The sequence below is a fragment of the Treponema sp. Marseille-Q4132 genome (assembly GCF_014334835.1).
Lineage (GTDB): Bacteria > Spirochaetota > Spirochaetia > Treponematales > Treponemataceae > Treponema_D > Treponema_D paredis.
In genome coordinates, this window is record NZ_CP060591.1 from 2,650,403 (window position 1) to 2,707,468 (window position 57,066).

A 57,066-nucleotide genomic window follows, 5' to 3' on the forward strand; every position below is an offset into this window, starting at 1 on the left:
CACGCTAAAATACGGCGAGGGCAACGCGGAGATGATCGATAAAACATGGGCGAATCCGTGCAAAACATACTCTGTGACAAACGGATCGTATTCGTTTTTGGTAAAGCCTATGAAAGCGGATAAAGCCGGCGAAAGCAAATACTTTACGTTTACGATTGAAGTCGGAGCCGAAGGTTACGAAAGCGTAAGCCACGCGTTCAGCGTTCCTCTCGTAAGCGAAGCCGAACGGCAGAGCGAAGCGCATACTTCTTATTCTCTGAAAATACAGGATCTGTTTTTATTTCGAAGCGATATAAAAAATCCTATGGAGTGATCGGGAAACGTGCTTGAGACTGAAGCGCCCGTGCTTCGCGTTTCCCGCGTCTGTTTTTGTCCGGCTCCGTTCGAAAGCTTTCGTTTTCGGACAGAGCCTTGAATCTATCTGTTTTTTACCTGTCCGTAGCCTTTGAATTTTTCGATCACCCGCTCCATTTCGTCATCCGGCAGTACGAAGGGTTTTCCGGCGCACATCGCGCGGTACTGCACTTCGGCGCAGAATTCCATGCCCCGCGCCAAACCGAAGGCCGAAGGTAAATCTTTTCCGACGGCGAGCATACCGTGATTTGCCAAAAGCACTGCGTCGCTTTCTCCGATCGCGTCTTTTGCTTCTTTTGCCAATTCGATCGTGCCGAAAGTTCGGTACGGAGCGCAAGGAACTTCCGGAGCTCCCGCATCCGCGACGACATAGTGCACCGCGCGGATGGGTTCATGGAGACATGCAAGCACGGTGCAGTACATCGAATGCGTGTGTACGACCGCCCTCGCTTCGGGTTTTGCCTCGTACATTGCCGCATGCAAGGCCCATTCGCTCGACGGTTTTCTGTCACCTTCGACGGTTTTTCCGTCCAAGCCGACTACGACGATATCGCTTTCTTTCGTATCGAAATACGGAATGCCCGACGGACTGATGATCATGAGTTTTTTTTCCGGATCGAAAATGCTTATGTTCCCGCTCGTTCCCGATGTGAGATGCTCCGTAATCAAACGCTTACCGAAGTCGACGATGGCTTCACGCTCTTTGTCATACATATCTGTTTTACCTCCAAAAAAATACAGTCGTTTTATCAATAATAATCATCCGTTTTCGTGTCGAAATATTCGTTCAGCGTGTAGGGCGTAAAAACGCCTTTATCGGTGACGACGCCGCTTATCAAATGCGGAGGCGTGATATCGAACGAAGGGTAGATTCCTTTGACGCCGGGAAGCGTATTCACCCTTCCGCCCGAACTCAGCACGAGGGACGGATCTCTCTCTTCGATGACGATATCGCGCATCGTCATTTTATCCGCGTCCGGTATGCCCGTCACAAAATACGGGATGCCGAAGTGCTTTGCCAAAATCGCGATTTGAAACGTGCCGATTTTATTTGCGATGCAGCCGTCGCGAGCGATGGTGTCTGCCGCCGACGTAAAGACGTCGATGCCTTTTTTTTGCATCGCATAGGCGACCATATTATCCGTGATGACAGTCGTATCGAAACCCATTTCATAACAGCAGCTCGACGTAAGGCGCGCACCCTGCAGGTAGGGCCGCGTTTCCGCGCAGTAGAGTTTCAACTCATTGCCGCTTTTTTTTGCCGCACGCAGCATCATACCGACGATCGTTTCGCCGAAACACTGCGTAAGTATCGTTCCGCCTTTCGGAAAAAGAGCAGCGAGGTATTCGCCGACTTTTTCCATAGTGCCGTAGCGGCGCTCAAGCGAATCGATTGTCCGCTCGAAGATCGCCTCACACACGTTTTTTCCGGCAGCGATCGCGCCCTCGGCCGCTTTGAGACAGCCATCCGTGACGATACTCATCCTGTTTGCCGTCGTCGGTCTTGCATGCGATATGTCGTGCGCCGCTTGCCGTAAAAAATCGAGCTGCGAAGCGGCGCTTTTGTCTTTTACTTCGTAAGCCGCAAGCGCCATACCCATACCTGCCGCCGTATAGGGACCTGCGCTTTGGGTAACCATATCGGCGATCGCCTGTGCAACTTCCTGATACGAAGCGCATTCGACGAAATTTATTTCCGTAGGATAGATGCGTCTGTCCAATATGCGCACTTTTCCGTTTTCGTACCACGCGACGTTTTCGTATCTCAGCAAAAAGGGCAAATCGAAATCGCACCGCTTCATAGTTCACCTCGTTTCGCGCAGTCGAAAATATCGTTTGCCGCCTGCACGAGATCGCTTCCCGATTTCATATCGTCCGTCCGCTTTATAAAGGTTTTTCCGAGCAGGATGAGACTCCTTTCAAGCGGTACTTTCAGCGCGGTATCCGTCACGGAAGTCACTTCCGACACTTTCGCATCCCCGACGACTCGCCGGATGATTTCCGTCCCCGCATAGCCCGCCGAATCGGCAAGTACGCTCTCCGTATACGCTTTTTTAAAGCGCTCGTTTTTATACAGAGGGAATTCGACAAGCTCATCGTATTTTTTTTCAAACTTCGTTTTGAACGAATCGAAAACGTCCGCAATCGTCTTTTGAACCCACGATAAAAATTCCGCATTTTCAGGCTTCGTCCAATACGCGTTCGCATACGCGAAAAAGAGATTTCCGATGACGTTTCCGACATCGTAACCCATGGGACCGTAAAACGCGAACTCCGGATCGATGACTTTTATGCCGTTTTCATTTACGAAAATGGAACCGGAATGCAGATCGCCGTGAACGAGCGCCTGCGCGTGATTCATAAAATCGTCCCTGAGTCGCGCGACGCACGCATGCAGCGCTTTGTCTTTGTACAGCACTTTTTCGACAAAGCTTGCGTTTTCCGGTATGATGACGTTCCGCTTTTTATAATCCCAATACGGTTCGGTAAACACCAAATCTTCGGAAATATCGCAGAGTTCGGGATTCGTAAAAAGCTTGACGCGCTCTTTTTTTTCAGCTCTTCCGATAACCAAATCCGTCGTCGGAAGCAGCGTGTCTGCAAGAAATGTCGAAAGCTCATCGCTCAATGCCGGAAAGATTTTCCCCGCGGCGAGCTCTTTGCGCAAATTCTTATACGCCGAAATATCTTCCATGGACAGTGCGAACATCGCTTCGTCGTAGTGATAGATTTCGGGCACGAAGTCCGGTGCGAGCGATTTCTCGATTTTCAAAATCTCCGCTTCGATTTTGTTGCGGTGCATGTCAAGCGGACGGCCGGAAGAGCGAAGCAGCGTGTCCGCCTGTTTTATGACGAGAGACTTGCCGCTCGTTTTACCGAACACTTTGAACACATAGTTGATATTTCCGTCGCCGATCTCCGTACAGCCGAGCTCTTCGTCCGCATCAAAATAGTCGAGTACCTCTCGCGCATATTCGATTGCCGTTTCCGTATTCAGCAAAAAGTGCTTTGCATATTTTTCCGCCATTCGAACCTCGTATGCGTACGCGTTTCGTTTGCCGTCCGTACGCGGGCGGCTTTGAAAACGCCGATCAAAACGGAAGCGCTTTTAATCGGCTTTCAATCGCTTAATGATTTTTTATGCCTTTTTTGATTTCGGCTCTCCGATTCCGAGGATGATAAAGATGACGCCGAAGACGAACATCAGTATAGGATACCATGCAAAGGGTATTATTGAAACGGGAGAGATACCGGCGATGGCGGCTTGTAGACGCTTTTCGTGCAAACTTTTTCCGTACGGCGCATATTATTTTTTGCGGTAACATATATTACGAATGCACACCATTATGATTAAAAAATCGAACTGCGTCGAAGAAAAAATACGGCGAAATCTGAAAGTCGGACACTTTACCGCGCATATAAAATCAAAAAACTGTCCGAAAACAGCAGGCGTCGGACAGTCCCGAACGGAGAGTGTTTGGACGATGAGGGATTCGGACCCCCGACACCCTGGGTGTAAACCAGGTACTCTAACCAGCTGAGCTAATCGTCCGTATATTTTTTAAGTATAAAGAAATATGCGGATACTGTCAACTTATTGATTTTTATATTATTATAACAAAAATTACGATCCAAGCGGTCGGCATTGAATATGAGAATACGAGAAAAATGGGGATATTTTATTCGTGCGGAGGGTTTAATACCCCGACGCTTGCGTCGTAACAAAGGGTATTAAAGCCGACTGCAACCATCTTATGAGAACAACATACCCCGACGCTTGCGTCGGGGGTGTTGATTGTAACTCTGCCGACATTGTCGGTCATGTGTCTCGGCGGAATATATGATAATAATTTACTTTGCTGGGTCGGTTTTATTTTATGGATTATTAATATATTGTTGGCATCTCGGCTCTATAATCTTATTTTTTATGATGCAAATACGACGTGCGGATTTTATGCGGGGAAAGCTGCGCTTGAAAACGGGTTTGATCCTAAAGCACAGAACGGAATAATATGGAATCCGAATAATTATAAAATTTCTGATATCTACAAAATGTATCCGAATAATAGAACGCCGAAACCGGAAGCGGGAACTGCAGGATTTGTGTTTTATACCAATAAGCGCGGAACATACAGCAGATATATGGAATTCTACGATTACCGATACGGAGGTGAGACCTATACGAGGTATAAATTTTTTATGGATTCAATCGGCACTCAAGATAAAATATTTATTCGAGAAGCAAAGATACGCGATGGAAAACCGTATAAACGTTTCGTGCCTCTGGAACCGTTTTAAGAGGGCGGATTGTATAGTACGTAATATTAATAATTATTAATAATTTAAGAAAATTTCCGGTAAAATATTGATTAGGGAAATAATATGGACGTATCTCCGTGGTGAATCGACAATATAAGATGTAAAAGCGTTGTTATAAATAAGGCAGCGTAAAGTACGGCAGACGCTTGTGTGCGGATTCGGCGGACTGCGGAGGTATTTAATGGTTATCCGCCATAATTGATTTTTAAGAGGGGCGTATGAAAAGGATATTTGTTATTATGCTTTATTTCTTTTAAGTTGCGGAGTTGATTTTATGATATAATACATCGGCGGAGAGAAAAGGTACATAATGATGAACAAAAAAAGTATTGTCGTTTTTATAATTTTGTATGTATTTGGTTTTTCAAGTTGTCAAGAGAAGCGACGGATGGGGTTTGCAATACAAGAACAAAAGAATTTGGATGCAGCAAATAAAATAATACAATGCATAGAAGAAAAAAATGTGGATACTTTGTATGCTTTATTTTCAGATGAAGTGATTTTTTCTCAAAAAACCTTAAAAAATGATATTTTGAAATTATATACGTTTTGTTCGGGAAATATTTTTGGGTACGAAAAAACAGCTATGGGAGTAGATATAATAATTGAAGGAAAATTTAATTCTTCTGAATTTCATACAAGCTATAAATTACATATAAATGATACTGATTTTATAATGGATTATATATTCATCGCAAAAGACTCTTTTGATAATAAAAAGGAGGGGATAAGAAGTTTGAAAATTATAAAAGAAAGCGATGAGGATAAATATTTTTGTTATTGGCAAGATATGAAACCGGGAATTTTTATTCCGGAGTAAATTCCTTTTTTCGGTCGCCGAGAATCTCCGAATCTCCGATTGACCAAAGTACACAATTAGGTTAATATATCGGAACTATCGATATTGTTCTCTTCGCTTTTCTGCGGGGATTTGTTTACGGGAGTATATAAAATGGGTGCTATTCGTATAATTCTGCTCGTCGCATTTATCATTGCGTGCGCGTTGCTTATCCTTATTATTCTTGTGCAGGATGACGGTTCGAGCGGCATGGGCGGCCTTTTGGGCGGCCGCGGAACGACGGCATTCGGTTCTCATTCTGCAAATATCCTGACGAAGACGACTTTCGTGCTCGTCGTGCTCTTTTTCGTGTTTGCGTTGGCGCTCGCGTTGCTGAACAAGCGGCCGCGTCTCGAACAAAATCTCGTTCCTTCCGAAACCGTACAGCCGGGCGCGGCTCCTGCCGAAACGCAGTCTAACGATTGGTGGAAATCATCCGATTCTCAAAGTACGGCGGACAATGCCGGAAGTGCGGCGGTCGAACCGCAGCAGTGAGCAGGGAGGCGATAAGCGATGTTAAGTCATTTACTCACTCCCGCGAATATCAACGCAGATTTGGAAAGCGCGGAAAAAGACGAAGTATTTGAAGAGATGCTCGAAATGATTGTCGCGTCGCAGCCGTCCGTAGATCGACAGGATGCGCTGAACGCGCTCATGCAGAGGGAAGCGCTGCAGACTACCGGTATCATCCCCGGTATCGCCGTTCCTCACGCACAGTGCGCTTCGATGCGCGGTACCGCTTTGGCTCTCGGCTTGAGCCGCAACGGAGTCGAATACGATTCCCTCGACGGCAGCCCCGTAAACTTTATCATCATGATGCTCTTTGCCGAAGGCGATACGGAATCGCATCTTCAGACGATGAAGGATGCAGCAAACCTTTTGCAGGCACCCGATTTTTTAAAAACAATTATGGAAAAAAAGACGCCGCAGGAAATATTCGACGCCGTATGTAATTTTGAAATGTCGTTACAGGGGTAGTCTATGTCCGAAAGCGAAATCAATGTTATCAATCATCTGCTCGACGTGGAAAAACGCGCATCGCTTTTGACATCCGATGCGCAGGCCGAAGCCGATAAGCGCATTGCCGCATACCGTGCCGAAGCGGAAAACGATTATAAAAAACAACACGACGAGATCTTGGCAAAATTCGAAAGCGATTATAAAGCGCAGACTAAAGCCATTGATGAAAAACACGCGGAGACGATCGCCGCATATCGATCCGAAATTCAAAATACGACACAGGATACCGGAGCTTTTTATAAGCTGCTCGATACGCTGCTTGCGGCAAACTGACGGACGGCGCGCGTATGGAATACTCCGGTGCTGCTTCTTATGTAAACGCTAAGGCTGCGGGAATGCTCCGAAAAGCCTTTGTCGGAGAACGTTCTTCGGCTCTGTTCGCCGTAAAGACGCTTCCCGAATTGTGGACGCTCGTATTCGGCACGGAAGTGCCGCTCATCCCGCAGGCGATGCTTGTCGAAAAATTGGAAGAAGAAGCGGAAGACCGCTTTTTGGCACAGTATATTTCGCTTGTCGAAATGTACGATAAGCCGAATGCAATTCTGACCGAACTTCTGTACTTTTACGTCGTCGAAAATTTAAAGACGATAAGCGCGGCTCTGTGCTTAAAAGAAGAAAAGATGCCGCACCTCTCTGCGCTCGGCTCATACGGTGTGCTCGATTATAAAGCGTGGCCGAATATCGCTTCGATCACGAAGGGAACTCCGTTTGCATGGTACGATTCGGTGCCCGATATCCACGAGCAGCACATCGTCAATGCAAAGCTCGACAGTCAATACGTCAAGCTCATGTGGCAGTGCGTAAACGAAGTGCGCGGAGAAATTAAAAAGCCCGTCGTCGATTTTTTTACGCATTACTATGTTATGCAAAACATCGTGTGGGCGCTCCGTTTGAAAGTGTACTACGACATGAAAAAGGACGAGATATTGACGCACCTCGCGTATGCGAACGACGGACGCGAATCGTCCGATCCGATTGCAGGCCCTGCGATCGCGATTCTCGACAAAGCGGTCGACGCTTATGCCGATTGGAAGGACTGGCAGTATGCGCCGCTGCTCAATCCTCACGAAGAGGGGGCCGTGTGGAAGCTCGATCCGCGCTGGATGGAAGACGCGTGCAAAGCCGACATAAACCGCCGCGCCGAGCGTCTTTTCCACCGATATCCGCTGACCGATGTCGTGCTTATTTCGTGGTTTAAGATAAAGCAGCACGAATGCGATATCATACGGACGGCGGCGGAAAGTATCCGTCTCAATGTAGGCGCGGAAGAAGCGATGAAGATTGCGGGAGTGGCGGCGAAAGCCCGATCATAAAATATTGCAGCAAAAGGCTGGAAGGTAAAATATGGCACGAACGACTGAAATGCGGCTCATAGAGCTTATGACGCTCCGGCAGGATATTTCAAAGGTAATCGAATATCTCGGCAAAAAGGGTAACTTTCAGTTTCAGACAAGACTGCACGAAGGAGATGCTTCTCCTTCCGACGCTTTTAAAAATGCCGACAAAGAGTTTTTCGACAATCTCCAGCGCGCTCGGATTTTTCTCGCCGTTCCCGACAGAACGGACGACGGGCGATCGTGCAGCGCACCTTCCGATGCGGACAGGGACGATGCTGCAAAACTGCTTGCCGCGGTCGACGATTTGAAACATCGCGTTACCGGGAGCATCGAAGAAGCCAAGCGTGTCGACGATGCGTATAAAGAAGCGCTCGCCTTTTCGAATTTGAAAGCCTCTTATTCGGAGCTCGAACACCTGTCGTTCCTTTCGTTGAGGATCGGCAAAATCGATCCGACACTGTTTGAAGCGCTCAAAGATGCGGTCGGGGAGCGGGCTGTCGTCATTCCGCTCGGCAACGACAATTCGCGCATCCTCGCGGCGTCTTCTAAAAAAGGCCGCTTTGCCCTCGACACGGAATTGAAAAAATTCAATTTCGTCAATATGGAAATCCCCCAGGATTTTAAAGGGATCCCCGACGATGTGCTTGTCGGCCTCAAAAACGAAAAAAGCGTCGCCGCACAAAAAGTCGCCGCGATGGAAAAAGAGCGAAGCAATTTTGCCGAAACGCACCGTGAAAAACTGCTTGCGCTCCTCGGCGCGTTTTCGATCGGTATGCAGATTCAGGATGTCGAATCCAAACTGCAGTCGACCGAACTCGTGTACCGTTTGACCGGTTGGGTTTCATCCCGCGACAGCAAAGCGATGATGAAAGAGCTCGACGAACTGACGGAGGGACGGATCGCTATCCGCGAATATCTGCCGTCCGAAGTACCGTCGGTCATAAACGGAAAAGAGCAAGTGCCGGTCGAAGTGCATCACCGGAAATTCGTCAAAGGCTTCGAACGTATGCTTTTCAGCTACGGCGCTCCCGTTTACGGTACGATCGATCCGACGCCCTTCGTTGCGCTCTTTTTTACGCTTTTGTTCGGCATCATGTTCGGAGATTTCGGACAGGGGCTTGTCATATTTTTGCTCGGCATTTTGCTCGAAAAACGGATTTTGCGTATCGGCTCGTACAACAGATCGGCTCCGGTTTTTATCGCGGTCGGAGCGAGCAGTATGATCATGGGACTTTTGACGGGTGAGTTTTTTACGAACGAAACCCTGCTCGAACCCTTTGCGCATTGGGTGACGGGATTTTTCGGAAAGCCGCACACGCCCATCATAAAGCTCATGCCGTCGGGAACCGATACGTCGGCTATGTTCGCGATGTTCGGCGTCGCGATCGCCGTCGGCTTTCTTATCAATACGATCGGTTTAATAATCAATATCACGAATAAATTCATCGTGAAAAAACCGGGCCGCGCGCTTTTCGGAAAGACGGGACTTGCCGGCGCGTGCTTTTTTTGGTACATCGTCGCGCTTGTCGTACGCGTTTTGTTTTTCCATCAAACGGCGTCGCGTTTCGACTTTATCGTGATCGGTGTGCTCATGTTCTTTGCCGCATTCGGAGAACCCTTTGAGCGTCTCGTCGACGGAGAGCGTCCCATCGCCGAAAACGGTATCGGTGCGCTCGTCATTTCGGGAGTCGTGGAACTCATCGAAGTGATTTCGACCTATCTTTCGAATTCGGTGAGCTTTTTGCGCGTCGGCGCCTTTGCGCTTGCACACGCGGTGCTCGCGTTCGTCATTTCGATGCTCGCCGACATGATCGGCTCTCCGGGCGGTATCATCGTCACGGTGTTCGGAAACGCGCTCGTCATCGTGCTTGAAGGCATGATCGTCGCGATCCAAGTCGTGCGTCTGCAATACTACGAATTCTTTTCGAAGTTTTTCAACGAAACGGGTGTCGAGTTTTCGCCGTTTTGCTTTACGTATAAACAGGGCGCCGTACAATAGGCTGCCTCATGAGTTTGCGTTGCAAACTCGAATATAGAGCGTGCGCTTGCCGGAACGTCGGAGTACGGCTCCTCGCTTCGAAGCACGCGCATGATAAAAACTTTTTCGGATGCTGATGATGTCCGAAAACGGGAGTTTCTATGTATAAAAAACTTATCGCGGTTGCCGTTCTTTCGGCAATTTTTTCGGTCGGAGCGCTTTTTGCGCAGTCTTCAAATGAAACGCAGAGCGCACCTGCCGTGGAATCGAAAGCTTCCGTGAGCGGCGGTATCCGCTACATCGCTGCGGCCCTTGCGGTCGGCATTGCGTGCATCGGCGGAGGTATGGCGGTCGGCAAAATCGGAGCGGCGGCTATGGGCGCGATGAGCGAAAACGCGAACCTTTCGGGAAAAGCGCTTCCTTTCGTCGGTCTTGCCGAAGGTATCTGCCTCTGGGGCTTTTTGATCGGATTCCTTATCATCAACTGATCGAGGATAACCGATTTGAACTATTTTGTGATCGGTGAACGCGAAATGGTTCTCGCATTCCGACTTGTCGGCGTTGACGGCGCAATAGCCGAAACGCGGCAGGAAGTGCTCGAATCGTTTAACCGCGTTACCGGCAGGGGCGGTCCCGTATCCGTTCCCGTTGAAAAAATTCCCCGCGTCCTCATTCTCACGGAAAGCGCCGCCTCGTATATTCAAGACGAAGAGCTCGAATGGCAAAAGACGGCCGACTATCCGCTTATCGTAGAGATACCCGGGCTCGAAGGCCATTTGAGCGGGCGCAAAACGCTTACCGAAGCGATCGGGGAAGCAATCGGCGTAAAAATTTAAAGGACTGTTGTTATGGAAGAATTACGCTCGACCGAAGTTCTCGACAAAGAAATCGAAACGGACGCACGGAAAAAAGCGGAACGCATTTTGGCAAAAGCCGACAGCGACGGAAAAGCGCTCGTCGCCGATGTTGCACACCGCATCGAAAAATTTACGGAAGAAAAAACCGCAGAATATCAAAAAAAGACGGAAAACTATCGGGCGGACAGAGACGCCGTCGTCCCTCTTGAAAAAGAGCGTTTTCTCGTTTCGTTTATCGAAAGCGCGATTGTAAAAGCGATCGATTCGTACCTCGACGCGCTGGGGGAAGAAAAGCGCATTGCGCTCGCCGTACGCCGATGGAATACGTATAAGAGCGTTGTCGCTTCTCAAAAAGTGAACGCTTTTGTGTTCGGCTTCGATGCCGCGCGTGCGGAAACTGCTTTGAAAAAAGAAGGCGTGTCGCTTGCATCCTGTACGCCGGTCGCATACGAAAAAAGCGGCGATGAAGGGATCGACGGTTTGACATTTAATGAGGGTATCATCCTCGAAACGGAAGATAAAATGATCCGCTGCCGCCTGACGCTTTCACAGATCGTCGGCGAGCTTGAAACGGAATACCGCGCGGAACTCGCCAAAGCTTTGTTCGGCGGGAGGTTTGATTCATGACAGTTGAAGGGAAAATTACGCGCATTTCAGGGCCCATCGTTTTTGCCGAAGGGCTCGACGAATGCGGATTATACGATGTCGTCGATGTCGGCGAAAAAAAGCTCATCGGCGAAATCATCAGACAAAATAAAGGCAAAGCGACCGTTCAAGTGTACGAAGACGACACCGGCATGCACGTCGGTGAAAAGATCGTAAGCTACGGACGCCCTCTGTCGCTCAGGCTCGGGCCGGGACTTGTCGGTACTATTTACGACGGTATCCAGCGCCCGCTCGAATCGATGTACGAAGACGGGACTGCGTTTTTGCTTCCGGGGCAGCGTACCGAACCGCTCGATACGAAAAAGACCTGGCACTTCGATGCCGGAAAAACTTCCGACGGAAAAACGATAGGCGAGGGTTCTCCGATCGCGCCGGGGCTCCCGCTCGGCACGGTACGGGAAACGCCGTCGATTTTGCATACGATTATGGTGCCGCCCTATATTCGCGGGCGCGTGCTTAAAACGTTTAAAGGAAGCTGCGATTGTACCGTCGACGATGTCATTGCGACGACGGAATTGGATGAAGAGATAAAACTTTCGCAGTATTGGCCGGTGCGATCTCCGCGCCCCTATACCGAAAAGCTTACGGTATCCCAGCCCCTCGTTACGGGGCTCCGCGTTATCGACGTGTTTTTTCCGCTGTCGAAGGGCGGAACCGCGGCGATTCCCGGCGGTTTCGGTACGGGCAAAACGATGACGCAGCACGCCGTTGCAAAGTGGTGCGATGCCGATCTCATCGTCTACATCGGCTGCGGAGAGCGCGGAAACGAAATGACCGACGTTCTTACCGAATTCCCCGAAATCATCGACCCGCGGACGGGACGCTCCATCATGGAACGCACGATCCTCATTGCGAATACGTCGAATATGCCCGTCGCCGCGCGTGAAGTGTCGCTGTATTCGGGCATCACGCTTGCCGAATATTACCGCGATATGGGTATGGCAGTCGCGATCATGGCCGATTCTACGAGCCGCTGGGCGGAAGCGCTCCGCGAGCTCTCCGGCCGCATGGAAGAGATGCCTGCCGAAGAAGGCTTTCCCGCCTATCTTCCGACGCGCCTTGCAAGTTTTTACGAGAGGGCGGGCCGCATCAATTCGCTGTGCGGCAGGGAAGGATCGGTTTCCGTTATCGGCGCGGTTTCTCCTCCGGGAGGCGATTTTTCGGAACCCGTCACCCAGCATACGAAGCGCTTTATACGCTGCTTTTGGGCGCTCGATCGGGATTTGGCAAACGCGCGCCATTATCCGGCTATAGGCTGGATCGATTCGTATTCCGAATATGCCGACGAAGTGAAGGGATGGTGGGAACGCCGTAATCCCGAGTGGTCGTCGGTGCGCACCGGTGCGCTCGACCTTTTAAAGCGGGAACAGCACCTTTTGCAAATCGTGCGCCTCATCGGACCCGACGCGCTTCCCGATGCCGACCGCCTCGTGCTTTCGGTTGCGGAGATGATTAAAAACGGATTTTTACAGCAGGATCAATTCGATCAAATCGATGCGTACTGCGTTTCGAAAAAACAGATCGCGATCCTCGTGCTCATCATGGATTATTATTCGTCGGCGCTCGCGCTCATAAAAAGCGGCGCGCCCCTGGTGAAGTTGACGGGTCTTCCGGTGCGCGAAGAGATCATGCGTATCAAGTCGAAGTACACGAACGACGAAGCCGATAAAATTCAGGATGTGAAAATGCACCTTGAAAATCAGCTTGACGAATTGAGACGGCTTTACCGAAGGACAGGCAGCGTATGAAAGGAATAGAATACCGCGGATTTTCGTCGGTCGACGGTCCGATCGTCATCGTCCGCCGAACCGAAAATATTTTTTACCTCGAAACGGTGTGCGTGCGTGACAGAAACGGAAACAAGCGTATCGGGCGCGTCATGGATCTTTCCGAAGACGCGGCGGTCGTTCAGATTTTCGGCAATACGACCGGCCTCGATCTCGATGCGACGACCTACGAATTCCTCGACACGCCGCTCGAACTGCGCGTCGGTGAGGGCTTGCTCGGACGCATCTTCAACGGGCTCGGAGAACCGATCGACGGATACCCTCCCATCGTATCGTCGGAACTCGTCAATATAAACGGAAACCCGATCAATCCCTATGCGCGTATCTACCCGCGCGATTTTATCCAAACGGGTATTTCGGCGATCGACGGCATGAACTCGCTCGTGCGCGGACAAAAGCTTCCTATTTTCAGCGGCAACGGTTTACCGCACAATAAGCTCGCCGCGCAGATCATCCGTCAGGCAAAGCTCCGCTCGAGCGACGAACAGTTCGTTATGGTTTTCGCCGGCATGGGAATCAAATACGATATCGCGCGCTTTTTTACCGACACCTTTGAAGAATCGGGCGTCCTTTCGAAAGTCGTCATGTTTCAGTCGCTCGCCGACGCTCCGTCCATCGAACGCATCATCACGCCGAGGTGCGCGCTTACGGCGGCGGAATACCTCGCGTTCAAAAAAGGTATGCACGTTCTCGTCGTGCTCACCGATATGACGAATTATTGCGAAGCGCTCCGCGAAATCTCGACGACGCGGGGCGAAGTACCCGGCCGCAAAGGATATCCCGGCTACCTTTATTCCGACCTCGCGGAACTTTACGAACGGGCGGGGCGCATCAAGGGATCGGCCGGTTCGATTACGCAGATTCCGATTTTGACGATGCCGAACGACGACATATCGCATCCTATTCCCGATTTGACCGGCTACATCACCGAAGGGCAGATCGTTCTCGATAGAGAGCTTTCGCAAAAAGGATTGTATCCTCCCGTCGCGGGTCTTCCGAGTCTTTCGCGTCTTATGAAAGACGGTATCGGAGTTGCAAAGGACGGCAGAGTCATGACGCGGGAAGATCACGCAAACGTTTCGAGTCAGCTTTTCGCTTCGTATTCGAAAGTGAAGTCGGTGCGGAACCTCGCGGCGATTATCGGCGACGAAGAGCTTTCGCCGCTCGACCGCGAATACCTTAAGTTCGGCGATAAATTCGAAAACGAATTTTTGATGCAGGGCGAATACGAAAACCGCACGATAGAACAGACGCTCGACTTGGGCTGGAAGATTTTGTCGACGCTGCCGCGTGAAGAGCTCTACCGCATCAAACCGGAGTACATCGAAAAATATATGCCGAAAAGCGAAGACGGAGAAGCGGATCGGGTGTAGCGTATGGCAAAACTGAATATTGCACCGACAAAATCGAACCTCCTCGCCATGAAAGAGCAGCTCGCCGTGTCCAAAAACGGCTACGATCTCTTGGAACAAAAGCGCGAAATCCTCGTCATGGAACTCATGCACATGGTCGAAAACGTCAAACTCCTCGAGCACGACATCGACAAAGTGATCGAAGAAGCGTATCCCGCGTTTCGGAAAATGCTCGCGAGTATGGGAAGCGATCAAGTCGAGCGGATATCGCACGGCGTGCACTATGATTTTGTCATACACGAAAAACAGGAAACGCTCGGCGGCATGTCGTTCAAATCGCTCGACGTGGAACTTCCGAAAAAAGAATTGTTTTATTCGTTTATGGGCACTTCATCCGACAGCGATAAAGCGATGGATCTCTTTTTTCGGCTGCTCGCGCTTTTGACGAAAATGGCGTCGATCCGCACGATCGTATGGCGGCTCGCGGGCGAAGTGAAAAAGACTCAGCGGCGGGTCAACGCGCTCGACAAGATGATCATTCCGCAGACGAGCGAAACGAAAAAATATATCGAAAGCGTACTTGAAGAGCGTGATCGTGAAAACATCTTTACGCTCAAAGCGCTTAAAAACCGCAACAGGCGATAGCCGATAGGAGGTAGGATAAAATGAGTAAACCGCTTTTCAGCCGTATTCTTGTCGCCGTCAACGGATCCGAAGCTTCGATTCAGGCTGCGATGTACGGCATCATTATGGCAAAGACCTATCACCTCGATTTGAAATTTATATACGTCGTCGATACCGCGACGATTAAGCGATTGACCTTGTCGAAATTTTTTGCGAGCGACGAGCGGAAGCTCTACGAAGAAAATCTCATCGCCGACGGGAAAAAATATCTTGCGTATACCGGAGATTTGGCAAAGTCGAAAGGCGTTACCGCCGAAACGGAACTGCTCAACGGAGCCGTATGGGCGGAGATCGTCAAAGCGGCCGACGACTACAACGCGGACTTTATCCTCCTCGGCGGAAAAATACGCGACGTATCGTACACGCCTTCGGGCTCAAACCGAAGCGATGTCGTTTCTCTCGACCAAAGCCAAACGATTGCCGCTGCAAACTGCTCGGTCATCGTCGTAAAACAAAAAGACATCGAGCAATTATTTAAAATCGCATAAAGGGTACGGCCGTTTGGAAAACTGCTATGAAATCCTCGGCGTCTCGCACGATGCGTCGGCATCGGAGATAAAACGCGCGTTCAGACAAAAAGCGAAAGAGTATCATCCCGATACGTCAAAAAAAAACGGCGTCGATACGACCGCCCTTTTCCGGCGCCTCGTGCAGGCTTACGACATTCTCTCCGATGCACGCCAGCGTTCCATATTTGACAATTCTTTTTTCAGCCGCTATCATATACGGAAAGTCCGAGAAAACTCGTTCGATTATCATTCGTGGCTTTCGGAACGCAGTGACGATGAAAGCAGGGCAAAGCTCATATTTTGGGATCTTATGCACCACCGCGAAGATGAAGCCGTTTCGGAATTCAAACGCATGACGGCTTCCCGTCCGAGCTTTAATCTTGAAAGATGGTTTTCGCGCGAAGACTTTATGGATTACGGCTACATCCTTGCCGAAGAGCTTACGGTGCGCGGCGAATTTTACGATGCGTTTTTGCTGCTCGAACGGATTATTAAAATGGAATACAAGAGCGATTATTTCAGGCTCTTTTTTCCGGAAGTGATTTCGTTTGCGCTCCATATTTTAAAAAGCAATATCGAGGGAAATACGAGCGACGAGCTTGCCCTCGACGCGTGGGAGAGGGCTCTCGATCTTAAGTTTTCGGCGGCGGACGATTCGTTTTTTTTGAAAAAAATGGCGAAAGCCTATCTCAGGCTCGGCGATCGTCATACGGCGGACATCTGCTTTGAAGAGAGTGAAAAATTAATAAAAAAAAATCAATTTCGAGGTGTTTATGATACGGTTAAAGAATGACGATGAAATCACAGGTATCAGAAAATCCTGTCACCTGCTTGCGGATATGTTCAACGAAATCCTCCCGCGCGTAAAAGCGGGTATGTCGACGAAGGACATCGACGATATGTGCAAGCATTTTATGCTTTCTCATCACGGCAAACCCGCGTGGTACCGCGAAAACTTTCCCGGAGCCGTGTGCGTCAGCGTCAACGAAGAAGTCATACACGGCGTTCCGTCGTCGAAAAAGATAATCCACGACGGAGATTTGGTTTCGATCGATGCGGGAATCGATTTGGACGGTTTTATCAGCGATTCGACGCACACGGTGCAGGTCGGAAACGTCCGGCCGGAGTGGAAAGCGCTCGACGATGTGACGAGGGAATGCCTTGCCGCGGGGATTGCTGCCTGCGTCGTCGGAAACAGGATCCACGACATTTCAAAGGCGGTCAACGATATCGCCGTGCGTCACAACTACGGCGTCGTCTACGAATATTGCGGTCACGGTGTCGGTCTTGACGTGCATGAAGATCCGTCGATTCCGAATTGTCCCTCGGGACCGAATCCGCGCATTCAGGCGGGTATGGTGCTTGCGATCGAACCGATGATCAATCTCGGAACGGCGGACGTCGTGACGGCGGATAACGGCTGGACGGTACTGACCGCCGACGGAAAAGCGTCCGCGCACGAAGAGCACACCGTCGCGGTTTTCAAAGACCGTACGGAAATACTTACCGCGCTCGATTATGCCGGATAAGGGTGAATGAAACGGCGCGTACGCCCGCGTGGAGCAGTGCCCGAGGCAGCGACCGGAACGAAGTGAGGACGCCGAGCGCGAGCGAGCTGCGGAAGGCGGGTTCTTCCGATACGCTTCGCCCTTATAAAATTCGAAGTATTCGATTAAGAAGAATAACAATTTTTTTAACTAACAGAATTTTATTAAAATCGCCGCGCTTTTTTGTAACACTTGTCCTTTGATATGTATTATTTTAATAGTATGGATGTCGGGATGAAAGTGTTTCATAATAAAATGCTTTCGGCATTCATATCAATAAAAGAGCGGACTGCACCGATTGCGTGCAGCGGCGCTCCGGAGGTTTTGATTATGAAAACATGGACAAAGAGGATAATCGGCATTTCGTGCGCGGCCGTTTTGGCGTTCGGTGCGATTTCGCTTTCGTGCAGAAAGACGCCGGTAAACGGAAGCGCGGATACGGCTTTTGCGGAAACGAGGACGACATCTCCGATCCCCGCCGATTCTTTAAAGATGATTCAAGCGATGCAGGATGCGTTCCGCTCGATCAGCGATACGTTGCTTCCTTCGGTTGTGGAAATCGACGTAACGGAAACGAAGACGGTGCAGTCGAATCCGCTCGGAGATTTGCCGTTCTTTTTTTTCGGCATGCCGAATCAGGGCGGCGGAAGAGAGAGGCAGTATGAACAGCAGGGACTCGGATCGGGCGTTATCGTGAGGCGTACGGGAAATACGCTCTACGTGCTTACGAACAATCACGTTGCCGGCGAAGCGACGAAGATTTCCGTAAAGCTCAACGACGGAAGGCAGTTCGACGGCAAACTCGTCGGAGCCGATTCCCGCATGGACGTCGCTCTCGTTTCGTTCGAATCGAGCGATAAATCGATTCCCGTCGCCTCTCTCGGAGATTCGGATGCGGTGCACACGGGCGACCTCTGCTTTGCGATGGGAGCGCCTCTGGGCTACAATCAGTCGGTGACGCAGGGCATCATCAGTGCGACCGGCAGAAGCGGCAGCGACATCGGCAATATCAGCGATTTTATTCAAACCGACGCCGCAATCAATCAGGGAAATTCGGGCGGTCCGCTTATCAATATTTACGGGGAAGTGATCGGCATCAATACGTGGATCGCTTCTCAATCCGGCGGTTCGCAGGGACTCGGCTTTGCGATCCCGATCAACAATATCAAAAGCGCGATCGACGACTTTATCTCGAACGGAAAATTGGCATACGGCTGGCTCGGCGTTTCGCTCGTCGACATTTCCTCGGAATATAAGACGGCGCTCGGTGTCGCGGACAAAGAAGGCGCCTTCGCTTCGCAGATTTTCCGCGATTCTCCTGCGCAAAAGGGTGGCATCCTGCCCGGAGATTATATCGTTTCGCTGAACGGAAAGAGCGTCAAAAGCGTCAATCAGCTTGTGCGCGACGTCGGAAATTTGAAAGCCGGTTCTACGGTGTCTTTCGAAGTGCTTCGCGGCAAGCAGACGGTAAAGCTTTCCGTCAAAATCGAAGCGCGGAGCGAAAACGTATCGGGCGACAACAGCAAACTCTGGCCGGGCTTTATCGCACTTCCGCTCACCGAAAAAACTCGAAAAGATTTGAAACTCGATAATGCGAGAATACAGGGAGTTGCGGTTACGAGCGTGCTCGAAAAATCGCCTGCCGCTTCTCTCCGCCTGCAAAACGGAGACGTGATCACTGCCGTCAACGGCAAATCGATAAGTTCGATCGAAGACTTTTACGCCGAACTCGGTAAAGCCAAGCGCGGCGTCAACTTCGACGTGTATTCGAACGGCGGCACGATTACGACGGGAACGTATAAGTTTTAACGCCGCGCTTTTTCTCTCCGCCGTGCCGGCGGGGAGGGCAGGACGGTTTACACCGTTTTCGCTTTGATTTTGCGTTTCGGCTGCAGCGCCGCTTGACGGAATAAATGCGGGGCGGTCCTTTATGGAAAATGTCCTAAAACCAGTGCTCGGTCGATTTTATATGCGGAGCGGCGGTTTGCACTCAAAGTGCGCGGAAACCGCCGCTTTTGTGTTTTTAAAATTATTGAAACGTTTTTCCTGCGGTTGCGCAATTTTTTTAAACGATGTATGCTGTCCTCATGTATCTTTTTTTTATTGTTTTTATGCCTCTATCGCTCCTATGGTATCTTATGCATGAAAAAGATAAAGCGGTGATTCCCGTCGCCATAACCGGAGCTCTTTCGTCAATCGTGTTTTGCGCGTTCAAAGCTTTTTTTTCATTTTCATACCGTACGCCGCGCGCGGGATTTTTCGTAAACTATGCATATATTCTGCTCGCCTATACGCTCATTCCCGTCGCCGCAGTCTATCTCATCTTTTTAGTTTTTGCAAAAGACGACGATGTTTTCCTTGCCAAGTCTTACTTTCCGCTTTTATGCGCGTTTTTTTCCGTGTATGTGCCGTATACGGTGCTTGCCGGCAGCCGTTCTGCCTATTCGGCCTTCGAGCTTTTTTGTAAGCCCGTGCTCTATACGGCGATGCTTGCATCGTCGGCTGTCTGCGTTTTTTTTCTGTATCGAACGGGGGCGGCGGGGAAAAAACTTCGAACGTGGGCTGTCATGCTTATCGTCTCTCTCTTCGTGCCTGCGGCGATCGAAGCCGCGTGGTTCGTCGGTTTTCCGTTTTTCGTATGGCTGCCGTTCTTTGCCCTATACTTGTTTTTTTCAGCTTGCGGAGCCGTCCGTTTTCAGTGCGGAAAATTTCGGGAAGACGGCATTTCGATTTTTTTGCCGAACGGTTAAAAGTACCGCTCAAATGGCGCGGTACTTTTAACTTCGAGTTTTTTTGAAAACTCGAAGATGTACGTGTGCGCCGCTCGAGCACCGATTGCACATCTCCTAAATCTGAAGATTTACTCGTTGCGCAATTTTAAAGAACGGTTAAAAGTACCGCTCAAATGGCGCGGTACTTTTTTAACTTCGAGTTTTCTTTCGAAAACTCGCGGATATACGTGTGCGCCGGTCGAAACTTCGCGCTTACGCGCTCATTGCGAAGCTCACGCACCAATGCGTCATTTTCGGAAATTGACACTTCCTGCAATACCGCATTTCAGCGGTAAATAAAAAAAACGCGCAAAACGAGAGGCTTTTCTCTTATGTTTTGCGCGCCTTTTTTATAAAATTAATAATTTTCCATTTTCGAAAAACGGATCGATTTTTAAACGACGAATTTAATTCGGCGTTATGTTATTTTGCGGCTTTGATCGCGTTCATCGCTTCGATCGCGTGTCCCGCGCTGCCGAGCACGTTTTTATTTTTATGCGCGTACATCGCTTTCAGTTCGTCGCGTGCCGGTCCGAGATAGAGGCGCGGATCGAACACCGTGGGATCTTCGGCGAGCACGCGTCTGATTGCCGCCGTCATCGCAAGCCGTCCGTCCGAATCGATATTGATTTTGCAGACGGCGGATTTTGCCGCTTTGCGCAGCTGCTCTTCGGGAATACCGACGGAGTCGGGGATTTTACCGCCGTATTTTTCAATTTCTTTTACGTACTGCACCGGAACGGACGACGCGCCGTGGAGCACGATCGGAAAACCGGGAAGCTTTTTTTCAATTTCTTCGAGTACGTCGAATGCCAGCGGCGGCGGAATCAAAACGCCGTCGGCCGTACGCGTACACTGTTCGGGCGTAAATTTACATCTGCCGTGACTCGTGCCGATTGAAATGGCAAGCGAATCGACGCCCGTTTTGCCGACGAAATCCTGAACTTCTTCGGGCTTCGTGTAGTGGCTTTCGGCAGCGCTTACTTCATCTTCGACGCCGGCCAACACGCCGAGTTCGCCTTCGACGGTGACGTAATCTTTTTGCGCATGGGCGAAATCGCACACCTGTTTTGTCAATTTTACATTTTCGTCATAGGGGAGTGCGGAACCGTCGATCATCACGGATGAAAATCCGCTTTCGATACAGTCTTTTGCGACTTCGAAGGACGGACCGTGATCGAGATGGAGTACGATCGGGATGTCGCAACCGAGCTCGTGCGCGTATTCGACCGCGCCTGCTGCAAGATGGCGAAGCATGTATTTATCGGCGTATGCGCGCGCGCCCTTTGAAACCTGCAGAATGACCGGCGACTGGGTTTCAACGCATGCTTGGATGATTGCCTGCAGCTGTTCCATATTGTTGAAATTGTATGCCGGAAGCGCATAGTGTCCTGCCATGGCCTGCTGGAACAGCACTTTCGTGTTGACCAGACCGATCTCTTTGTAACTGTGCATAGAAAACTCCTGTAAAGTCCCTGAAAAATCCGCTTTCGGGAAACTTTTTGTATACCGTCTCCATCAAGATGAAAGCGGCTTTTTAATATACGGATTTGCAACGCAAACCCCGGCTTGCAAAGCGGATATTCGCCGTTCGAAGCCGTTGTCATATATGTCTGTATGTATTGTAAACTTTTTTACGGTCGGTGACAAGCGACGGATTCGCCGCGTTTGCTTTAACTTCCGCCGTGCTTTTTGTTATAATCAATCGGATTACACAAGGAACAAGTATGACACAAAATGAACGGCGCGTTTTTTTAATAGACTGTCTTTTAAAAGAAAACCCCGGTTATCGCGATGTGCGGGTACCGGACGATGAGGATGAGCAAAAACGCCTGCTTCGATCCCTCATGAACGTCCGTCCGCCGCAAGATACGAGCGAAGAATTTTTACGCATACAGGACGAGTATCTACGGGAAACGATCCGTGAGGGCGGCATTACCGACCTTGCGCAGTTAAAGCCTCTTGCCGCACAAGGGAACGGAACTCTTTATCTGTGGCAGGGCGACATTACACGGCTCAAAGTCGACGCGATCGTAAACGCGGCAAACAGCGCCATGACCGGCTGCTGGCAGCCCTGCCACGCGTGCATCGACAACTGCATCCATACGTTCGCAGGCGTGCAGCTCCGGGCGGTGTGTGCCGACATCATGCAAAAACAGGGGCACGAAGAGCCGACGGGAAGCGCAAAAATCACGAGCGCGTTCAACCTGCCGTGCAAGTACGTGCTGCATACGGTGGGTCCTATTGTGCAGGGGCGCTTGCAAAAAAAACACGAAGAAGAGCTCGCGTCCTGCTATCGTTCCTGCCTTGAACTCGCCGATCAACATAAAGTGCGGAGCATTGCTTTTTGCTGTATTTCTACCGGCGTCTTTATGTTTCCGAATCGGCGGGCGGCGGAAATTGCGGTAGCAACCGTCCGCACATACTGTAAAGAAACGGGAAGCGGAATAAAAGTTGTTTTTAACGTATTCAAAGACGAAGATCTTGCAATTTACAGCGGAATTTTATCATAAAAAGAACAGTCGGAAATGTGTTGGCAATTATTCGGTAAAGAAGAAAAGAGGATTGTCGGCATTATGTAATAATAGAAACTTTATGGAGTATATAATGAAAATCGCTGTCAGCGCATGCCTGTTGGGAGAGAACTGCAAATATAATGGCGGAAATAATTTTTCTCAAAAAGTAATTGACTTTGTAAAAGGGCATCAAGTTGTTCCTGTATGCCCTGAAGTGCTCGGCGGATTGCCTATTCCAAGAGAACCCGCTGAAATAGTTAAAGGAATTGTCATGCAAAAAAACGGAAACTCCGTAGATGCGGAATTCAGAAAAGGAGCACAAATCGCCCTGAAAAAGATTCTCGATCGGAAAATTGAACTTGTAATTCTTCAGTCGAGAAGTCCCTCTTGCGGTGTAAACATGATATATGACGGCTCTTTTTCAGGAAAACTGATTTCGGGACAAGGTATTTTTGCAAAGCTTCTCAAGGAAAACAATATTAACGTGATAGATGTTGGAAAATTATAACAGGTAGATAGGCGGCATTTTAAGGCGGTTTACAAAAAACTATGATAGAGAAAAAAATGAAAAATCAGGCCTTTAAGCAAAACCGAAAATATTTTTTAATCTCAGCGATGTTCCTTATCGGTATTTTTATATATATGGGGATTCGGATTGGATTTTTATATTTCAGTCTCCGGCTAAAATCGGCAAACTTCTTGCAGGAAACCGTAAATCAACATCGTACGCTACTGATGATTATAGATGAATTGCTCATGCTTTCAACTATCCTTTGCGGAGGCGTTTTTTATAGTGTACGCAAGGTATATTCTCAAAATAAAAATATACTGACCGGATTTGTAACGGTAAGCTTTATACTAATGCTAATGGCATGGCTGTTAATAATGTTTGAAACCGGAAGACTTGTATATCCTGTCAACGGTTTGCCTGTTGTTACGGGTGACAATCTCCGAACGACTTTAGCCGAAATTTACGCCGCTTGGCATTTATGCGATATCTTGCTGGGACTGTTTATAATTTTTTGGTCGGGATTATTATCCCATTCCTTTTGGAAATACAGCGGGATAGCGATTGGACTGTTGCAAATGATCTGTACTTATTTCGGACAAAGCATAAAGCCGATCCCTTTGTTCATTGCTATTATATTAGCAACAATTTGGCTGTTAAAACAAAGCATTTCAATCGTTAACGAACTTAGGGAGAAAAAATTATGACAGAAAATATGTAAGAACTTCATTTGGAAAAATACATGCGGCAGCAACCGTCCGCACATACTGTAGAGAAACCGGAAGCGGGATGAAAGTCGTGTTTAACGTATTCAAAGACGAAGATTTTGCAATTTACAGCCTATATTTACAGCGGATAAATTGACAAACTGTATTTACTGATTATAAAATAAAAGACGGCGATTACAAGTGTCAAAAACCGGGGAAAAAAACTTAAAAGGTGAGTTGGTCATAGACGGGCGCTTTGAATGGTGGTCGAAAAAAAGCGAAGCGAATATGATACGGCACGGCTATTCGTTTAAAGAAATCATACCCATTTTCAATAGGGTATACTATGAACACCTTAGAAGACTTTATCGCTAAATGTGAGGCAAACGGGAAGTCCTATGAGGAAATCGATTTAACGGATGCGCCGGAACTCACGGAAGAAGATTTTGCTACAGGACATTTTAAGTATTGGAATCCGCCGCAGAAAACCATCACGATGCGTATAGACCTCGATAATTTGGACTGGCTGCAAAGTGTAGGTAAGAAAAATTATCAGTCGCGTCTAAACAATGCGCTGCGATGGGCAAGGCTGAATAACTGCCCCGTAGCAATGCTCTGGAACCGGTGCATAATTAATAATGATACCGATTTGAATCTTTAAGGGTGCCGAAGGAACAGCCGGATGATTTTGGAAACAAAGAGATTGACGCTTCGTCCGTGGAGAGAATCGGATGCACAAGACCTGTTTTACTATGCAAGTCATCCCGACGTGGGGCCGACAGCCGGATGGGCTGTCCATACGAGTGTTGAAAACAGCAGAACCGTCATCAGTAATATCCTCTCCGTACCGGAGTCATACGCGGTCGTACTCAAAGAGACGGGACAGCCTGTAGGCAGTATCTGCTTAATGATCGGTAAGGCAAGCAATATCGGCCTTCCCGATACGGAAGGTGAAATAGGGTTTTGGATCGGCGTACCGTATTGGGGACAAGGACTTATTCCGGAGGCGGTTCGCGAGCTGATGCGGCACGGCTTCGAAGATTTGAAACTCGAAAAACTGTGGTGCGGATATTTTGACGGAAACGATAAATCGAAACGGGCGCAGGAAAAATGCGGCTTCCGATATCATCATACGAAAGAAAACGTTCCCTGTGCTTTAAAAGGGGTTCTGCGGACGACGCACTTTACCTTCATATCGAAAGAAGCGTGGTTGTTACAGAAGTAAAAAACATAATAACAGTTTGCCGAACATTCAAATTATTGTCTGCAAAATGCCGGCCGCCGAACCCGCTTTTTGGATTCCGACAACAACATACTCATCGATAAACGCGAGAAAAAAGAAGTGCAAACCGAAGCGGACTTGATTGTGGAATTGAACGGTTGGAAATCCGAAATTCGGATTTTATAAAATATAAGAGGTTTACATGAACACAAAATATACATACAGACCCGTAAGATTTTATGTTACAACTATTTCAGCAACTTGGGGCTTTTGGTTTTGCGCGCTCATTTTTAAAGAAGGTTTTATTTGCACGCTCACAATGCTGCTCGGACTCCTTTCGCCGGCAATAATCGCACTCATCACCGTGTTCGGTTCAAAAAGTAAAGAACTGAAAGCGGACTTTAAACGCAAGATTTTCAGATTTTATAAATTAAGGCCGAAATACATCTTTGCCGCCGTAATTGTTTTTGCACTGACAGTCGGCTGCTCCATTTTGCTTTCAACTTTTTGGGGACAGTCTTTAAATCAGTTTTCCGTCACGGAGGGTTTTTCTTTTACCGGAGCGGGAGTCACTTCCGCATTTTTAACGATTTTACTTGCTTCGGTTTTGGAAGAAGTGGGGTGGCGCGGTTACGGTGAAGATTCGATAGCCCAATATTGCAGCTGGTTCAAAGAATCCGTTATCTTCGGCTTTGTCTGGGCATTATGGCATTTGCCGCTGTTTTTCATCCCGGGCACTTACCATTACGGAATACGTGAAATGAATGTTTTATATATGTTCAACTTTTTTATTTCCGTTATTCCGTTCGGTTTTATAACAACATGGGTGTATGTAAAAAATAACCGAAGCATGCTTGCAAGTATTATTTTTCATCTTTTTGTAAACTTCATGCAGGAAAAAATTGCGATGACCCAAACGACAAAATGCGTCGAAACAATCTGTGTTACACTTGCCGCCGCAATTATCGTTTTTACAAACAAAGATCTGTTTTTTGAAAAACGCCACATAGGGAGAATATTGGAAAGTTGAATTCCGGGAAGGGGTGGATCGTTGAATTTCTCAACTAAACTTTCAAGTTAATATGCGGTATCTCTAAAAACTCGGTTGGTTTTCAAAGGTTCCCTATAGAATATTTCCAAAGTTTATCATTATTTCCACGGACGGTTTTTATCCAGCCATCCCTTTTCCTGCCAATAATCCGCATCTGCCCGATTCCGGACTTTATTTTGTAAGAGGCGCATGATATTGAACATCAGTTTTGTTTTTATTCCGGGCTTCGCTTTACCATACTTATCGGTAATTTTCTTTGCAAGAGAGCTTAATGCTTTATCTATGGATTTTTTATTTTTTTCACTTACATCTTGCCATTTTACAGCCTGAACAGCTTTGCCGTATGTATAAATTTCAGCAACTCCCCAAAAAAACAAACTGTCTGCCATATCTTTATTTGCAGATTTCATACCCGCACCCGCGGCAGTGGAAATACACACCCCCTGCTTCGAAAACATTGTTTCCTCCGGCCGGTGTACCATCCAACGATATCCGTAATGATCTAAAAATGCTTTCATAGAACCCGTTGCGTGCATTACATATACGGGACTTGCAAGAATAATCAAATCGGCTTTGTCTATCGTCTCGGTAATAGGGTTAAGTTTGTCGAAATGCGGACATTGTTTTTCCGATTCTAAAAAACACTTTGTACAACCGGTACAAAAGTCACCGAAATCTTTCGGCAAAAAAAATTCTTTTACGTTTCCTCCGACTTTCAATGCCAGATTATTTGCAATATGATATGTGGATTCCTTATGATTTTGTCCGTGTATAATCACTGTTTCCATCGTCTAAAAATCATCTCCTCGGATTTCGATTTTACCGATTTATACGAATTACAGTTTATCTTACTCAAGCCACTGTATGAATGCCGTTTTGTCCTCGCTGTTGTACCCGGCATTTTTATAGAAATTCAATGTGCTTTCTTTTTTTGTACCCGTTAAAAGCATCATCTTATAGCAATTATTTTTAATCGCTATCTCCTTTGCATAATTGAGACATTCCGTTGCGTATCCTTTTCCGCGATATTCTTCATTTGTAACGACATTTTCAATAAACGCATACGGGCGCACATCCCTCGTCAAATTCGGAATGATCACACAAACACAGGACGACAGTATTTTACCGTTTATTTCATTGACGATGATATGATGATTCTTATCTTCAATAATTGTTTTCCATGTATTTTCCAAGCAGCTTGAATTTTCCGGAATATCTTTTTCGTGTAAAAACAGATATAGGTTCAATAATTCATATAAATCTTCTTTAACCGCTTCTCTTACCATAATCACAACCCCGCAGCCGATTTTCAGCCGGTCGCATTATATCACAAGTATTGAGCGCTATCCATATTTAGAAGATTGATTCGGTAGACTCTTGTTTGAAGAGCTTTGTTGCTGCGAGGGCAAAAAAGATATTAAAAGGGTTAGCGATGGGAGCTGCGCCGAAGGCGTTCCGGAACGAAGCGGAGGAATGGAGCGAAAGCGGAACAGCGGACGCAGCGGCCCGAACGCAGTGAGGGAAACCTCCGGAGAAAAAAATGACAAACAATGACTTTCTTTTTATAGCGGAGCCCCACAATAGTAATCCAAATGAATTCCCTTGGTTTCCAAATTTTTGAGACAGTCACGATAATAGCGATCATCATGTTCGGTATATATGGGGTTGAGTACGTCGATGACCGCTAAATTATTATATGCCGGACATTTTCTGCCGCGATAGTCTTTGTCCAACCACTCGGGACTGACCCTGTAGCCTCGCCGATTCATCTCTGCCATAATGAGCCGGTGATAACAATAAAGCAGATAGGGTGAATAACGAAAAACATAATTGACAGTTGCATGCTGTCTGCCCCAGCCGTTTCCGCGCAAGGCACAACACTCCCTATGTTGTCCCAACAGTTGTTGACGCGGGAGTTCGCTGATCATATCTTGATGCCACAGTCTCATCTTGTTCTCCGAATAATAGATACGATTGCTGCAAATAGTTATTAGGGTAGACTGCAAAGAGCTTGCGAACAGCGCCCAACAAAATTTCCTGTTCCGCCTGACCGCTGCGATATTGCTCCAAACAATACATAAACTCCGCCTTTTCATCTCGAGTAGCCTGCTTCTTAAAATATCCCCAGATATGCTGAAACGCGTTGCAGACTTGTCCTCGATTCTCCGGTAAAGTGCGCGCCTGATCAATGAGAGTCAACACATGCCGCACTTGTGCATTCTCCCGCTTTAAATACTCGCGAATCTCGTTATAAATAGTGCCGGACTTGCTGAGAACGAGATACTTATGTGCTGCCCAAAGTTTCTGACATTCTTTTAATTGATTTGATTCTCTCATATCGTTTCTTTAAATCTCGAACAAATTCGCCCAAGGTCAGGTTTTAGAGATGCCCTATCACTTATTCGGAAACTCCTAAAAATCTCTTTTAATTGACACTTTGCGATTATACAAAAAAATATAAGTAGTGAGAATATAGGCAATCCGACGTTGATCTGCCGACTGATAGAAAATGTATCTTAAAAACGATATGCTATTTATAAATAATAAGAGATAAAAATTTGCATAACGGAGATATAAAATGAAAACAGTACAGACAGAAATCGGCAGAGTATATGCGGATATAGTCGGAAAAACGGAAGAAGGCAGAACAGTGTATTCTATATTGAGCGTCCCCTATGCACAAGGAAAAAGATTTGAATATGCAAAAATTCTTAATAAAAAAGACTATACACCGGAAACAGTAATTAACCGGACGGAGACAGTATGCTTTCCGCAGAGAAAATATCCGCTGTTTTTAAATATTTTAATGAAACATCATATGCTGCGTCCGGAATTTCAACCGTTAAAAGATACCCAAACGGAAAATGCATTTGTAGTAAACATATGGGCGCCTGACAATTTTACGGAAAAGAAACCGGTGCTTGTATTTTTACACGGCGGAGGAGAAGGATCGGGAACGGTTCCGATATACACAATGGCACATATTGCCGAGCAAGGTATTGTAGCGGTTACAATTACTTATCGAATAGGAAACTTCGGCTATATGCCTGTTTTTGAAAAAGGAGAAGTAAGAGGGTCGCTTTCCTACCTTGATCAGCAAGCAGCTTTAACTTGGATTCATAATAATATCAACTCATTCGGCGGAGATAATACAAACATTACACTTATGGGGCATTGCGGAGGCGCAGTCGCAGCCCTGTATCATTATTTAAATCCGCTGAGTAATAAACTGTTTCATAAACTCATGCTTTGTGCGGGAAATGTCCCGATACTGTCTGAATATGATTTCGCAAAAAATGAATATGAAAAAATGCTGTCAAAAAATCATTTAAACGGACTTGAAGACCTGAAAAAATTGTCGGCTAAAAAATTGATGAAACTAAAAGGAGGTCAAAATGATATCATTGACGGCAAGTTTTTTACAGAGCACCCGATGAATCTGTTGGAACGAGGATCATTCCCTTGTATGCCGGTACTGATAGGGTCAAATAAAGATGAATTTTCCATGATTGAATTACCGATGTACTACAAAGCCCTTGGAATTACAAAGAACAAAGAACATTTAAAAGAATTTCTGTTGAAAAAATACGGAGAATTTGCAGATTCTCTTGAATCCGAACTAAAACCGGAAGCGAACGGAATCGTAGACTTACAAATTCAAATCATGGAGTTGCTTGTATTTCACTCAAGTGCACTGTTCCTCATGGAAAAAATCGGAGAAAAAGCTCCCGTATACGGATATAGAATGAATTATATTCCTAATCTATATAATGGACTTCGCGGCTCATATCATGGGGCGGAACTTGCATTTTTCTTCGGCACCATAGATAACATGAATATACACATTACCGATGAAAATAAGGCTGCCGTTATTGCAATTCAAAAGGACTGGATACAGTTTATTAAGTTCGGCAAGATAGAAGGGCGTCCGCTTTTTAATGAAACCGGAAAAATTACAGAATATGATAAAGATATCAAAACCATACCGTTTCCGCATGCAAATCTTATTCACCATATTCAAAAGAGCGGTATTGCCGATAAGCTCAGAAAAGAATATATACAGAACCGTAGATAAGTTTCCGTAAAAATAACAGAAAGGCATTGTGAAAAAATTATACAGCTCATAAAGAACTGAGCGAAGGGGAATATAAAAGAGGTTGTATGGAAAAAGATTTATGCTTTAAAGCACTGTTAAAGTTTTCTCTCGGCGTGGTGGCCATAGGAATTTTATTGTTTTTGCCTGCAGGAACTTTTCATTATTGGAAAGCATGGTTGTTGATGGGGATATTATTTATTCCGATGCTCTTCGCAGGAATTGTATTACTGTTGAAAAATCCGGACTTGCTCAAAAAACGCTTGAATACAAAAGAATCGCAAGCGGAACAACGTCTGGTGATAAACTTAAGTGCCGCAATGTTTCTTTTGGGATTTGTTTTAGCCGGATTGAATTTCCGCTTCGGATGGATAATAGCACCCGATTGGTTGTCATGGACAGGTACCGCTATATTTCTGCTTTCATATATGCTTTATGCGGAAGTATTAAAGGAGAATGCCTACTTATCACGAACGGTTGAAGTCCAAAAGGGGCAAAAGGTCGTTGATACCGGATTGTATGGGATTGTTCGCCATCCTATGTATACCATAACGATTTTTTTATTTCTGTCGATGCCTTTGGTACTGGGTTCTCTTATCTCTTTTGTCGTTTTTCTTGCATATCCTGTCATTATTGCAAAAAGAATTATAAACGAAGAAGCAGTGCTTGAAAAAGATTTAGACGGATACACCGAATATAAAAAGAAGGTAAAATACAAAATCATTCCGTATGTGTGGTGAGTACTGATTTTACCGTACGGAGCTTGTTAGGAAAAATCGAATATATTGTCCTGTATGTAAATAGACTGAATGATTTTGTATAAAAAATGTCGCTGAAAAACAAACGAAGCGGAGGAATGGAGCGAAAGCGGAACAGCGGACGCAGCGGCCCGAACGCAGTGAGGGAAACCTCCGGAAAAAAAATGACAAACAATGACTTTCTTTTTATAGCGGATCCCCACAATATTAATCCAAATGAATTCCCTTGGTTTCCAAATTCTTGAGACACTCGCGATAATAGCAATCATCATGTTCGGTATATATGGGGTTGAGTACTTCGATGACCTCTAAATTATTATATGCCGGACATCTCCTGCCGCGATAGTCTTTGTCCAACCACTCGGGACTGACCCTGTAGCCTCGCCGATTCATCTCTGCCATAATGAGCCGGTGATAACAATAAAGCAGATAGGGTGAATAACGGAAAACATAATTGACAGTTGCATGCTGCCTGCCCCAGCCGTTTCCGCGCAAGGCACAACACTCCCTATGTTGTCCCAACAGCTGTTGGCGCGGAAGTTCGCTGATCATATCTTGATGCCACAGTCTCATTCAAGTCTCTCAATATATAACTTAGAGCAAAGTACTCTTGTGCTGTCCAAAGTTTCCGATACTCTTTTAACCCATTCGATTTTCTCATAACGTGCGGCAAACTGTCAATCGTTAGATAATCAGGCACCAGGGCTTCAGCATGAAAAATTGTATACACATAAAAATGGTATAATATAAAATAAAAAAGGCGGAACGCGAGGCAGCGGCAATGCCGCCGAGCCGCTCTGACCGATGGCAAGCAAAATTTCGTAGAAATTTTGCGCAGTCCGATTCCGATTACGGTCAGTCGCGGCGAACGGCAGGGCTGCTGCCGGGAGTGCAGCCGATTTTTTTCACGGTAACGGTTATTTTTTGGGGAATATAGATTTTCATGCTGAAGCCCTGAATCAGGCACACTTGTAATGATGCTGCGTAGCGTATGCGCCGTATATTTTCAAAAGTCGCTGAATTGCCGGAGAAAAAAAATTCCGCTATACTTAGTGCATGAGCTTTGAGGTTACCGTCGTTGATAACACCGCACAATACATCGCTAAAATACATACCGTAGTACAGAGTAGTTTTTTTGTGCTATTTTTGTATGAGAAGTACGGAGAAGTTCCATGGATATTCATTTTAACAGGCCGACTGCAAAATATAAAAAAGAAAAGGTGAAAAAACAGCATACCGGCTCGTTAAATTTTTATAGAAAAAGATTCAGGAAAAGATTATGGAATTTGCAAATGAATTTTTGCCGCTCCTTGAGCGGCTGAACGAAGCGCTTTCGAAAGCGGATACGGTGCTCATCGGAGCGGGCGCGGGACTTTCAACTTCCGCAGGCTTCACCTATTCGGGCGAGCGCTTTGAAAAATATTTTTCGGATTTCCGCGCAAAGTACGGTTTTACCGATATGTATACGGGCGGTTTTTATCCGTTTAAAACGCTCGAAGAATTTTGGGCGTACTGGAGCCGCTACATTATGATAAACCGCTATACCGACGCGCCGAAACCGGTCTACGAAAATCTGCGCAAGCTTGCGGACGGTAAAAATTATTTTGTGCTGACGACGAATGTCGATCACTGCTTTCAAAAAGCGGGCTTTGATAAGACGCGGCTCTTTTACACGCAGGGCGACTACGGCTTATGGCAGTGTTCCGTTCCCTGCCACGACAAAACCTACGACAACGAAGCGGCCGTCCGCAAAATGGTTGAAACGCAAAAAGACATGCGTATTCCGTCCGATTTGATTCCGTACTGTCCGAGATGCGGAAAACCGATGTCGATGAACCTTCGAAGCGATTCAACATTCGTGGAAGACGAGGGCTGGCACCGAGCTTCCGAACGCTACGGCAATTTTATCGCGGCGCATAAAAACGAAAAAATCCTCTTTTTGGAATTGGGCGTCGGTTCGAATACGCCCGGCATTATCAAATATCCGTTTTGGCGCATGTGCGCCGACAACCCGCGTTCGCTTTACGCGTGCATCAATTACAGCGAAGCGCTCTGTCCCGACGAAATCCGCGAGCGCTCGATATGCATAGACGGCAATATTGCAAGCGTGCTGGGCGTGCTGGAAAAGATGCGGTGATTGTGATACAGTGCGGTTCGGAGGAAAAAATGGGTACCGAAACGAAACAGGAATTCGGTGAGATCGCGCAAAACATTGCGCCCTACGGAATTATGATGGCGGTTTTCACTTTGTTCTATTCCGTTTGGTTTTGCTTTGTATGGGGCGCTGTCGGCAGGGTTTTGTTTGCGCTGACCGTCGCATACGGCGCGTACATCGTTTTTGCAAGTATAAAAAACATCAAACACGCAAAACGTTTTAAAGCGGTGCCGTCCGAAGCGGGAAAAAAGATTGCAAAAAATATGGGCATTGTAAGCGCGATTAGTTATTCGGCGCTGACGGTTTTTGCCGTAACGCTCGCAGCCGTTCATCTTGTAAAATTGATTTTCCCTGCCGTAACCCTTATTATCGGCTTGCACTTTATTCCGCTCGGAAAAATCATGAATAGAAAAATCGACTATTTTATCGCGCCTGTTCCGATTGTCTTTTCGCTGCTCGCAGCATATCTTGCTTTTACGACAACAATGACATGGCCTGAAGTGTACGCGGTGGCGGGGATCGGCGGGGCATGTGCGACGATGATTTACGGCGCGTATATGCTGTATGCGTACAAAAAAGTTGCGCGCGAATACGGCGCGGAATATACTTAAGAAATTCCCGTGCGCGAATTTCAGATTTTCTTTTATAATTGATATTTTCTGCAAAAGTTTTTATGGAGAAATTTATGAACGGATTTGTTTTAGTGGCAATAAAATTATTAATCGGTTTTTTTGCTTTGATAATGATAATAAATATTTCGGGAAAAGGAAATTTGGCACCTTCATCTACCAGTGATCAAGTGCAAAATTACGTGCTCGGCGGTATTATCGGCGGCGTGATTTATAATAATAATATTCGATTATTGGATTATATAGGTGTTTTATGTATTTGGTGTGTGCTTATATTGACTTTGAAATGGATCAAAACGCATAATGTAAAAGCGAAACAGGTTATAGACGGAAAAGCATTAATAATTATCGATGACGGTAAAATCAATATTGAGAATTGTGAAAAGGCGGGTTTATCCGCTCATGATATAGCTTTTAAACTTCGAACAAAAAACGTTTATTCAACAAAAGATGTAAAACGAGCGGTCGTGGAGCAAAACGGTCAATTGATCATTATACTTCCGGGAGAAGAAAATCCGAAATTTCCACTGATAACGGACGGGCAGCTGCAAGCGGATATTTTAGACGTGATAGGCAAGGATGAAGAATGGCTGATTGAAGAAATTAAAAAGCAGGGATTAAATAAATACGGCGATATATTTTTGGGAGAATATGTGGACGGCAAGTTGAGGCTGACAGCATATCAGTCCAAACAAGACAAATAAACGATGAAAAAACACGGGCATTGCGAGCGCGATTAGTTATTCGGTGCCGACGGTTTTTGCCGCAATATTCGAAGCGGTTCATTGCCCTGATTTTCAGTTTTCTTTTATATATGCGTAAATAATCTTGCGCGTTTCTTTCGCTTCGGGAAGCCAGGCCGCGGCGGCCCACGTGTGCATCATGCCTTTTCCGATATGAATTTCAAGCGCAACGCCGTCAGTTTCACATTTTTGTTTAAAGGCATCGAGTTCGGCATAATAGATTTCGTCCGTTCCGTAAAAGGCCGCGATGCGCGGAAAACCTTTCCAGCTGTATGAAACGGAATTCCCCAAAAAACCGAGCGCTCCGCACAGCGACATCATCTTTGATGCGGCTTCGACGTATTCTGCGGTAAACATCGCATCTTTTTTTGCGATGCGCTTCATATCGTCAAGCTGTGCGGTTGTCGGCGGCATTTGGATCGTAGCCGAAAACGGAATGAGTTTGCCCGGAAGCGGAAGGCCGAGTTTTTGCTCGGTAATGTACGTGCAAATGTCAAGGCACAAAGAGCCGCCGGACGACAGGCCGAAAAAGGCGATGTCTTTCGCCTCGTATGAAGCGAGCGCTTCTTTATAAACGCCGATAATCGATTCGATAAGTTCTTTCCCCGTCGTTTTAGGAAAAAGCTTGTACCACACAATCCACACGTCGGCTCCCGTTTGATCGGCCATATCCTGTGCAAAATCGAAATCGCCGGCATCACCGGACATCACAAAGCCGCCGCCGAAAAAGTACAGCACGAGCTTTTTTTGTGCACCCGCACCGCCGCTTTTTTTGTTCCGGCTGTGAACGGTATAATACGAAATTCCTCCGGCCGTTTTTTCATCGAAGTCGTATTTTTTATGTAATTCCGAAAGCGGTAATTTCTTTTTTTGCTGCTCCTTATACTGTTCTTTAAGAAATTTTTCAGGATCGGAAGCGGCCTTTTTCATCATCGGGCGCACAAGGCTTTTAAATAAGAATTTCGTAAGCGTATATCGAATGCTTGCCATATCGAAAGCTCCTTGCCGAATTTTCCGTTAATTAGTTTTGACTAACTCAGTATAGCGCAATGCGGTTTTTTGCTCAATAATTTCCGCGGTTCGGATTTGCTCCGGTAAGTCGAAAGGCGAAAAACGTCTGCGGTGTTTTTCTTTTATCCGTGCGGAGGCTTTCATATCCTTTCAGATGCAATAAAAGATATGAAAGCCGACTGCAATTCCTTATGAGGACACACGGTGTAACGCTTGCGTTGCTCCGTGTGATAGGAGACGCGCATAATCCTGCGCATTGCTCGAAATCGCTTGATGAAGTCGAAAGGCGAAAAACGCCTGCGGCGTTTTTCTTTCATAGGAGACGCGCATAATTCCTGCGCGGGGAACTTCGCGCTTCGCGCTCGTTGCAAGTCGCGCGGAGAACTCCTTCAATGCACGGCACGGACGCCGTGTCGCATCTTCGCAAAACAGACGCGTATTTTTGCGTAGCAAAAATACGGTAGTGAGCGGTGCACGGATGTACCGCGAACGACCACTGCTTGGATTTGGTTGATGAAGTCTGGAGTTGAAAAACGCTTGACGCGTTTTTCTTTTATAGAATACGCGAAAAAATCCTGCGCGGGGAACTTCGCGCTTCGCGCTCGTTGCAAGTCGCGCATTGCTCGGATTTTTTCGCTCTTGCATAAATTATCCTCTGCCTTTATAATTTTATACCGTAATATTTACCCTATGATCGGAGTGCGGGTGCCGGAGGTTTGTGGACAGCGCTTATACGATAGTCGTGCCTGACGCCGATGTTTTGTCCTGCGTCTGCGGTACGAACGACAGCAATTTGAAACTCATCGAAGAGCATTTGGGTGTGCCGATATTTACGCGGGGGAACGAGCTTTCCGTAGATGAAGAGGATCCGGCCGTTCGCGAAAAATTCCGTTTTATCATCGATCGGATTATCGACGAAATAGAAAGCGGCGACGAAGACGGTAAAAACATCATCACATCCGTTTTAAATACGAAGACGCACGCCGTTCTTTCACGCTGCGCAATTTCGATTCCCGGAGCTTTTCGGAAAATCTATCCGCGTTCGGACAATCAAGCGCGCTATATCGATATGCTCCGCTCGTTCGATATGGTCATCTGTACCGGAGCTGCCGGCAGCGGCAAAACCTTTCTCGCGGTCGCCGAAGCGCTGAAAATGCTCCTTTCGCATAACAAATCGAAACTCATCGTAACGCGCCCTGTCATTGAAGCGGGGGAAAGTCTCGGTTATCTTCCCGGCGATTTGGAGCAAAAGCTCAATCCCTACCTGCGGCCGTTTTACGACGCTGTGGAATCCCTCGTGCCGCGGGAAACTGTGAGGCGTCTCGTCGAATCGGGTGCCGTCGAAACGGCGCCGCTTGCGTATATGCGCGGGCGGACTCTCGACGGGAGCGTGGTTATCCTCGATGAAGCGCAAAATACGACGCGCGAACAGATGAAAATGTTTTTGACGCGCATGGGCGAAAACGCGAAAGTTTTTATCACCGGCGACATCACGCAGATCGATCTGCCGCGCCGCACGGAAAGCGGACTCGTCCACGCGCTCGAATTATTAAAATCGATTCCGGAAATTGCAACGATGAAGCTGACGGCGGACGATGTGATCCGCTCTCCGCTCGTAAAAAAAATAGTAAAGGCGTATGAAGATGAAAAAAAATAATAATAACCGCCGTACCGTATCGGTATTCGGCGGATATATTAAAAAGCACTGGCACCTTATTCTTTTGATTGCGGCGGGTTATATCGCCGTATCGGCTGTCAATTTTTTGAATATTGCGACGAGCCAAACGATAGCGTCGTTTTCGCTTGACGATTTCGAATTGGGACAGATCGCCGACCGCGATATAATCGCTCCCCGCGACATCGGTGCGACATACGACAATCCGCTTACCGTTCAAAAGGGGGAGCGGATCATACGCAAAGGATTCGCAATCGAACGGGAAAATTACGATAAGCTCCGAAAGCTCGCCGAATCGCCCGCGTATTTCGATTATCGCAAATTTTTCAATAACGAACTGTTTTTGCTTATTCTCGGCGTCGTGTGGTTTTTGCTTTTCGCCTTTCTTCCGTTCGGCAGAAAAATATTTTTAAACGAATGGGTACTGCAAGTCGTCTTTTTTCTTTTCGTATATGCGGCCGCCGCTTTCGGCCGAAAGACGGGTACTTTTTCGTCTCCGTACATGCTTCCAGTGATCATACCGTCGGCGTTTTGTACGCTGCTCGTCTCCATCCTATACGGCCAGCTTTCTTCGGTTTTGTTTTGCGCCGTCGCCGCATTCGGCGTGTACAATGCCGCCGACTGGGCGCTTATTCCGTTTTTGTTTACGATTCTTTCGTGTTTTGCCGCGACGAATATCGTACGGCGGATCGAGCGGCGGATCGATATGGTGGTCGCATCTCTTTTGCTTGCCCTTGTCAATATCGTATGCATGATCGTACTCATCGTTATCGATAACGAAAGCTTTCAGAGGATGCCGGCCGCACTCGCAGGCGCCGCGTTCAACGGATTTATTTCCGGCATTCTCGCACTCGGTTTTTTGACGCCGCTTGAATTGCTTTTGAATACCGCATCGGTGTTCCGTCTCATGGATTTAAGCGATCTCAACAATCCGACGATGCGGCGCCTCATGCTCAGCGCGAGCGGTACCTATACGCATTCGCTCATGGTTGCGCAGCTTGCCGAAAGTGCGTGCCGCGAAATCGGCGCAAACTCGCTTGTCGCCCGCGTCGGCGCATATTATCACGATATCGGTAAAATGGATCAAAGCGAATATTTCGTCGAAAACCAAACGGGAACGAATAAACACGACGATATCAATCCTTCTCTGTCGGTCGCCGTTATCAAAAGCCATGTAAAACGCGGCGTAGAAAAAGCGCACCAAATGCACTTGCCCCGGCAGGTCATCGACATCATCGCCGAACATCACGGAAACAGCGTTATTTCGTATTTTTACAACGCGGCAAAAGAAAAGGATCCCAACGTAAGTCCCGAAGAATTCCGTTACACGGGTACTCCTCCGACGAGCCGCGAAAGCGCCGTCGTCATGCTTGCCGATACCGTCGAAGCCGCATGCCGCACGCTTGAAAACCCGTCCGCATCGCGCCTCGATAAATTCATTCAAATGTTGTTCAACGCCAAAGTCGAACACGGGCAGCTCGACAACTGCGATTTGACTTTCCGCGATATGGCAAAGATAAAGGGCGCTTTCGTTCAGCTGCTTGCGGGCTACTATCACAACAGGATCGAATATCCGAATCAAAAGAATCCCGACGAAGACCGAAAAGAAAATAAAGCTTCCGATAAAAAGAGTGACGACAAAACCGGCGATAAAAAGGACGAAAAAAAACAGAACGATAAAAAATCGGATGCGGGAAAATCGAATGGCTGACAGGATCGCCGTTTCCGTTTCCGAAAATCTTGCGTTTCCTTCGTGGTTTGAAAACGTTGCGCCTTTTACGCAAAAGGCGCTCGATGCGCTCGGTTTTTCCGGAGAGGAGATTTCGATTTTGCTGTGCGACGATGCGTATATGGCGTTTCTCAACAAAACGTACCGCGGCATCGAAGGGGCGACGGACGTGCTTTCGTTTGAAAACGGAACTTCATATATAGACGAAGAGGGTACGGAGTGGAAGTGCGCGGGCGACATTGCGATCAGTCTCGACACGCTTTCGAAAAATGCGGCCGCGTTCGAAACGGATGAAGATTCGGAGTTCAAGCGTCTTATCGTGCACGGTCTTTTGCATTTAAACGGATACGATCACGGAGAAGAGCATATCGAAGCGGGTAAAGCTCCCGAATGTGATATGCTCGTCATTCAGGAACAGACGCTTGCAAAATTGTGCGGCGAAAAAATAATCGGGGACTCCTGAAAACTTCGGTTTTTAGCGGGAACTTTGAAAATTCGGTAAGGTGGTATATGGGATTATTCGGTTTAGGACGCAAAAAGGAAGAAGCCGCTTCCGATGCGGAAGCGGTCAGTCCCGAACAGCAGGAAATTATCAACGAAGAAAAACGGAGCATGATACGCGGTATCGAAGATCTGTCGCATACGACGGTAAAGGAAGTGATGATCCCGCGCATCGACGTCGATTTTATTTCCGTCGATACCGAACTCGACGAGCTCATGGAAAAGATCGCCAAAAGCGGTCACTCGCGCATTCCGGTCTACAGCGAATCCATCGACAATGTCGTCGGCATACTCTACGTCAAAGATCTGATTCACATTTTCGCTTCTCACGAAACGGTCGATCTCGAAAAGATCCTCCGCAAAGCGTATTTTATTCCCGAATCGAAGCGTATCGATTCGCTCCTTCGCGAGTTTAAACGGCGGCACCTGCACATCGCAATCGCGATCGACGAGTACGGCGGCATTTCCGGCATCGTTACGATGGAAGATATCATCGAAGAGATCGTCGGCGACATTCAGGACGAGTTCGACAACGAGCGGGAAGATATCATCACGCTCGGAAACAATATTTGGCTGTGCGATGCGCGCATAGATTTGGACGATTTGAACGAAACGATCGGTGCGGAGTTTCCGACGGAAGACTTCGATACGCTCGGCGGCTTTGTATTCGATTTGCTCGGAAAGATTCCGGTAAAATACGAAAAGGCGTCGTGGGGCGGATTCGATTTTATCGTACAGGATATGGAAGGTCACCGTATCAATATGATAAAGGTGATACGGAAAAGCGGGGATGAAAACGAGGATGACAAATAATATGACAGATGAGCGGAATGCGGATAAAAACCGCTTTTTCCGTTTTCACATATCGACGCAGTCCGTCATCGATCCGGCTGTTCAAAAAAAACGAAAAGCCGTTTTCTGTGCGCTGTGCGTTCTCCTTTTGGCGATTCCGCTTTTTGCTTCTCCTTCGACGGCTGCAGAATTTTATTCGCGCGGTGTCGAACGGCAGAACGGGGAAGAGTGGTACGAAGCGACGGAACTTTTTTTGGAAGCCGTACGCATAAATCCCGCTTATGCGGATGCTTGGTTCCGCCTTGCCGAGTGCGCGTATCAGCTCGGCCAATACGACACATCGCTCGGCTATCTTTCGTCCGCCGAAAAATATGCGCGGAACAGCACGGCCGTACAAAATCTTCGGGGCATGTGCCGCATCGCGCTCGGAAATCTTTCGGAAGCTCGGCTCATATTCGAAAAAATATTGGCGCAGTATCCGAACGACGTCAACGCGAGATTCGGTATGGCGGAACTCGATCTTTTCAGCGGGAGAATTTCCGCTGCCGAAGGAAAATACGCCGAAGCTCTCGAGCGTGATCCGTCGAACCGCAAAGCGCTTTTAAGTCTCGCCTTCGTTTCGGCCGAGCGGGATAATGCAGCCGCCGCCTCCCGCTATATGTCGCAGGCGCTGCGCTATCATTCGGGCGAAGCGGAAGTGCACTATATGAACGCAAAGCTTGCCGCCATGCAGGGCAATCTTTCTGCTGCCGAGCGGGCGGCTCGCACGGCGGTTGAAATAAACGGCCGTTACGACAAAGCCTATGAACTGCTCGCTTCTATATTGTATTCGGAAAAAAAATACGCCGATGCCATCGACGTTTCGGATTTCCGAATAGCGAGATCGCGGAACGCGGGCGGCGCGTGGTATTTAAAAGGTCTCTCCCAGTACCGCGAGGGAAATACGGCGGCTGCGATCGCAACGTGGACGACGGGGCTTTCGGTCGATCCCTTCGATGAAGTGATGCGCGCGGCTCTCGAACTCGAGGTCAATAAAACCGTTCCGATCGAAGATGCGCGGAGAAAGGAATGGTCGAAGTGGCATATAAAAAATGCTGGAGAATGTATGAAGCGCTTCGACGGCACGGGTGCAAGCTACGAATACCAGCGGGCGCTGAAAGTAAACCCGACGGACACCGCGGCGCGCAGAGCCTTTGCCGAAATGCTCGACATAAACGGTTTGCACGAACTCTGTCTCGAACAGCTTAAATTCGTACAGGATAACCGAGATCCGCTTTCAAGCGTTTCTTCGGAAGCGCGCCGTACGAGCGAAAGGCGCTTGGACGACACCGTCGAAGCTTACGATTCGCTTTTACAGGATTCGCTTGCAAAGCGGTGGAACGTCGAACCTTTTTACCTCGATAAAATACGCTGGCGCATCGGCTTGTACTATGCGCAAAATACCGCGCGCTTCGTTCACGCGGATTCTCCGATGATCACCGCCCGGTTCGCCGCCGATATGTTTTCGGGCGTTTCCGTCACTTTCGTGCGCGCACGAACGGCTCCCGTTTCGGGCTTCGGAGAAGCGTACCGAAAAGCGCAAAGTGCGGGCGAAGATTATTTTATCATGCTTTCGCTCGACGAAGGCGAACGCGACATCGTTCTCGATGCGACGATGTATTCCGGCCGTACGGGGTCGGCAGTCCGCAGTATGTCCTTTTACGGTACCGGAAGCGGGCGCTATACGAACGTGCTGCGCAGGTTCCGTTCCGCAGTTCTTTCAAATTTGCCCGTTCGAGGAAAAATTCTCGACAGAAGCGGGACGAATTTATTAATCGATATCGGACGATCGGAACTGCTGCAAAAAGGCGCGGTGTTCGCCGTCGTGCCGAAGGGTGCGCTCAAAACGGCGGATTCGAATATCGGATTGACATACGCCGACAGGGACGCGCTCGGCACGCTTACGATTACCGAAGCGGGAGAAGAAGTGTCGGAAGGCGAGTTCGTAAAGAGCGGATTTTACGATCGGGTAAATACGGGCGATGAAGTTGTCCTTGTTTCAATGCCGGATAAAGCTGCGGAAAGCAAAGCGGGAAACGCATCCCGCGTTGTCGATAACGCCCCAGCCGCCCGCGCGGGGGCTGTTTCGGAAAAGCCGAAAGCGATTTCCGCGAACGATTTGGGCGAACGGCGGAATCCCGCACTCGTCGATATCATCCGCAGCATTTATTGATTATTAATTTTCCGGCAGCTGCATGAAGTCAAGGGACGAATCGATCCATTTTTTTGCGAGGGCGGGGTAGTCGCCGATTACGTATAAAAACGCGTTGACCGCATCGGCGTAGTTTCCGCTGAAATAATACGATTCGCCCAAATAAAACCGCGCTCGGGACGTAACCGCTTCGTTCCTGTTTGTTGCAAGCAGACGCAAAAGTTCGGTTTCGGCATCCTTGTATTTCCGTTTGATAAACGTCGTTTTCAAAACGTCGAACAAAAGGTAATCGTCGCCTCCGTCCGGCGAAATCAAATCTTCTTCGAATACATAGGGCAAAAGCGGCGAGTGTGCGGTTTCCGCGGAACCGGCGAGGAGCCGTGCCTGCATAAGCGCATTTTTGCTCATAGCCGTCCGTTTGTTTTCGTTTACGCTTTCGATTAAATCGATGTATGGAAGCGGCGTTTCACGCAAAACGCCTTCGGGGTAGAGTTTTTCCCGTGCTGATGCGCTCGTATCCTTTGCGGCGTTTTTTCGGGGAATCCGAGCATGCACGCCGTTTACCGTTGCGTTTACCGAGGGAATGACGATATCGTAGCGTCCTTTTTCCGTAACTGCGACGACGGTGTAATAATAATCTTTATAATCGGAAACGCTGTCGGTAAACGACGCACTGTCTTTTATAAGCTCCGCAACGGGTTCGAGGGACGCTATCTGCGGAAAAGAGGCGGCCGGTTCTTCCGTTCGAAATACGGCGAGAGAAGTGACGGCGGGTTCGGGATTTTCAGGCGGTGTCCATGTAACGGAAATGCGCTTTGCCGACCCGGCTTCGGCTTTTATACCGGTGACGATGGGGCGCTCCGATGCAAAAGCGGCGAAAGATACGGATATAAAGACTGCCGTGATGACAAGCGGTCGAAAGAACTTCATGGTATTATGATAGCGCGAAACGGCGCGAAAATCAATTCTTTGCGCTCCGTTTGACATAATTCGCTCTTTCTTTTATGCTTATGCGATATGTTCGTGTCGGTTGTTCTCGATCCGGGCGGAGTCGATACGGCTCAGTCGCTCGCTTCGGTACTCGCTCATTACGGATTTCACAAAGTGCAGCGCGCATGCTGGGAAAGCGCCGACGTCGGTGTTTTGCAGCTTTCGCAGCTCAAGCGTGAAATCGATCGCGTGACGAATTACTATGATACGGTGCGCATGTATCAGTATCCCGTGCGCGGTATGTTTTCCATAACCGAACTCCATCGTAAAAAATGGCGGAGATGTGTTTTGAAAGCGGACGATGCGGAAAATGAAAACGGTACGAATACGTCTGCGGAAAACTTTTGAAAATTGCAATTTCAAAAAGCGATATGGTATCAATCGGCGTACCGGTTGTTGCGTTTGAATAGTGCCGCTTGTTGCTATGAAATACGATTATTAATTTTGGAGTGTCTATATGATAGAAGATTTAAAAATGCCCGTTTCCGCTCTTCGCGAAGATATTATGAACGTTTGGGGGCGTCTTTGACGCTGCGAGTATAGATAAAAAGATCGCCGAAAAAGAAGCGTTCACCGCATCTCCGGGCTTTTGGGACGACAGCGAAAAAGCCGGCGTCGTCATGAACGAAATCAAACGCTTGAAAAGCCGCGTCGAGCCGTGGCGCGCTTTATTGAAAAAACAGGACGATTTGGAAGCGATGTTCGAGCTTGCCGAAGAAAGCGGCGGTGCGGATGAAGAAGCGGAAGTTGAGCAGATGTACGAAGAGGCGAAATCCGAATTCGAAAAGCTCAACATCTTGAATTTGCTTTCAGGCGAAGTCGATCCGAACGATGCCTTTCTTTCGATCCATGCGGGAGCCGGCGGAACGGAAGCTGAAGATTGGACTTTTATGCTGAGCCGTATGTATACGAGGTGGGCGGAGCGGCACGGATTTAAAATCGAAATCGTCGATCAGGAAGAAGCGGAAGGCGGATTGAAATCCGTTACGATGCAGATTTCCGGCGATTATGCGTACGGTTATTTGAAATGCGAAGCGGGAATCCATCGGCTTGTGCGTATCAGTCCCTTTGACGCGAACGCGAGAAGGCATACGTCTTTTTCTTCGGTGTACGTGTATCCCGTTCTCGACGATACGATCGAAGTGAATATCCGGCCGGAAGATCTCCGCGTAGATACGTACCGCGCGGGCGGCAAGGGAGGACAGCACGTCAATAAAACCGAATCGGCAGTGCGCTTTACGCATATTCCGACGGGCATCGTCGTCGCATGTCAAAGCGAACGCAGTCAGCTCATGAACCGCGAAATTGCGATGAATATTCTGCGCTCGCGTCTGTATGAATATTACCGCGAACAAAGAGAAAAAGAAAATTCGAAATACAGCGGCGAAAAAAAAGACATATCATGGGGCAATCAAATTCGATCCTATGTGTTCCAGCCGTACACGATGGTCAAAGATCACCGTACGAAGTGCGAGTCCGGCAATATCCAAGCGGTTATGGACGGCGACATCGATCAGTTTATGGACGCGTTTCTCATTGCCCGGTGGAAAGGTCTTCCGATGGAGGGCGGCGGAGACGATGACGAAGAAGTGTAAATATTTGATTTCGAATTTTCTGAAAATCGAATTTTTCCGACCGTTTCGCCGTTCAAGCGCTAAATTTTTTTTCTGCGGCTTTATTCATCTTTTCTGTCTGATTTCGATTGTGCCCGCCGCCGATACGTCCGCACGTCCCGATTGGATTATCGGAGCCGAAAAATTTATATTTGCAAATAAAAAAGAAGTCTCTCCGTCCGACGATGCGGCTTCCCGCACCGTTCCTTCTCTTATACTCGAACAGCTTGCGGAAAACCTCGAGCGCGTGCCGACTGCGGAAGAGCGGCTCGATCGAAGCGAATATGCGCTTTCAAAAAACAGGACGGATCTCTTTTTGCAGCTTTCGCGGGAAGTGCAAGTTCGGGATTCTCTCATGCTCGGCAATTACTCCGAAAAGCAGCTTACAGGGAAATTGCGCGAGGCGGATAAAAAGATTGCGGAATTGAAAATAAAAATCGAAGAAAATCTTATCGAAGAGGAAAGACAACGCGAAAAAGCCGCTCCCGATATGGAACGAGAAAAGCGGCGAAAGGAAAACATCGAAGCGGGCGCGGTCGTGGAAGAAAAAAGATCCGATGCGGAGCGCAGCGACAGAGAGCGGTTTATTAATTTATTTCGGCGCGATGAGGATGAAGCGCCTGCGCGCGAGCGCGTGAGTTTGTATAAAGACGATTTTTCCGTACTCTTCGATGCGGGAGAAGATGCGAAAAAAACGGGGTATGAAAGCCGCTCATTCGAAAACGCCGTTGTCGCCGCAAAGATCAACGCGCTTTTAACCGGTATGATGACTTCTTACGGAGGCTATGTTTCCGTAAGCGTGTCGCTCATCGTGTATCCGGGCGCGAAAGTTATCGGTACCGTAACCGATGTCGGAAGTTTGTCCGACATTCGCTCCCTTGCCGTGCGTATTGCCAGGCGCCTTACGCCCGAAATAACGAACGGCATGCCCGTGGAATTGCTTTTTACGGTTTCGCCGCCGGAAGCGGCCGAACACATTACGATCAGCGTCGACGATATCGTGTATCGGGAAATCCCCGACCGCCTTGTCGTGCAGGCGGGGGTGCATTCCGTTTTGTTTTCCGCCCCCGGTTTTAAACAGGCGGGCACATCCTATGCGTTTCGGGGCGCGAGAAGTTTTTCGATTTCCGCCGAACTCATGCCTGATAATCCTTCATCGCTTTTTATCCGTTTAAAAAAGCCGATCGTCGGGACGCTCTTTGCAAACGGAGCGGAAGCGGGTAAAACGGACGAAGAAAATCTTCCTCTGAAATTGACAATCAATAACGAACCTGTACTCGGTCAGTTTATCACGGAAGACGGATCGGCAGCTCCGTTTTATATCGCGTATCGGATGCTCAAAGAAAACGCTTCGCTTGCTTTCCGCGCCGAGCCTTTTGACCGAAGCAAATATATCGATACGAGGCGGCGCTGGCTGTATACGTCGTACAGCGTGCTCATCACATCTCTTTTGGCGACATTTTATACCTACGGCAATTTTTATGCGCAAAACGCCGCGTATGCAAAAGGCTATATCGATATCGGAAACGTAAAAGGATGGCAAACCGCTTCTCAAGCTTGCGTCGGCGTATCGGTCGGATGCGGTGCGTGGTTTATATACGAACTCGTGCGGTATTTTATTGCCGCGGACAAAGTACTTCCCGCCCGTGCCGTAAAAGACGGCAAAATTGACGATGCGGGAGATACCGCGTCGATTTCGATCGGAAGATAACGGAGATACGATAAAAAGCGCCGTCTGAAATATCGCCGACGCTAAAGTCTGGAGATAAAAAACGCCAAAGCGTTTTTCTTTTATAAGAGACACTTGCGATTTCTGCGCATTGCTCGAAATCGCAGCGTTCTTATTTCGAGTTTGGTTTGCAAACTCGATTATTGAGCGTGTGCGCGTTTGCGCACGGCTAAAAACTTTTTCGAAAGTTGCAACTTTCTGCAAAAGTTTTTATGGGAGATATTATGGCAAAGATTTCTTTTGCGCAGCGGATGCGTGATTTATTCGGAGGGTGCGATAAAGAGGATGAAGAGTTGTTCGACGATTTGACCGATGCGCTCATCGAGGGAGATGTCGGTACAAAGGCGGCGGTCGAAATTGCGGATGAGCTGAGAGTTTCGTGTCAAAAAAATCATGCACACGGAAAAGACGAAATCATGTACGAACTCGAAGCGATTCTCTTGCGCTGCGTCAAAGAGATTTCTCTTGCCCCCGTTCCCGGTAAAACGAATGTGTGGATGCTTCTCGGCGTAAACGGCGTCGGAAAAACGACGACGAGCGCAAAGCTTGCGAACGCGTTTAAAGATGCGATTTCGGGCGAAGTGGTTCTCGCTTCAGCCGATACTTTCCGCGCCGCCGCGATCGAACAGCTCGCTCTGCACGGGAAAAATCTCGGCGTGCGCGTCGTAAGCCACCAGCACGGATCGGATCCCGCCGCCGTCGTCTTCGATGCGGCAGATGCCGTCCGTGCAAAGGGCGGGGGTCTCGTCCTTGCCGATACTGCAGGCCGCCTGCACAATAAAGAAAATCTCGTGCGCGAACTCGGAAAGATCGACCGCACCTGTCTTCAAAAGGCGGATGAAAATTGTTATAAGCGTATTCTCGTGGTGGATGCGACGACGGGACAAAACGCGTTTCGTCAGGCGGAAGTTTTCGGAGAAGCCGTTTCCGTCGACGCGCTTGTTTTGACAAAATACGATTCGACGGCAAAGGGCGGCGTCGCCGTTTCCGTCGGCAAAGAGCTCGGTCTTCCGGTCGCCTTTGTGTGTACCGGAGAAAAATACGAGGACATCGCTCCGTTCAATGCCGAACGCTATGTAAAAGAATTTTTAGGACTGGATTGACGTGAAACCGTTTTGTGCCGCATTTGTTCTGTGCTGTCTCCTTTGTGCCGGCCGATCCTTCGGTGCGGGAAGCGCCGAGCGGAAATCCGCTTTGCCGGCCGAAAAAAACGGCAGCACGGCGGATGCTTCGGTAAAAGAAAATTTTGCGGCCGAAAAAAAAGAAGACGGGAAAGGACTCTCCCCAGCGGAAGACGGAAGCGCTTCGGGTGAAAAAGCATCGAGTGAAAAGGATGAAGGAAAAACCGGAAGGGCGGAGACGAGGAGAGACGTTCAGGCTGATGACGCAAAATCGCCGGATACAGCGCAGACGGCAGAGGCAAAATCGCCGGATGCGGACGGTTCGGAAAGCCATACGATCGACAGGTTTTCGCGCGATGCCGAAGGAAAGCTTAAAGCCTTTGCCTTCGATGCGGAGCGCTTTACGCTTTCGGATATAAACGGTGAGAGCGTTACCGTAAACGCTTCCGGAGAAAAAGCGGTGCGGAAAACCTACGACGCTCTTATGCGCCTTGTCAGGCGCGATGTATGGAAGATCGCTTCGACTGCGAAAGAAAGCGTGCGTGAAAGCAGCGAAACGTTTTATTATAATGCCGACAGAACATATCCCTCATCTTCGGCCGCGGAAAGTGAAGGCCGCCGATCGGAAACACTCTATGACGATGAGGGAAGAGCGATTTTATTTGCGGAATTTTTTGTCGATGAGAGCGGCGCGCGAATCCCCGACACGAAGATGACTCGGCGCTATACGGACGGAAATAAAATCATCGAAGAAGAAAAATCGCGCTGGGAATACGCCGATGAAAAAAAAACACGGCTTTCGGCAATCCGCGTGCAAAAAAAAACATACGACTATGCCGCGGGCGGAGAAAATCCGAATTATTGTTTTTATGAAGACGGAAAGCTCCGCATAAAAACGATATATGCGCAAAACGATACATACGTAACGACGCTCTATTTCGATGAGGGATATACCGTGATTTCGGAGTATGCCGCAGGGGAAAAAATTCGCGAAACGATAAAAAACGGAGACCGCGTACTGCGGACAAAAAAATATGATACGAAAAATTAATAATATATTCCGTTTCCGCTGGATTGCCTTCGTGTCGAGGCGCTTTTCCCGCGTGGACAGAAAAGGGCGATCCGCCGTTACGTCGTTTTTCGCTTCTCTCGGAATCTGTTTCGGCATTATGACGCTCATCGTAGTCATGAGCGTTATGAACGGCTTTCAAATGGAATTCAAAGATGCGATCATGGAAATTTCATCGTATCACATTCAAGTACGCGGCATAACGGACGATACGGAAAAAAGCTTTGTGTCGTGGTGCAAAAGCGAAAAAGATATCGTTTCGGTAAATCCTTTTTACGAAGCGCAGAGTTTTACGGTCGGTCCTTCGGGCGGACAGGCGGCGGCTCTCATCCGTGCACTGCCTCACGATATCGCGGAAAGGGATGAGGGGTTTGCGCGGGAAGTGCTCATGGTTTCCGGCAGCTTTTCGATCGAAGACGAAGACGAAATCGTGCTCGGTTCGTCCCTTGCGGATTCTCTCGGTGCGCGGACGGGAAGCGAAGTGACGCTTCTTGCGCTTTCGGGCGGAAGCGATGTCGCGCTTCTCTCTCGTGAGCGGCGGTTCCGCGTTTCGGGCATTTTTCACTCGGGGTATGCCGATATCAATGCATCGTATGCGTTTATCAATCTCGAATCGGGGAAAAAGAATTTCGGACGAAGTGCGGAAAAAGCGTACGGTTTGAAACTGCGGCACGAATCGTCCGATGCGCACACCATCGGAAAAATTAATAAATTGTTTCCGCAGCTTTCGGTTGTGTCATGGAGACAGTACAACAGATCGTTTTTCGGCGTACTCCGAGTGGAAAAAAATATGCTCATGATCCTCGTGCTGTTGATTTTTGTCGTTGTTGCGATCAATATCTACAGCGGTATGCGTCGCCTCGTGTACGAACGAAGAAGCGAAATTTCGATTTTGGCGGCGCTCGGCGGAAAAAGCGGCGAAGTGAAATCGATTTTTATCGTGCGCGGATTTTTTACCGGCTGTGCCGGCGCTGTAGGCGGCGTGCTTTTGGGACTGGCGCTCTGCGTGAATATCGGAAGCGTATTTTCCTTCGCATCGGGAGCGATGTATTGGACGCAGTATTTTTTTACTCTTTTATTTTCACCCGAAAACGCGTTCTTTGTCCGCGAAAATCCGATGTTTATGCTTTATGCGTCCGTTCCCGCGCGTATCTTTCCGCTTGAAGTTTTTATGATCGCTCTGTTCGGTATCGCTTCTCCTCTTGCCGCTTCCTACGCTGCAAGCAGGGACGTTTTGAAAATGACGGTTGCGGAGGTGCTTCACGATGAGTGAAATCGTTCATATTGAAAATCTTGAAAAAACCTATGTTTCATCGGGTGAAACGCTTACCGTTTTAAAAGCGCTCGATCTTTCGGTCGAAGAGGGCAGTAAAACCGTTATCACCGGCGAAAGCGGCTGCGGCAAAAGCACGCTGCTCAATATCATCGGCGGGATCGATTCCGCGACGTCGGGTATCGTGCGCGCAGGCGGATGGGATCTCACTTCTCTCGACGAAGACGATCAGGCCGAGTACCGCTCGCATTTTCTCGGATTCGTATTTCAGTTTCATTATTTGTTAAAAGATTTTACCGCGCTTGAAAACGTCTATCTTCCTGCCTATATGGCCGGCCTTTCAAAAAAAGAAGCGATGAGCCGTGCCGAGCGTTTGCTCGAAGATGTCGGTCTGCAAGACCGCCTGCATCATCTGCCGTCGGAGCTGTCGGGCGGCGAACGGCAAAGGGCGGCGGTTGCGCGCTCTCTTATCAACGATCCGCATCTCATCCTTGCCGACGAACCGACGGGAAACCTCGATCCCGTGAACGCCGAAATCGTCGGCGATATGCTTTTTTCGATTGCCGACAGATACGGTAAAACGCTCATCATGGTAACGCACGATCAAAACCTTGCCGCAAAGGGATCGGTGCGATATTCTATTGCCGGCGGAAAACTTGCGGCGGCGGATCGGTCATGACGGTAAAAAGTTCCCTTTTATTGGCATGCCGTATTCTCTTTCCGAAATCCGCTAAAAGATCGGCTGCCCGCCAAAGCCTTTCGGGTTCTCTTTTGTGCATAGGCATAAGTCTCGTACCGCTCATCGTCGTGCTTGCCGTTTCGAACGGCATGATTCAAGGTATGACGGAACGTATCATCGGCCTTTCAAGTTCCCACATCGAAGCGGTTCTCGAAAAAGCTATACCTGCCGTTTCGGATGCCGCTTCACTCGAAGATTTCGCATCCCGCCTCAAAACGGTAAAAGGCGTTACGAACGCGTATCCCGAAGCCGGAGCCGCAGCCCTTGCCGCTTCATCTTCGTTTCGTATAGGCGTGCAAGTGCGCGCCGTCCTTCCGGAAATCTTTACGGAAAACAAATCTTTTGCCTCGTTTTTCCGCGTCACGGACGGTGATATCGGTGGTTTTAAAAGGGGAACAAAAGCCGCCGTTATCGGAGAGGAAACGGCTCGTCGTCTGGGGCTGCGTTCGGGCGATACGTTCCGCCTGATAAGCGCTTCCGTAAACGAAAGGGGAACGGTGCTGCCCAAAGCGGCTTTGCTTTCCGTCGCGGCAGTCGTCTCTTCGGGGTATCGGGAACTTGATGCGGCGTGGCTCTTTGTGCCTCTCGATACGGGCTTCGATATCATCAGAGCGGGAACGGGCGAGTATTCGGTACTTGTCGAAACCGAAAATGCGTTTTCTCCCGAACTTGTGCGCGTTCAAAATTCGCTGCGCGATGCGTTTCCCTTCGATGCCGATTTTTATCGATGGGATGAACTCAATCTGGACAAGTATGAAAATTTCGCGTCGACGAAAGTCATGCTCGTTTTTATCATGCTGCTCATCGTACTCGTTGCGTCGGTCAATATTTCCTCATCGCTTGTCATGCTCGTTGCCGAAAAGCGGCGCGAAATTGCCGTTATAAAAAGTCTCGGCGGAAGCGCACACGGTATTGCGCTCGCATTTCTCACTGCGGGAACGGCGGCCGGTTTCGGAGGCGTGCTCATCGGTCTTCCCATAGGGCTTGCGTGCGCGGTAAACGTAAATCGTATTATCGTTTTTTTGGAAAAAATCGTAAACGCAGCGGCGGAATTTTTGTATATTATAAAGGGGTACGATATTCATTCTTTTGCGCATATCGCTCTTCTTGATCCCGAGTATTATCTTCCGGAAATACCCGTCGTCATTCCGTTCCGCGATACTGCGATTATCGTCATTTCGACGGTGCTTTTGGCTCTTGCGGCGTCGGTCATACCGGCATACAAAGCGGGGCATGAAAAGCCGCTCGAAACATTGCGCAAAGTGTGATATAGTAAAATGCGCTATGTTGTGTGATTTTTGCCGCAAACGTGAAGCGGTGTTCTTTATCGAACAGACAACGAAAACGTCTCAAAAAAAAATCCATATCTGTATGGAGTGTGCCGTAAAAAACGGACTCTCCCCGGATCCCGATCATATTCAAAAATCGATCCGTTCGCTTTTCGATGCCGTCGAAAAAACGGAAGCGGCCGATACGATGGAAGCGGGCAGGCTTTGTCCTGCATGCGCTACGAGTTTTGCCGCTATAAAAAAAACAGGCAAAGTCGGATGCCCCGAGTGCTATGAAATCTTTAAGGCGGAACTGCCTGAAGTCATGGCAAAGCACGGCATTACCGGAACCTATACCGGTTCGATGCCGAGACGAATCGCGACTTTCCGCTCGCACCTGACCGACCGCATCGATTTAAAAGCGAAACTCGAACAGTCGATACAAAACGAAGATTACGAAAAAGCGGCGATTTACCGTGATTACCTTCGCGCTCTCGAAAAAAGGGCGGTTGCCGACGGTTCGGGAGGGAAGGGATCGGACGATGTCTAGTGCGGATTCTCTTTCGGGCATACCCTGGTATTCCTGCGCGGGAATCGACGGCGATGTCGTCGTTTCGACTCGTGTGCGCCTTGCCCGAAACCTTGCCGATTTTTTATTTCCGTCGGCCGCAAAAAAGGATGAAGCCGAGCGCGTACGGACGCTTGTGTTCGATTCGTTTTCTCATTTTGAAAATCCCGACGATTATCACGTCGTAAATACGGAAGCGCTCGACGCTCTCGGAAAAAAGATTTTGGAAGAACGAGGCGTGCTCGACGGAAGCGGAGCTTCGGGCATTGTCATGAAAGGCGACGGCCGCCTTTCGTGCCGCGTCAACAGCACCGACCACGTGCGCATCGCGTCTTTTGAGCCGGGTTTGAATTGCGCAGGCGCATTCGACGAGTGCCGCTTTTGCGACGACGGTATGCAAAAAACGCTGCAGTTCGCCGCTTCCTACGAATTCGGCTATCTCACGTCGATCCTTTCCGATGCGGGAAGCGGTATGAAAGTTTCGATCCGCGTCCACTTGCCTTCGCTCGTATTTTCGGGTGAAGCGGATGCCGTTCTCAACGGCGTCAGAGCAAAGGGGCTCGACGTGTTTTCGGTGTACGGTTCGGGCGACGGTTACGGGGCATCGCTCGGCGCGTATTACGATATTGCGACTTCGTCGTCGCTTTCCGGCAGCGAATTCGATCAAACGGCGAGTGTTGAAAGCGCAGGGAAATATCTTGCCGAAGCAGAACGCAAGTTTCGAAGGCGATGTGCCGAAAATAAACCTACGGAGATGCGCAATCTTATACTGCGCGCTTTCGCCGAAGCTAAGTTCAGCGCGCTTCTTTCGCTCAGACAAAGCGTTTCGATCGTTTCCGCCGTAAAATGGGGACTCGATTCTGGTATTTTAAAAGGAGTCGACGATAAAGTACTTTGCGGGCTGCTCTACCGCGTGCAGGACGGGCATCTTGAGTTTTTGCTGAAAAACGGAAACTTTTCGTTTGAAGCCGATATTCAAAACGATGTGCGCTTGAAAATTGAACGGCTGCGTGCGCTCATCGTGCAGGAAACCTTTGAAGCCGTGCAATTCAATTTATAATTGTAATCTTTGGGGGATATGATGAACGGAATCGGATTTTCACCGCGCGCTCAGCGCCTTGTCGCAGCCCTTGCCCAAGACGAAGGGCGGAAGAGTGGATGCGATCAGCTTTTGCCGGAACACGTGCTGCTTGCTCTTTTGAAAAGCGCGGACGGGCTCGGCTATGCGCTGCTCCGCTCTCTTCATATCAATCTCCTTTCGTTTCAGCGCGCTCTCGAACAGCAATTTAAATCTTTTCCCTTATCCGTTTCCCTCGCGGATCTGCCGCCGAGCCGCCGTTTAAAAACGATGCTCGATATCGCAGGCATGGAATCCCGTGCGCTCGGAAACGATTATGTGGGCACGGAACACATAGTGCTTTCGGCGATCAGAGAAGAGGGGAGCGCGACGGCCCGATTTTTTGAAAACGCCGATATAACGATAGAAGACGCGCGCCGCGTCGCCCCTGAAATTCAAGCGCACTCTCCTTCATCGGCAAATGAAAAAGCATCTCCTTCATTTTCCAAAACAGCGCTCGAAAATTTTTTCGGTGCCGCGTCAAGCGTCGATGCGTCGCTTCCTTCGCCGGATATCGGCAGACAGCAGGCGCAAAATCAATCGCGCCAAAACAGAAGCGAGCGTTCTTTTCTTTCCGAGTTCAGCCGAGACATCACAAAAATGGCGCGGGAAGAAAAAGACGATCCGGTCGTAGGTCGGAGCAAAGAGATACAGCGTATCGTGCAAGTGCTTTCGCGCCGTACGAAAAACAATCCCGTGCTCATCGGAGAACCGGGCGTCGGTAAAACGGCTATCGTCGAAGGCCTTGCGCAGAGAATCGCAAAGGGAAACGTGCCGCGCAATCTGCTAAAAAAACGCATCCTTTCCCTCGATTTGGCGGCTCTCATCGCAGGTACGAAATACCGCGGCGAATTCGAAGAGCGCATGAAAAAAATGATGAAAGAAGTTCGGGACGATAAAAACGTCATTTTATTTATCGACGAACTGCATACGATCATCGGTGCGGGAGGTCCTGAGGGGACGATGGACGCATCGAATATGCTCAAGCCGGCATTGGGGCGGGGCGAGATACAAATCATCGGTGCGACGACGACAAAAGAATACAGCCGCTACATCGAAAAGGATTCCGCGCTCGAACGCCGTTTCCAAACGGTAAAAGTCGAAGAGCCGACGGACGACGACACGGTAAGCATACTCGAAGGGATAAAAAAACGCTATGAAGATTTTCACGGCATCGTATTCGACGACGACGTGATCCCGGCTATCGTCAAATTTTCCAGACGTTATATCCCCGAGCGCTTTCTTCCCGATAAAGCGATCGATATACTCGACGAAGCGGGTGCTGCAAAAAAAATACAGGAAGAAGCGAAGCCCGCAGAGCTTGCGGAAGTGGAGCGAAGCATCGAAAAGCTCGCTGCGGAAAAACGGCGGCTTGTCGAAGAACAGGATTACGAGCGGGCTGCCCTCGTGCGCGACAAAGTGCTCGAACTGCGCAGAAAGCTCGACCTCTACAGCGAATATTGGCGGAACAGCAATCTGCAAAACAGAAAGCACGTGACCGAACAGGATATCTGCCGAATCATCGGAGCGATGACCGGCATCCCCGTCGAACAGCTCGATTCGTCCGAAACGAAACGCCTCGTACACATGGAAGAAGAGATGCACAAAAGCGTTATCGGACAGGACGAAGCGGTACATCTCATCGCGGGCGCGGTGCGAAGGAGCAGGGCCGGCGTCTCTTCTCCGAAACATCCTCTCGGTTCGTTTATCTTTCTCGGTCCGACCGGTGTCGGAAAAACGCAGCTTGCAAAAGCGCTCGCGAAATTTTTATTCGGCAGCGAAGAAATGCTCGTGCGGATCGATATGTCCGATTATATGGAAAAACACAACGCGAGCCGTCTCGTCGGCGCGCCTCCGGGCTACGTCGGCTATGAAGAGGGAGGCGTGCTTACCGAAGCGGTGCGCCGCCGTCCGTATTCGGTCGTCCTCCTCGACGAAATCGAAAAAGCGCATCCCGACGTATTCAATTTGCTTTTGCAGCTGCTCGAAGAAGGCGAACTCAGCGACAACCTCGGCCACACCGTGAACTTCCGGAACACCGTCATCATCATGACGAGCAACGCGGGCGCGCGGCAGATTACGAGCGGAAGTCGGGTAGGATTTTTGCCGTCGGGCGAAGGGCTTTTGTCCTACGACGATATAAAAGCGAGCGCGCTCGGCGAGCTTAAAAAAATGTTGAGTCCCGAGCTTTTAAACCGTATCGACGACGTCGTCGTCTTCGGCGCGCTTACGAAAGAAGAAGTCGGACGGATACTCGACATACAGATCAAAGAACTCGCCGACAGAATGCGCGAGCAAAATATCATCATCTCCGTAAAACCGAAAGCACGGGAATACCTTATCGAACACGGATACGAACCGGAATCGGGCGCCCGTCCGATGCGCCGCCTTATCCGCCGTGAAATCGAAGATCCGCTTTCCGTCGAAATTCTTTCGGGTGAAGGAGAAAAGTCGAACAGCGTTTCGGTCGACTACGCGAACGGTAAACTCCGCGTCAAATTTCTTAAACCGAAGAAGGTAGAAGTGACGCTTGCAAATTCTTTGACGCAAGACGAACGGCAATAGTCGGCTTCAAAAGGATAAAATATTCTCCCGAAAGCTTTACCGGAAGCGGAAATTACCGGAATTATTGAGAATATCGCTTTTCCGTGTTGAGCATTCCTTTGATTACGATTATAATGACGGAAATGAGGTTATCACGATGATAAAGGAATTTCTTCCGTTCGATGTCGTTCGAAACGATGCGCTTAAAATTGCGCATAAAATGTACTCCGACGGATTTGTACCGGATGTGATTTATTGTTCGCTGCGCGGAGGTGCGTATATGGCGAACGTTATCAGCGAATATTACAAACTCGTACGGAAGGATCATCATCCCGTTTTGTACGCGTCCGTCGTCGCAAGATCCTATACCGACGTTCAGCAGCACGAAAAAGTATACGTTGACGGATGGACGTATGCGCCCGAATATCTTCGTCCCGGCGATAAAATCATGCTCGTCGACGATATCTTCGATTCCGGCCGTACGATCAATTCTCTCGTCGAAATATTTTTGCAGAGAGGAGTTCCCCGCAGCAATATCAAAATCGTCGTGCACGATTATAAGCGCTTTACTTATCACAAAGAACAGCAGTCCATTCAGCCCGATTATTGGTGCAGGCTTTTGGAAATCACAAAGCCGGAAGAGGATCGCTGGATTCATTATTTGAGCCATGAACTCGTCGGGCTTTCAAAAGAAGAGCTCGAAGAGTATTATTTTAAAGACGATCCCGAACTGC

60 protein-coding genes and 1 tRNA gene (2 of these 61 only partly in view) are annotated in these 57,066 nt (G+C 48.4%); 47 read left to right on the forward strand and 14 right to left on the reverse strand.

Translation table 11 applies throughout. From position 1 onward, the window contains the following. Positions 1–313, forward strand: the final stretch of a protein-coding gene (locus H9I35_RS12025) for a late competence development ComFB family protein (RefSeq protein ID WP_187419580.1). The gene continues 401 nt to the left of window position 1, outside the view; the window shows 313 of its 714 coding nt (coding positions 402–714); its start codon lies off the left edge, out of view; the stop codon is at positions 311–313. A 104-nt stretch (positions 314–417) separates the two neighbouring features. Here the strand turns inward: H9I35_RS12025 and H9I35_RS12030 are convergent, their stop codons facing one another. The 3 genes from H9I35_RS12030 to mtnK are packed head-to-tail and all read right to left on the reverse strand — an operon-like array spanning position 418 to position 3,382. Beyond that, complete coding sequence (locus H9I35_RS12030) at positions 418–1,068, reverse strand: L-fuculose-phosphate aldolase (RefSeq protein ID WP_187419581.1); 651 nt, start codon at positions 1,066–1,068, stop codon at positions 418–420. Positions 1,069–1,103: 35 nt separating this feature from the next. Then, the gene (locus H9I35_RS12035; RefSeq protein WP_187419582.1) at positions 1,104–2,156 is read right to left on the reverse strand and encodes an S-methyl-5-thioribose-1-phosphate isomerase; all 1,053 of its coding nucleotides are present in this window, start codon (positions 2,154–2,156) and stop codon (positions 1,104–1,106) included. Next, positions 2,153–3,382: an S-methyl-5-thioribose kinase gene (gene mtnK / locus H9I35_RS12040; RefSeq protein ID WP_187419583.1), complete on the reverse strand. Its 1,230-nt coding sequence runs from the start codon at positions 3,380–3,382 to the stop codon at positions 2,153–2,155. The genes H9I35_RS12035 and mtnK overlap by 4 nt, the downstream gene beginning before the upstream one ends. A gap of 103 nt (positions 3,383–3,485) precedes the next feature. On the opposite strand from mtnK, the gene H9I35_RS12045 reads away from it, so the two are divergent. Beyond that, on the forward strand, positions 3,486–3,677 hold the full coding sequence (locus H9I35_RS12045; RefSeq protein ID WP_187419584.1) for a hypothetical protein: 192 nt from the start codon (positions 3,486–3,488) through the stop codon (positions 3,675–3,677). 156 nt (positions 3,678–3,833) lie between these two features. Here H9I35_RS12045 and H9I35_RS12050 read toward each other — a convergent pair. After that, a tRNA-Val gene (locus H9I35_RS12050) sits at positions 3,834–3,907 on the reverse strand. Positions 3,908–4,984: 1,077 nt separating this feature from the next. Here H9I35_RS12050 and H9I35_RS12055 point away from each other — a divergent pair. From H9I35_RS12055 to H9I35_RS12135, 17 genes are all read left to right on the forward strand, one after another. Beyond that, complete coding sequence (locus H9I35_RS12055) at positions 4,985–5,494, forward strand: DUF5104 domain-containing protein (protein ID WP_187419585.1); 510 nt, start codon at positions 4,985–4,987, stop codon at positions 5,492–5,494. 132 nt (positions 5,495–5,626) lie between these two features. Further along, entirely contained in the window at positions 5,627–6,007 is a 381-nt protein-coding gene (secG, locus tag H9I35_RS12060; RefSeq protein WP_187419586.1) for a preprotein translocase subunit SecG, read from the forward strand. A gap of 18 nt (positions 6,008–6,025) precedes the next feature. After that, positions 6,026–6,490: a PTS sugar transporter subunit IIA gene (locus H9I35_RS12065; protein ID WP_187419587.1), complete on the forward strand. Its 465-nt coding sequence runs from the start codon at positions 6,026–6,028 to the stop codon at positions 6,488–6,490. Between the two features lie 3 nt (positions 6,491–6,493). Beyond that, complete coding sequence (locus H9I35_RS12070; RefSeq protein WP_187419588.1) at positions 6,494–6,805, forward strand: hypothetical protein; 312 nt, start codon at positions 6,494–6,496, stop codon at positions 6,803–6,805. A gap of 14 nt (positions 6,806–6,819) precedes the next feature. Next, complete coding sequence (locus H9I35_RS12075; protein ID WP_187419589.1) at positions 6,820–7,845, forward strand: V0D/AC39 family V-type ATPase subunit; 1,026 nt, start codon at positions 6,820–6,822, stop codon at positions 7,843–7,845. A 31-nt stretch (positions 7,846–7,876) separates the two neighbouring features. After that, positions 7,877–9,868, forward strand: a complete 1,992-nt coding sequence (locus H9I35_RS12080; protein ID WP_187419590.1) for a V-type ATP synthase subunit I — start codon at positions 7,877–7,879, stop codon at positions 9,866–9,868. 140 nt (positions 9,869–10,008) lie between these two features. Further along, positions 10,009–10,335, forward strand: a complete 327-nt coding sequence (locus H9I35_RS12085) for an ATP synthase subunit C (protein ID WP_016519701.1) — start codon at positions 10,009–10,011, stop codon at positions 10,333–10,335. A gap of 15 nt (positions 10,336–10,350) precedes the next feature. After that, a complete protein-coding gene (locus H9I35_RS12090) occupies positions 10,351–10,683 on the forward strand; it encodes a V-type ATP synthase subunit F (RefSeq protein ID WP_016519702.1) in 333 nt (110 codons plus the stop codon). Between the two features lie 12 nt (positions 10,684–10,695). Then, positions 10,696–11,331, forward strand: coding sequence for a hypothetical protein (locus tag H9I35_RS12095; RefSeq protein ID WP_187419591.1), 636 nt, complete (start codon positions 10,696–10,698; stop codon positions 11,329–11,331). Then, positions 11,328–13,118: a V-type ATP synthase subunit A gene (locus H9I35_RS12100; RefSeq protein ID WP_187419592.1), complete on the forward strand. Its 1,791-nt coding sequence runs from the start codon at positions 11,328–11,330 to the stop codon at positions 13,116–13,118. The genes H9I35_RS12095 and H9I35_RS12100 overlap by 4 nt, the downstream gene beginning before the upstream one ends. Then, a complete protein-coding gene (locus H9I35_RS12105) occupies positions 13,115–14,530 on the forward strand; it encodes a V-type ATP synthase subunit B (RefSeq protein ID WP_187419593.1) in 1,416 nt (471 codons plus the stop codon). Before H9I35_RS12100 ends, H9I35_RS12105 begins: the two co-directional genes overlap by 4 nt. A 3-nt stretch (positions 14,531–14,533) precedes the next feature. Further along, on the forward strand, positions 14,534–15,154 hold the full coding sequence (locus H9I35_RS12110) for a V-type ATP synthase subunit D (protein ID WP_016519706.1): 621 nt from the start codon (positions 14,534–14,536) through the stop codon (positions 15,152–15,154). 20 nt (positions 15,155–15,174) lie between these two features. Then, entirely contained in the window at positions 15,175–15,681 is a 507-nt protein-coding gene (locus H9I35_RS12115) for a universal stress protein (protein ID WP_016519707.1), read from the forward strand. Positions 15,682–15,694: 13 nt separating this feature from the next. Next, positions 15,695–16,495, forward strand: coding sequence for a J domain-containing protein (locus H9I35_RS12120; protein ID WP_187419594.1), 801 nt, complete (start codon positions 15,695–15,697; stop codon positions 16,493–16,495). After that, positions 16,476–17,231, forward strand: coding sequence for a type I methionyl aminopeptidase (gene map, locus H9I35_RS12125; RefSeq protein WP_187419595.1), 756 nt, complete (start codon positions 16,476–16,478; stop codon positions 17,229–17,231). The genes H9I35_RS12120 and map overlap by 20 nt, the downstream gene beginning before the upstream one ends. A gap of 348 nt (positions 17,232–17,579) precedes the next feature. Continuing rightward, positions 17,580–19,058, forward strand: coding sequence for a Do family serine endopeptidase (locus H9I35_RS12130; RefSeq protein WP_371809478.1), 1,479 nt, complete (start codon positions 17,580–17,582; stop codon positions 19,056–19,058). A gap of 329 nt (positions 19,059–19,387) precedes the next feature. After that, positions 19,388–19,999, forward strand: a complete 612-nt coding sequence (locus tag H9I35_RS12135; protein ID WP_187419596.1) for a hypothetical protein — start codon at positions 19,388–19,390, stop codon at positions 19,997–19,999. Positions 20,000–20,443: 444 nt separating this feature from the next. On the opposite strand, the gene H9I35_RS12140 is transcribed toward H9I35_RS12135, so the two are convergent. After that, positions 20,444–21,475, reverse strand: coding sequence for a class II fructose-bisphosphate aldolase (locus tag H9I35_RS12140; protein WP_187419597.1), 1,032 nt, complete (start codon positions 21,473–21,475; stop codon positions 20,444–20,446). A 272-nt stretch (positions 21,476–21,747) separates the two neighbouring features. Between H9I35_RS12140 and H9I35_RS12145 the strand changes: the two genes are divergently transcribed. From H9I35_RS12145 to H9I35_RS12170, 6 genes are all read left to right on the forward strand, one after another. After that, on the forward strand, positions 21,748–22,533 hold the full coding sequence (locus H9I35_RS12145) for a protein-ADP-ribose hydrolase (RefSeq protein WP_187419598.1): 786 nt from the start codon (positions 21,748–21,750) through the stop codon (positions 22,531–22,533). 94 nt (positions 22,534–22,627) lie between these two features. After that, complete coding sequence (locus H9I35_RS12150; RefSeq protein ID WP_187419599.1) at positions 22,628–23,044, forward strand: 2-thiouracil desulfurase family protein; 417 nt, start codon at positions 22,628–22,630, stop codon at positions 23,042–23,044. A 41-nt stretch (positions 23,045–23,085) separates the two neighbouring features. After that, the gene (locus H9I35_RS12155; protein WP_252722672.1) at positions 23,086–23,751 is read left to right on the forward strand and encodes a hypothetical protein; all 666 of its coding nucleotides are present in this window, start codon (positions 23,086–23,088) and stop codon (positions 23,749–23,751) included. Between the two features lie 346 nt (positions 23,752–24,097). Continuing rightward, entirely contained in the window at positions 24,098–24,412 is a 315-nt protein-coding gene (locus H9I35_RS12160; protein ID WP_187419600.1) for a BrnA antitoxin family protein, read from the forward strand. Between the two features lie 21 nt (positions 24,413–24,433). Beyond that, a complete protein-coding gene (locus H9I35_RS12165; protein WP_187419601.1) occupies positions 24,434–24,976 on the forward strand; it encodes a GNAT family N-acetyltransferase in 543 nt (180 codons plus the stop codon). A gap of 199 nt (positions 24,977–25,175) precedes the next feature. Beyond that, positions 25,176–26,003: a CPBP family intramembrane glutamic endopeptidase gene (locus H9I35_RS12170; RefSeq protein ID WP_187419602.1), complete on the forward strand. Its 828-nt coding sequence runs from the start codon at positions 25,176–25,178 to the stop codon at positions 26,001–26,003. Positions 26,004–26,122: 119 nt separating this feature from the next. Here the strand turns inward: H9I35_RS12170 and H9I35_RS12175 are convergent, their stop codons facing one another. The 4 genes from H9I35_RS12175 to H9I35_RS12190 all read right to left on the reverse strand — a co-directional run bounded on the left by H9I35_RS12175 (position 26,123) and on the right by H9I35_RS12190 (position 28,361). After that, on the reverse strand, positions 26,123–26,812 hold the full coding sequence (locus H9I35_RS12175; protein ID WP_187419603.1) for a flavodoxin family protein: 690 nt from the start codon (positions 26,810–26,812) through the stop codon (positions 26,123–26,125). 60 nt (positions 26,813–26,872) lie between these two features. Further along, positions 26,873–27,310: a GNAT family N-acetyltransferase gene (locus H9I35_RS12180; RefSeq protein ID WP_187419604.1), complete on the reverse strand. Its 438-nt coding sequence runs from the start codon at positions 27,308–27,310 to the stop codon at positions 26,873–26,875. Positions 27,311–27,586: 276 nt separating this feature from the next. Continuing rightward, the gene (locus tag H9I35_RS12185) at positions 27,587–27,973 is read right to left on the reverse strand and encodes a TIGR02328 family protein (RefSeq protein WP_187419605.1); all 387 of its coding nucleotides are present in this window, start codon (positions 27,971–27,973) and stop codon (positions 27,587–27,589) included. Beyond that, complete coding sequence (locus H9I35_RS12190) at positions 27,909–28,361, reverse strand: YbgA family protein (protein WP_187419606.1); 453 nt, start codon at positions 28,359–28,361, stop codon at positions 27,909–27,911. The genes H9I35_RS12185 and H9I35_RS12190 overlap by 65 nt, the downstream gene beginning before the upstream one ends. 241 nt (positions 28,362–28,602) lie before the next feature. Between H9I35_RS12190 and H9I35_RS12195 the strand changes: the two genes are divergently transcribed. Together H9I35_RS12195 and H9I35_RS12200 are read left to right on the forward strand one after the other, a co-directional pair. After that, positions 28,603–30,099 carry a carboxylesterase family protein gene (locus tag H9I35_RS12195; protein ID WP_187419607.1) on the forward strand — a complete coding sequence of 499 codons (1,497 nt, stop codon included), beginning with the start codon at positions 28,603–28,605 and terminating at the stop codon, positions 30,097–30,099. Between the two features lie 86 nt (positions 30,100–30,185). Next, positions 30,186–30,857, forward strand: coding sequence for a methyltransferase family protein (locus H9I35_RS12200; RefSeq protein ID WP_187419608.1), 672 nt, complete (start codon positions 30,186–30,188; stop codon positions 30,855–30,857). A 225-nt stretch (positions 30,858–31,082) separates the two neighbouring features. Here the strand turns inward: H9I35_RS12200 and H9I35_RS12205 are convergent, their stop codons facing one another. Together H9I35_RS12205 and H9I35_RS12210 are read right to left on the reverse strand one after the other, a co-directional pair. Then, complete coding sequence (locus tag H9I35_RS12205; protein ID WP_187419609.1) at positions 31,083–31,448, reverse strand: TIGR02328 family protein; 366 nt, start codon at positions 31,446–31,448, stop codon at positions 31,083–31,085. 282 nt (positions 31,449–31,730) lie between these two features. Next, the gene (locus tag H9I35_RS12210; protein ID WP_187419610.1) at positions 31,731–31,988 is read right to left on the reverse strand and encodes a hypothetical protein; all 258 of its coding nucleotides are present in this window, start codon (positions 31,986–31,988) and stop codon (positions 31,731–31,733) included. 166 nt (positions 31,989–32,154) lie between these two features. On the opposite strand from H9I35_RS12210, the gene H9I35_RS12215 reads away from it, so the two are divergent. The 3 genes from H9I35_RS12215 to H9I35_RS12225 all read left to right on the forward strand — a co-directional run bounded on the left by H9I35_RS12215 (position 32,155) and on the right by H9I35_RS12225 (position 34,363). Further along, entirely contained in the window at positions 32,155–33,012 is an 858-nt protein-coding gene (locus H9I35_RS12215) for an SIR2 family NAD-dependent protein deacylase (protein WP_187419611.1), read from the forward strand. Between the two features lie 29 nt (positions 33,013–33,041). Then, entirely contained in the window at positions 33,042–33,641 is a 600-nt protein-coding gene (locus H9I35_RS12220) for a hypothetical protein (protein ID WP_187419612.1), read from the forward strand. A 74-nt stretch (positions 33,642–33,715) separates the two neighbouring features. Beyond that, positions 33,716–34,363: a DUF421 domain-containing protein gene (locus tag H9I35_RS12225; RefSeq protein WP_187419613.1), complete on the forward strand. Its 648-nt coding sequence runs from the start codon at positions 33,716–33,718 to the stop codon at positions 34,361–34,363. A gap of 93 nt (positions 34,364–34,456) precedes the next feature. On the opposite strand, the gene H9I35_RS12230 is transcribed toward H9I35_RS12225, so the two are convergent. Both H9I35_RS12230 and H9I35_RS12235 read right to left on the reverse strand, forming a co-directional pair. Then, positions 34,457–35,392, reverse strand: a complete 936-nt coding sequence (locus H9I35_RS12230) for an alpha/beta hydrolase (RefSeq protein ID WP_187419614.1) — start codon at positions 35,390–35,392, stop codon at positions 34,457–34,459. Positions 35,393–35,602: 210 nt separating this feature from the next. After that, on the reverse strand, positions 35,603–36,058 hold the full coding sequence (locus H9I35_RS12235; protein WP_187419615.1) for a hypothetical protein: 456 nt from the start codon (positions 36,056–36,058) through the stop codon (positions 35,603–35,605). A gap of 73 nt (positions 36,059–36,131) precedes the next feature. Here H9I35_RS12235 and H9I35_RS12240 point away from each other — a divergent pair, with 73 nt between their 5' ends. The 5 genes from H9I35_RS12240 to H9I35_RS12260 are packed head-to-tail and all read left to right on the forward strand — an operon-like array spanning position 36,132 to position 42,322. Continuing rightward, positions 36,132–37,070, forward strand: a complete 939-nt coding sequence (locus H9I35_RS12240; protein ID WP_187419616.1) for a PhoH family protein — start codon at positions 36,132–36,134, stop codon at positions 37,068–37,070. Continuing rightward, positions 37,057–38,799 carry an HD family phosphohydrolase gene (locus H9I35_RS12245; RefSeq protein WP_187419617.1) on the forward strand — a complete coding sequence of 581 codons (1,743 nt, stop codon included), beginning with the start codon at positions 37,057–37,059 and terminating at the stop codon, positions 38,797–38,799. Before H9I35_RS12240 ends, H9I35_RS12245 begins: the two co-directional genes overlap by 14 nt. Beyond that, positions 38,792–39,280, forward strand: coding sequence for an rRNA maturation RNase YbeY (gene ybeY, locus H9I35_RS12250; RefSeq protein ID WP_187419618.1), 489 nt, complete (start codon positions 38,792–38,794; stop codon positions 39,278–39,280). The genes H9I35_RS12245 and ybeY overlap by 8 nt, the downstream gene beginning before the upstream one ends. A gap of 47 nt (positions 39,281–39,327) precedes the next feature. After that, positions 39,328–40,131, forward strand: a complete 804-nt coding sequence (locus tag H9I35_RS12255; RefSeq protein ID WP_016519733.1) for a hemolysin family protein — start codon at positions 39,328–39,330, stop codon at positions 40,129–40,131. Then, the gene (locus H9I35_RS12260; RefSeq protein WP_187419619.1) at positions 40,121–42,322 is read left to right on the forward strand and encodes a tetratricopeptide repeat protein; all 2,202 of its coding nucleotides are present in this window, start codon (positions 40,121–40,123) and stop codon (positions 42,320–42,322) included. Before H9I35_RS12255 ends, H9I35_RS12260 begins: the two co-directional genes overlap by 11 nt. A 3-nt stretch (positions 42,323–42,325) precedes the next feature. On the opposite strand, the gene H9I35_RS12265 is transcribed toward H9I35_RS12260, so the two are convergent. Then, a complete protein-coding gene (locus H9I35_RS12265) occupies positions 42,326–43,231 on the reverse strand; it encodes a tetratricopeptide repeat protein (RefSeq protein ID WP_187419620.1) in 906 nt (301 codons plus the stop codon). Positions 43,232–43,318: 87 nt separating this feature from the next. Here H9I35_RS12265 and H9I35_RS12270 point away from each other — a divergent pair, with 87 nt between their 5' ends. The 12 genes from H9I35_RS12270 to H9I35_RS12325 all read left to right on the forward strand — a co-directional run. Then, complete coding sequence (locus H9I35_RS12270; RefSeq protein ID WP_187419621.1) at positions 43,319–43,639, forward strand: CRISPR-associated endonuclease Cas2; 321 nt, start codon at positions 43,319–43,321, stop codon at positions 43,637–43,639. A 109-nt stretch (positions 43,640–43,748) separates the two neighbouring features. Continuing rightward, positions 43,749–44,886, forward strand: a protein-coding gene (gene prfB, locus H9I35_RS12275; protein WP_187419622.1) for a peptide chain release factor 2 whose coding sequence is annotated in 2 segments (ribosomal slippage) — positions 43,749–43,817 and positions 43,819–44,886 — 1,137 coding nt in all. Because the reading frame shifts where the segments join, the coding sequence is not laid out codon by codon here. Beyond that, positions 44,870–46,615 carry a coiled-coil domain-containing protein gene (locus tag H9I35_RS12280; protein ID WP_187419623.1) on the forward strand — a complete coding sequence of 582 codons (1,746 nt, stop codon included), beginning with the start codon at positions 44,870–44,872 and terminating at the stop codon, positions 46,613–46,615. Before prfB ends, H9I35_RS12280 begins: the two co-directional genes overlap by 17 nt. A gap of 242 nt (positions 46,616–46,857) precedes the next feature. Continuing rightward, positions 46,858–47,736, forward strand: coding sequence for a signal recognition particle-docking protein FtsY (gene ftsY, locus H9I35_RS12285; RefSeq protein ID WP_187419624.1), 879 nt, complete (start codon positions 46,858–46,860; stop codon positions 47,734–47,736). 91 nt (positions 47,737–47,827) lie between these two features. After that, the gene (locus H9I35_RS12290; RefSeq protein ID WP_187419625.1) at positions 47,828–48,805 is read left to right on the forward strand and encodes a hypothetical protein; all 978 of its coding nucleotides are present in this window, start codon (positions 47,828–47,830) and stop codon (positions 48,803–48,805) included. Beyond that, positions 48,789–50,096 (forward strand): ABC transporter permease, encoded by a 1,308-nt coding sequence (locus H9I35_RS12295; protein WP_187419626.1) that lies wholly within the window; start codon positions 48,789–48,791, stop codon positions 50,094–50,096. The genes H9I35_RS12290 and H9I35_RS12295 overlap by 17 nt, the downstream gene beginning before the upstream one ends. After that, positions 50,089–50,775: an ABC transporter ATP-binding protein gene (locus tag H9I35_RS12300; protein ID WP_016519742.1), complete on the forward strand. Its 687-nt coding sequence runs from the start codon at positions 50,089–50,091 to the stop codon at positions 50,773–50,775. Before H9I35_RS12295 ends, H9I35_RS12300 begins: the two co-directional genes overlap by 8 nt. After that, positions 50,772–52,103, forward strand: coding sequence for an ABC transporter permease (locus tag H9I35_RS12305; RefSeq protein WP_187419627.1), 1,332 nt, complete (start codon positions 50,772–50,774; stop codon positions 52,101–52,103). Before H9I35_RS12300 ends, H9I35_RS12305 begins: the two co-directional genes overlap by 4 nt. 16 nt (positions 52,104–52,119) lie before the next feature. Beyond that, positions 52,120–52,653, forward strand: coding sequence for a UvrB/UvrC motif-containing protein (locus H9I35_RS12310; RefSeq protein WP_187419628.1), 534 nt, complete (start codon positions 52,120–52,122; stop codon positions 52,651–52,653). Then, entirely contained in the window at positions 52,646–53,731 is a 1,086-nt protein-coding gene (locus H9I35_RS12315; RefSeq protein ID WP_187419629.1) for an ATP--guanido phosphotransferase, read from the forward strand. The genes H9I35_RS12310 and H9I35_RS12315 overlap by 8 nt, the downstream gene beginning before the upstream one ends. An 18-nt stretch (positions 53,732–53,749) precedes the next feature. Continuing rightward, complete coding sequence (locus tag H9I35_RS12320) at positions 53,750–56,353, forward strand: ATP-dependent Clp protease ATP-binding subunit (protein ID WP_252722765.1); 2,604 nt, start codon at positions 53,750–53,752, stop codon at positions 56,351–56,353. 136 nt (positions 56,354–56,489) lie between these two features. Beyond that, positions 56,490–57,066, forward strand: the 5' portion of a protein-coding gene (locus tag H9I35_RS12325; protein ID WP_187419630.1) for a phosphoribosyltransferase. Its footprint extends 35 nt past the window's final position; 577 of the gene's 612 nt are visible here — the first part of the coding sequence; its start codon is at positions 56,490–56,492; its stop codon lies off the right edge, out of view.

Bases quoted from the DNA above. Each gene is read 5' to 3' on its own strand.
- H9I35_RS12030 (WP_187419581.1), bottom strand. From the start codon at position 1,068: ATGTATGACAAAGAGCGTGAAGCCATCGTCGACTTCGGTAAGCGTTTG.
- H9I35_RS12035 (WP_187419582.1), bottom strand. From the start codon at position 2,156: ATGAAGCGGTGCGATTTCGATTTGCCCTTTTTGCTGAGATACGAAAAC.
- mtnK (WP_187419583.1), bottom strand. From the start codon at position 3,382: ATGGCGGAAAAATATGCAAAGCACTTTTTGCTGAATACGGAAACGGCA.
- H9I35_RS12045 (WP_187419584.1), top strand. From the start codon at position 3,486: ATGATTTTTTATGCCTTTTTTGATTTCGGCTCTCCGATTCCGAGGATG.
- H9I35_RS12055 (WP_187419585.1), top strand. From the start codon at position 4,985: ATGATGAACAAAAAAAGTATTGTCGTTTTTATAATTTTGTATGTATTT.
- secG (WP_187419586.1), top strand. From the start codon at position 5,627: ATGGGTGCTATTCGTATAATTCTGCTCGTCGCATTTATCATTGCGTGC.
- H9I35_RS12065 (WP_187419587.1), top strand. From the start codon at position 6,026: ATGTTAAGTCATTTACTCACTCCCGCGAATATCAACGCAGATTTGGAA.
- H9I35_RS12070 (WP_187419588.1), top strand. From the start codon at position 6,494: ATGTCCGAAAGCGAAATCAATGTTATCAATCATCTGCTCGACGTGGAA.
- H9I35_RS12075 (WP_187419589.1), top strand. From the start codon at position 6,820: ATGGAATACTCCGGTGCTGCTTCTTATGTAAACGCTAAGGCTGCGGGA.
- H9I35_RS12080 (WP_187419590.1), top strand. From the start codon at position 7,877: ATGGCACGAACGACTGAAATGCGGCTCATAGAGCTTATGACGCTCCGG.
- H9I35_RS12085 (WP_016519701.1), top strand. From the start codon at position 10,009: ATGTATAAAAAACTTATCGCGGTTGCCGTTCTTTCGGCAATTTTTTCG.
- H9I35_RS12095 (WP_187419591.1), top strand. From the start codon at position 10,696: ATGGAAGAATTACGCTCGACCGAAGTTCTCGACAAAGAAATCGAAACG.
- H9I35_RS12100 (WP_187419592.1), top strand. From the start codon at position 11,328: ATGACAGTTGAAGGGAAAATTACGCGCATTTCAGGGCCCATCGTTTTT.
- H9I35_RS12105 (WP_187419593.1), top strand. From the start codon at position 13,115: ATGAAAGGAATAGAATACCGCGGATTTTCGTCGGTCGACGGTCCGATC.
- H9I35_RS12110 (WP_016519706.1), top strand. From the start codon at position 14,534: ATGGCAAAACTGAATATTGCACCGACAAAATCGAACCTCCTCGCCATG.
- H9I35_RS12115 (WP_016519707.1), top strand. From the start codon at position 15,175: ATGAGTAAACCGCTTTTCAGCCGTATTCTTGTCGCCGTCAACGGATCC.
- map (WP_187419595.1), top strand. From the start codon at position 16,476: ATGATACGGTTAAAGAATGACGATGAAATCACAGGTATCAGAAAATCC.
- H9I35_RS12130 (WP_371809478.1), top strand. From the start codon at position 17,580: ATGAAAACATGGACAAAGAGGATAATCGGCATTTCGTGCGCGGCCGTT.
- H9I35_RS12135 (WP_187419596.1), top strand. From the start codon at position 19,388: ATGCATGAAAAAGATAAAGCGGTGATTCCCGTCGCCATAACCGGAGCT.
- H9I35_RS12140 (WP_187419597.1), bottom strand. From the start codon at position 21,475: ATGCACAGTTACAAAGAGATCGGTCTGGTCAACACGAAAGTGCTGTTC.
- H9I35_RS12145 (WP_187419598.1), top strand. From the start codon at position 21,748: ATGACACAAAATGAACGGCGCGTTTTTTTAATAGACTGTCTTTTAAAA.
- H9I35_RS12150 (WP_187419599.1), top strand. From the start codon at position 22,628: ATGAAAATCGCTGTCAGCGCATGCCTGTTGGGAGAGAACTGCAAATAT.
- H9I35_RS12155 (WP_252722672.1), top strand. From the start codon at position 23,086: ATGATAGAGAAAAAAATGAAAAATCAGGCCTTTAAGCAAAACCGAAAA.
- H9I35_RS12160 (WP_187419600.1), top strand. From the start codon at position 24,098: ATGAACACCTTAGAAGACTTTATCGCTAAATGTGAGGCAAACGGGAAG.
- H9I35_RS12165 (WP_187419601.1), top strand. From the start codon at position 24,434: ATGATTTTGGAAACAAAGAGATTGACGCTTCGTCCGTGGAGAGAATCG.
- H9I35_RS12170 (WP_187419602.1), top strand. From the start codon at position 25,176: ATGAACACAAAATATACATACAGACCCGTAAGATTTTATGTTACAACT.
- H9I35_RS12175 (WP_187419603.1), bottom strand. From the start codon at position 26,812: ATGGAAACAGTGATTATACACGGACAAAATCATAAGGAATCCACATAT.
- H9I35_RS12180 (WP_187419604.1), bottom strand. From the start codon at position 27,310: ATGGTAAGAGAAGCGGTTAAAGAAGATTTATATGAATTATTGAACCTA.
- H9I35_RS12185 (WP_187419605.1), bottom strand. From the start codon at position 27,973: ATGAGACTGTGGCATCAAGATATGATCAGCGAACTCCCGCGTCAACAA.
- H9I35_RS12190 (WP_187419606.1), bottom strand. From the start codon at position 28,361: ATGAGAGAATCAAATCAATTAAAAGAATGTCAGAAACTTTGGGCAGCA.
- H9I35_RS12195 (WP_187419607.1), top strand. From the start codon at position 28,603: ATGAAAACAGTACAGACAGAAATCGGCAGAGTATATGCGGATATAGTC.
- H9I35_RS12200 (WP_187419608.1), top strand. From the start codon at position 30,186: ATGGAAAAAGATTTATGCTTTAAAGCACTGTTAAAGTTTTCTCTCGGC.
- H9I35_RS12205 (WP_187419609.1), bottom strand. From the start codon at position 31,448: ATGAGACTGTGGCATCAAGATATGATCAGCGAACTTCCGCGCCAACAG.
- H9I35_RS12210 (WP_187419610.1), bottom strand. From the start codon at position 31,988: ATGTATTTTAGCGATGTATTGTGCGGTGTTATCAACGACGGTAACCTC.
- H9I35_RS12215 (WP_187419611.1), top strand. From the start codon at position 32,155: ATGGAATTTGCAAATGAATTTTTGCCGCTCCTTGAGCGGCTGAACGAA.
- H9I35_RS12220 (WP_187419612.1), top strand. From the start codon at position 33,042: ATGGGTACCGAAACGAAACAGGAATTCGGTGAGATCGCGCAAAACATT.
- H9I35_RS12225 (WP_187419613.1), top strand. From the start codon at position 33,716: ATGAACGGATTTGTTTTAGTGGCAATAAAATTATTAATCGGTTTTTTT.
- H9I35_RS12230 (WP_187419614.1), bottom strand. From the start codon at position 35,392: ATGGCAAGCATTCGATATACGCTTACGAAATTCTTATTTAAAAGCCTT.
- H9I35_RS12235 (WP_187419615.1), bottom strand. From the start codon at position 36,058: ATGCAAGAGCGAAAAAATCCGAGCAATGCGCGACTTGCAACGAGCGCG.
- H9I35_RS12245 (WP_187419617.1), top strand. From the start codon at position 37,057: ATGAAAAAAAATAATAATAACCGCCGTACCGTATCGGTATTCGGCGGA.
- ybeY (WP_187419618.1), top strand. From the start codon at position 38,792: ATGGCTGACAGGATCGCCGTTTCCGTTTCCGAAAATCTTGCGTTTCCT.
- H9I35_RS12255 (WP_016519733.1), top strand. From the start codon at position 39,328: ATGGGATTATTCGGTTTAGGACGCAAAAAGGAAGAAGCCGCTTCCGAT.
- H9I35_RS12260 (WP_187419619.1), top strand. From the start codon at position 40,121: ATGACAAATAATATGACAGATGAGCGGAATGCGGATAAAAACCGCTTT.
- H9I35_RS12265 (WP_187419620.1), bottom strand. From the start codon at position 43,231: ATGAAGTTCTTTCGACCGCTTGTCATCACGGCAGTCTTTATATCCGTA.
- H9I35_RS12270 (WP_187419621.1), top strand. From the start codon at position 43,319: ATGTTCGTGTCGGTTGTTCTCGATCCGGGCGGAGTCGATACGGCTCAG.
- H9I35_RS12280 (WP_187419623.1), top strand. From the start codon at position 44,870: ATGACGAAGAAGTGTAAATATTTGATTTCGAATTTTCTGAAAATCGAA.
- ftsY (WP_187419624.1), top strand. From the start codon at position 46,858: ATGGCAAAGATTTCTTTTGCGCAGCGGATGCGTGATTTATTCGGAGGG.
- H9I35_RS12295 (WP_187419626.1), top strand. From the start codon at position 48,789: ATGATACGAAAAATTAATAATATATTCCGTTTCCGCTGGATTGCCTTC.
- H9I35_RS12300 (WP_016519742.1), top strand. From the start codon at position 50,089: ATGAGTGAAATCGTTCATATTGAAAATCTTGAAAAAACCTATGTTTCA.
- H9I35_RS12305 (WP_187419627.1), top strand. From the start codon at position 50,772: ATGACGGTAAAAAGTTCCCTTTTATTGGCATGCCGTATTCTCTTTCCG.
- H9I35_RS12310 (WP_187419628.1), top strand. From the start codon at position 52,120: ATGTTGTGTGATTTTTGCCGCAAACGTGAAGCGGTGTTCTTTATCGAA.
- H9I35_RS12315 (WP_187419629.1), top strand. From the start codon at position 52,646: ATGTCTAGTGCGGATTCTCTTTCGGGCATACCCTGGTATTCCTGCGCG.
- H9I35_RS12320 (WP_252722765.1), top strand. From the start codon at position 53,750: ATGATGAACGGAATCGGATTTTCACCGCGCGCTCAGCGCCTTGTCGCA.